The sequence below is a fragment of the uncultured Aquimonas sp. genome (assembly GCF_937888285.1).
In the GTDB taxonomy this organism is placed as follows: Bacteria; Pseudomonadota; Gammaproteobacteria; order Xanthomonadales; family Xanthomonadaceae; genus Aquimonas.
Genome location: NZ_CALART010000067.1, coordinates 1 through 56424, shown reverse-complemented (window position 1 = coordinate 56424; position 56424 = coordinate 1). Strand labels below are relative to the sequence as shown.

49 protein-coding genes, 1 tRNA gene and 1 pseudogene (1 of these 51 only partly in view) are annotated in these 56424 nt (G+C 68.9%); 20 read left to right on the top strand and 31 right to left on the bottom strand.

The features are described 5' to 3' along the window. From Q0654_RS13670 to Q0654_RS13655, 4 genes are all read left to right on the top strand, one after another. A protein-coding gene (locus tag Q0654_RS13670) for a sodium-dependent bicarbonate transport family permease (RefSeq protein WP_298854707.1) crosses the window boundary here: on the top strand, positions 1-286 show its end. 656 nt of this gene lie to the left of the window's left edge; the window shows 286 of its 942 coding nt (coding positions 657-942); its start codon lies beyond the left edge, outside the window; it ends in the stop codon at positions 284-286. Then, the gene (locus tag Q0654_RS13665; protein WP_298854705.1) at positions 283-591 is read left to right on the top strand and encodes a hypothetical protein; all 309 of its coding nucleotides are present in this window, start codon (positions 283-285) and stop codon (positions 589-591) included. The genes Q0654_RS13670 and Q0654_RS13665 overlap by 4 nt, the downstream gene beginning before the upstream one ends. A 203-nt stretch (positions 592-794) precedes the next feature. Next, positions 795-1424, top strand: coding sequence for a c-type cytochrome domain-containing protein (locus tag Q0654_RS13660; protein ID WP_298854703.1), 630 nt, complete (start codon positions 795-797; stop codon positions 1422-1424). An 88-nt stretch (positions 1425-1512) separates the two neighbouring features. Further along, on the top strand, positions 1513-2037 hold the full coding sequence (locus Q0654_RS13655; protein WP_298854701.1) for a hypothetical protein: 525 nt from the start codon (positions 1513-1515) through the stop codon (positions 2035-2037). Positions 2038-2117: 80 nt separating this feature from the next. Here the strand turns inward: Q0654_RS13655 and Q0654_RS13650 are convergent, their stop codons facing one another. The 12 genes from Q0654_RS13650 to Q0654_RS13595 form a co-directional block, all read right to left on the bottom strand. After that, positions 2118-3791 (bottom strand): DUF1501 domain-containing protein, encoded by a 1674-nt coding sequence (locus Q0654_RS13650; protein ID WP_298854699.1) that lies wholly within the window; start codon positions 3789-3791, stop codon positions 2118-2120. A gap of 11 nt (positions 3792-3802) precedes the next feature. After that, positions 3803-6106 carry a DUF1800 family protein gene (locus Q0654_RS13645; RefSeq protein WP_298854697.1) on the bottom strand — a complete coding sequence of 768 codons (2304 nt, stop codon included), beginning with the start codon at positions 6104-6106 and terminating at the stop codon, positions 3803-3805. A 203-nt stretch (positions 6107-6309) separates the two neighbouring features. Further along, positions 6310-7644, bottom strand: coding sequence for a tryptophan--tRNA ligase (locus Q0654_RS13640; protein ID WP_298854695.1), 1335 nt, complete (start codon positions 7642-7644; stop codon positions 6310-6312). 31 nt (positions 7645-7675) lie between these two features. Then, positions 7676-7816: an entericidin A/B family lipoprotein gene (locus Q0654_RS13635; RefSeq protein WP_298854693.1), complete on the bottom strand. Its 141-nt coding sequence runs from the start codon at positions 7814-7816 to the stop codon at positions 7676-7678. Positions 7817-7929: 113 nt separating this feature from the next. Then, positions 7930-8880 carry an arginase gene (gene rocF, locus Q0654_RS13630; RefSeq protein WP_298854691.1) on the bottom strand — a complete coding sequence of 317 codons (951 nt, stop codon included), beginning with the start codon at positions 8878-8880 and terminating at the stop codon, positions 7930-7932. Continuing rightward, positions 8877-9251 (bottom strand): Hpt domain-containing protein, encoded by a 375-nt coding sequence (locus tag Q0654_RS13625; protein WP_298854689.1) that lies wholly within the window; start codon positions 9249-9251, stop codon positions 8877-8879. Before Q0654_RS13625 ends, rocF begins: the two co-directional genes overlap by 4 nt. Before the next feature lie 50 nt (positions 9252-9301). After that, positions 9302-9377: transfer RNA gene (locus tag Q0654_RS13620), tRNA-Thr, on the bottom strand. A gap of 236 nt (positions 9378-9613) precedes the next feature. Then, the gene (locus tag Q0654_RS13615; RefSeq protein ID WP_298854687.1) at positions 9614-10273 is read right to left on the bottom strand and encodes an SPOR domain-containing protein; all 660 of its coding nucleotides are present in this window, start codon (positions 10271-10273) and stop codon (positions 9614-9616) included. Between the two features lie 78 nt (positions 10274-10351). Further along, a complete protein-coding gene (locus Q0654_RS13610; RefSeq protein ID WP_298854685.1) occupies positions 10352-11161 on the bottom strand; it encodes a type III pantothenate kinase in 810 nt (269 codons plus the stop codon). Further along, on the bottom strand, positions 11158-11880 hold the full coding sequence (locus Q0654_RS13605) for a biotin--[acetyl-CoA-carboxylase] ligase (RefSeq protein ID WP_298854683.1): 723 nt from the start codon (positions 11878-11880) through the stop codon (positions 11158-11160). Before Q0654_RS13605 ends, Q0654_RS13610 begins: the two co-directional genes overlap by 4 nt. A gap of 74 nt (positions 11881-11954) precedes the next feature. Beyond that, positions 11955-12584: a glycerol-3-phosphate 1-O-acyltransferase PlsY gene (gene plsY, locus Q0654_RS13600; protein ID WP_298854681.1), complete on the bottom strand. Its 630-nt coding sequence runs from the start codon at positions 12582-12584 to the stop codon at positions 11955-11957. Positions 12585-12664: 80 nt separating this feature from the next. Continuing rightward, positions 12665-14515, bottom strand: a complete 1851-nt coding sequence (locus Q0654_RS13595; protein WP_298854679.1) for a DegV family protein — start codon at positions 14513-14515, stop codon at positions 12665-12667. A 230-nt stretch (positions 14516-14745) separates the two neighbouring features. Here Q0654_RS13595 and Q0654_RS13590 point away from each other — a divergent pair, with 230 nt between their 5' ends. Then, entirely contained in the window at positions 14746-15081 is a 336-nt protein-coding gene (locus Q0654_RS13590) for a hypothetical protein (RefSeq protein ID WP_298854677.1), read from the top strand. A gap of 50 nt (positions 15082-15131) precedes the next feature. Then, positions 15132-15905, top strand: coding sequence for a M90 family metallopeptidase (locus Q0654_RS13585; RefSeq protein ID WP_298854675.1), 774 nt, complete (start codon positions 15132-15134; stop codon positions 15903-15905). On the opposite strand, the gene Q0654_RS13580 is transcribed toward Q0654_RS13585, so the two are convergent. The 6 genes from Q0654_RS13580 to Q0654_RS13555 form a co-directional block, all read right to left on the bottom strand. After that, entirely contained in the window at positions 15906-17297 is a 1392-nt protein-coding gene (locus Q0654_RS13580; RefSeq protein ID WP_298854673.1) for an ATP-binding protein, read from the bottom strand. 82 nt (positions 17298-17379) lie between these two features. Next, positions 17380-18060: a response regulator transcription factor gene (locus tag Q0654_RS13575; protein ID WP_298854671.1), complete on the bottom strand. Its 681-nt coding sequence runs from the start codon at positions 18058-18060 to the stop codon at positions 17380-17382. A gap of 90 nt (positions 18061-18150) precedes the next feature. Beyond that, the gene (locus tag Q0654_RS13570) at positions 18151-18462 is read right to left on the bottom strand and encodes a hypothetical protein (RefSeq protein ID WP_298854669.1); all 312 of its coding nucleotides are present in this window, start codon (positions 18460-18462) and stop codon (positions 18151-18153) included. Between the two features lie 108 nt (positions 18463-18570). Beyond that, on the bottom strand, positions 18571-19473 hold the full coding sequence (locus Q0654_RS13565) for an arginine deiminase-related protein (RefSeq protein WP_298854668.1): 903 nt from the start codon (positions 19471-19473) through the stop codon (positions 18571-18573). Next, positions 19470-20423 (bottom strand): tRNA dihydrouridine(20/20a) synthase DusA, encoded by a 954-nt coding sequence (dusA, locus tag Q0654_RS13560; RefSeq protein ID WP_298854758.1) that lies wholly within the window; start codon positions 20421-20423, stop codon positions 19470-19472. The genes Q0654_RS13565 and dusA overlap by 4 nt, the downstream gene beginning before the upstream one ends. Before the next feature lie 115 nt (positions 20424-20538). After that, positions 20539-22296, bottom strand: coding sequence for a VWA domain-containing protein (locus Q0654_RS13555; protein WP_298854666.1), 1758 nt, complete (start codon positions 22294-22296; stop codon positions 20539-20541). A 165-nt stretch (positions 22297-22461) separates the two neighbouring features. Between Q0654_RS13555 and Q0654_RS13550 the strand changes: the two genes are divergently transcribed. The 5 genes from Q0654_RS13550 to Q0654_RS13530 all read left to right on the top strand — a co-directional run bounded on the left by Q0654_RS13550 (position 22462) and on the right by Q0654_RS13530 (position 27202). Continuing rightward, on the top strand, positions 22462-23403 hold the full coding sequence (locus Q0654_RS13550) for a hypothetical protein (RefSeq protein WP_298854664.1): 942 nt from the start codon (positions 22462-22464) through the stop codon (positions 23401-23403). A gap of 233 nt (positions 23404-23636) precedes the next feature. Beyond that, entirely contained in the window at positions 23637-24389 is a 753-nt protein-coding gene (locus Q0654_RS13545) for a class I SAM-dependent methyltransferase (protein WP_298854662.1), read from the top strand. A 263-nt stretch (positions 24390-24652) separates the two neighbouring features. Next, the gene (locus Q0654_RS13540) at positions 24653-25516 is read left to right on the top strand and encodes a UDP-2,3-diacylglucosamine diphosphatase (protein WP_298854660.1); all 864 of its coding nucleotides are present in this window, start codon (positions 24653-24655) and stop codon (positions 25514-25516) included. Positions 25517-25634: 118 nt separating this feature from the next. Continuing rightward, entirely contained in the window at positions 25635-26564 is a 930-nt protein-coding gene (gene grxD, locus Q0654_RS13535) for a Grx4 family monothiol glutaredoxin (RefSeq protein ID WP_298854658.1), read from the top strand. Between the two features lie 287 nt (positions 26565-26851). Continuing rightward, positions 26852-27202 carry a hypothetical protein gene (locus Q0654_RS13530; protein ID WP_298854656.1) on the top strand — a complete coding sequence of 117 codons (351 nt, stop codon included), beginning with the start codon at positions 26852-26854 and terminating at the stop codon, positions 27200-27202. Positions 27203-27270: 68 nt separating this feature from the next. Here the strand turns inward: Q0654_RS13530 and Q0654_RS13525 are convergent, their stop codons facing one another. Then, positions 27271-28044 carry an AMP nucleosidase gene (locus Q0654_RS13525; protein ID WP_298854654.1) on the bottom strand — a complete coding sequence of 258 codons (774 nt, stop codon included), beginning with the start codon at positions 28042-28044 and terminating at the stop codon, positions 27271-27273. Between the two features lie 203 nt (positions 28045-28247). Between Q0654_RS13525 and Q0654_RS13520 the strand changes: the two genes are divergently transcribed. Beyond that, positions 28248-28802 carry an ECF-type sigma factor gene (locus Q0654_RS13520; protein WP_298854652.1) on the top strand — a complete coding sequence of 185 codons (555 nt, stop codon included), beginning with the start codon at positions 28248-28250 and terminating at the stop codon, positions 28800-28802. A gap of 15 nt (positions 28803-28817) precedes the next feature. Further along, a complete protein-coding gene (locus tag Q0654_RS13515) occupies positions 28818-31355 on the top strand; it encodes a serine/threonine-protein kinase (protein ID WP_298854650.1) in 2538 nt (845 codons plus the stop codon). Between the two features lie 133 nt (positions 31356-31488). On the opposite strand, the gene Q0654_RS13510 is transcribed toward Q0654_RS13515, so the two are convergent. Further along, positions 31489-31965, bottom strand: coding sequence for a hypothetical protein (locus Q0654_RS13510; protein WP_298854648.1), 477 nt, complete (start codon positions 31963-31965; stop codon positions 31489-31491). Between the two features lie 314 nt (positions 31966-32279). Further along, the gene (gene queF, locus Q0654_RS13505; RefSeq protein WP_298854646.1) at positions 32280-33134 is read right to left on the bottom strand and encodes an NADPH-dependent 7-cyano-7-deazaguanine reductase QueF; all 855 of its coding nucleotides are present in this window, start codon (positions 33132-33134) and stop codon (positions 32280-32282) included. A gap of 168 nt (positions 33135-33302) precedes the next feature. Here queF and Q0654_RS13500 point away from each other — a divergent pair, with 168 nt between their 5' ends. The 3 genes from Q0654_RS13500 to Q0654_RS13490 all read left to right on the top strand — a co-directional run bounded on the left by Q0654_RS13500 (position 33303) and on the right by Q0654_RS13490 (position 38419). After that, entirely contained in the window at positions 33303-36611 is a 3309-nt protein-coding gene (locus tag Q0654_RS13500; protein WP_298854644.1) for an amidohydrolase family protein, read from the top strand. A 160-nt stretch (positions 36612-36771) separates the two neighbouring features. Further along, positions 36772-37305 (top strand): hemerythrin domain-containing protein, encoded by a 534-nt coding sequence (locus tag Q0654_RS13495; protein WP_298854642.1) that lies wholly within the window; start codon positions 36772-36774, stop codon positions 37303-37305. Positions 37306-37582: 277 nt separating this feature from the next. Continuing rightward, a complete protein-coding gene (locus Q0654_RS13490) occupies positions 37583-38419 on the top strand; it encodes a DUF3050 domain-containing protein (protein ID WP_298854640.1) in 837 nt (278 codons plus the stop codon). A gap of 55 nt (positions 38420-38474) precedes the next feature. Here Q0654_RS13490 and Q0654_RS13485 read toward each other — a convergent pair whose 3' ends face one another. From Q0654_RS13485 to Q0654_RS13460, 6 genes are all read right to left on the bottom strand, one after another. Next, positions 38475-39185, bottom strand: coding sequence for an acyl-homoserine-lactone synthase (locus Q0654_RS13485; RefSeq protein ID WP_298854638.1), 711 nt, complete (start codon positions 39183-39185; stop codon positions 38475-38477). Positions 39186-39472: 287 nt separating this feature from the next. Continuing rightward, positions 39473-40210, bottom strand: coding sequence for a LuxR family transcriptional regulator (locus Q0654_RS13480; protein ID WP_298854636.1), 738 nt, complete (start codon positions 40208-40210; stop codon positions 39473-39475). Between the two features lie 227 nt (positions 40211-40437). Continuing rightward, positions 40438-40803, bottom strand: coding sequence for a DUF6164 family protein (locus Q0654_RS13475; protein WP_298854634.1), 366 nt, complete (start codon positions 40801-40803; stop codon positions 40438-40440). 155 nt (positions 40804-40958) lie between these two features. Then, complete coding sequence (locus tag Q0654_RS13470) at positions 40959-42059, bottom strand: prephenate dehydrogenase (protein WP_298854632.1); 1101 nt, start codon at positions 42057-42059, stop codon at positions 40959-40961. A gap of 22 nt (positions 42060-42081) precedes the next feature. Continuing rightward, positions 42082-42873 (bottom strand): sulfurtransferase, encoded by a 792-nt coding sequence (locus Q0654_RS13465; protein WP_298854630.1) that lies wholly within the window; start codon positions 42871-42873, stop codon positions 42082-42084. Between the two features lie 8 nt (positions 42874-42881). Further along, on the bottom strand, positions 42882-44063 hold the full coding sequence (locus Q0654_RS13460) for a phosphoglycerate kinase (protein ID WP_298854628.1): 1182 nt from the start codon (positions 44061-44063) through the stop codon (positions 42882-42884). Between the two features lie 404 nt (positions 44064-44467). Between Q0654_RS13460 and Q0654_RS13455 the strand changes: the two are divergent. After that, a pseudogene (locus Q0654_RS13455) lies at positions 44468-45382 on the top strand (methyl-accepting chemotaxis protein); the annotation flags it as partial. Between the two features lie 958 nt (positions 45383-46340). On the opposite strand, the gene Q0654_RS13450 reads toward Q0654_RS13455, so the two are convergent. From Q0654_RS13450 to Q0654_RS13435, 4 genes are all read right to left on the bottom strand, one after another. Further along, the gene (locus Q0654_RS13450) at positions 46341-48569 is read right to left on the bottom strand and encodes a PAS domain S-box protein (protein WP_298854626.1); all 2229 of its coding nucleotides are present in this window, start codon (positions 48567-48569) and stop codon (positions 46341-46343) included. Positions 48570-49292: 723 nt separating this feature from the next. After that, entirely contained in the window at positions 49293-50198 is a 906-nt protein-coding gene (locus tag Q0654_RS13445; RefSeq protein WP_298854624.1) for a DUF2785 domain-containing protein, read from the bottom strand. Beyond that, positions 50195-51319 carry a GGDEF domain-containing protein gene (locus Q0654_RS13440; protein ID WP_298854622.1) on the bottom strand — a complete coding sequence of 375 codons (1125 nt, stop codon included), beginning with the start codon at positions 51317-51319 and terminating at the stop codon, positions 50195-50197. The genes Q0654_RS13445 and Q0654_RS13440 overlap by 4 nt, the downstream gene beginning before the upstream one ends. 15 nt (positions 51320-51334) lie before the next feature. Next, on the bottom strand, positions 51335-52216 hold the full coding sequence (locus Q0654_RS13435; protein ID WP_298854620.1) for a neutral zinc metallopeptidase: 882 nt from the start codon (positions 52214-52216) through the stop codon (positions 51335-51337). A gap of 309 nt (positions 52217-52525) precedes the next feature. Between Q0654_RS13435 and Q0654_RS13430 the strand changes: the two genes are divergently transcribed. The 3 genes from Q0654_RS13430 (at position 52526) to Q0654_RS13420 (ending at position 56231) form a co-directional block, all read left to right on the top strand. Beyond that, the gene (locus Q0654_RS13430) at positions 52526-54418 is read left to right on the top strand and encodes a DEAD/DEAH box helicase (RefSeq protein WP_298854618.1); all 1893 of its coding nucleotides are present in this window, start codon (positions 52526-52528) and stop codon (positions 54416-54418) included. A 254-nt stretch (positions 54419-54672) separates the two neighbouring features. Continuing rightward, entirely contained in the window at positions 54673-55671 is a 999-nt protein-coding gene (locus Q0654_RS13425; protein ID WP_298854756.1) for a LacI family DNA-binding transcriptional regulator, read from the top strand. Positions 55672-55685: 14 nt separating this feature from the next. Then, complete coding sequence (locus Q0654_RS13420; protein ID WP_298854617.1) at positions 55686-56231, top strand: GNAT family N-acetyltransferase; 546 nt, start codon at positions 55686-55688, stop codon at positions 56229-56231. Positions 56232-56424: the final 193 nt, after the last annotated feature.

Below are 56424 nucleotides of genomic sequence, written 5' to 3'. Positions count from 1 at the left end.
GCGCCTGCTGCTGATCGGGCTCGGCTTTCCGCCCCTGCTGGCTCTGCTGGGTGCCATGACTGGCCAGGCGCTGGGGCTTTCGATCGGCGGTATCGCAGTGTTCGCGACCCTGGCTGCCAGCGCGAGCTACATCGCCGCACCCACGGCAATGCGAATGGCCGTGCCCGAAGCCAACGCCGCGCTCTCGATCACCGCCTCGCTGGGGATCAGCTTCCCGTTCAACGTGATCGTGGGAATTCCCCTGTACCTGAAGCTGGCGCAATGGCTCGGAGGCCCGCCGACATGACCCTGCCCAAACACCCGCGCCGGCTGCTGGTGATCATTGCCGAAGCCGCCCTCGAGAAGTCCCTGGCGCGCGATGTGCGCCGCCTGGGTGCACAGGGCTATACCGTCTACGACGTCCGCGGCGCCGGCCACAGCGGCATCCGCGAGGGCAGCTGGGAAGCCGATCGCAGCATCGAAATGAAGGTCATCTGCGAAGCCGAGGTCGCGGACCGCATCGCCGCCCACGTGCTGGCCGAGTACGGCGCGAATTTCGGGCTGACCCTGTTCCTGACCGACGTGGAAGTGCTGAGGCCGGGCAAGTTCTGAGCTCGCCAAGCTTCGGATTGCAAAAGCGAGTACTGGAACGCCATCCCATCCAAGGCCCACTGTCGGACCACGGCGCCGATGCGACCGAACTCCTCACCCGCCCCGGGGCGATCGCGCTACCGCTGCCGGACACCGCAGCGCATCACAGAATCCCGAATCTCGCGCAGGCAGCATGCACGGACCGCGTTACACTCCGTAACACCATGCGCCTCTTCTCCTCCCTCATCGCCACCACTGCCCTTCTGTTGCCGTTGGCCGCGGCACAGGGGTGGCCCGCCTCCGATGTCGGGGCCTCTGCCAGCGGGCACGTCGGACCGGTCTCCCGCAACTGCGAGGATCTCTCGGACGAGCCGATCACCTACGGCATGCAGTACGACCTGCCCGGCACCGGGCTACCCGATGCGCCAATCGACATCCATGACGTCTGGCTGGCCGGCGGCTGCGTGGGTTGCCACAACCAGACCGCAATGGGCGAATTGCGCCTTGACGATCCCCAGTTCGCCGGCTACCAGCTGGTCTCCGCGGTGAGCTTCCGCAACCCGGAGCTGCTGCGGGTCGATCCGGGAAAGCCGGAGAACAGCCTGCTGTATGCCCAGCTCAACTGCACGCCACCGGACACCTACCCGCTGATGCCGCCACCGGACGATGGCGTGGTGACGCGCGTGCCGCGCCGACTGCGAGCCTTGGTCTACGACTGGATCCAGCAGGGCGCACGCGGTTTCGACGTCGACGGTAATCCCTACAGCCTCACCGTCTTCCGGGACTCCATGGAATCGACGCGGGGCCAGTTCAACCTGGCGCGTCCCGGCGCGCCCAGCCCAAGCTACCCCTGAGCGGTTTGCGTATTTCCCGCCAGCCCTCTTCGAACCCAGCCCCCCTCGACCCCCAGCCCCGTCGGGGCGCGCCATTCCGGAGCTCTACATGCAGATCCCACGCCTCGTTCTGCTGTCCCTGTGTCTGGTCGGCACCCAGGTGCAAGCCTGGCCCAGCGCGCCCGCTGGCGACTCTCTGCAGACGCTGGGCAACTGTGATCCGCTCAGCGCCGAGCAGCATCCGATCCGCTACGACGTGAGCTTCGAGGGCGATATCCGCCCCTTCCTCGTCAAGAACCAGTGCACCACCTGCCACGGCAGCCAGGCTGGCCTGAGCCTGAGCACGGCCAGCGCCCGACTCAACCTGATCGGCGCAGACGAGCGCGGAACCCCATCGACGGGCAACGCAGCGATCCTGCGCGTCCGTCCGTTCGAACCGCAGGCGAGCGCGCTCTTCCTCAAGCTGAACTGCGATCTCCCGCCCTTTGGTGGCCGCATGCCGCCCGGGGGCGGCGCCAGCGCCGAATTCCAGGCGCTGGTGCACGACTGGATCGCCAGCGGCGCGCTGATGCCCGACGCGTTCGGCGGCGAGCGCCTCTTTATCGGCCGCTTCGAGGACATCGTGCGCCCCTGAGCGCGCAAACCCTCCCGTCCTGAACGCAAACGGCGCCGGGTTGCCCCGGCGCCGTTTTCATTCGCCCCGACCGGACGGGTTCAGACCGCGAGGAAAGGCAGGGTCTGGGTGTTGTAGGCCATGACGGCGGCATTGGGATGCGCGCCGTTGGTGAAACTGCCGAGATTCGGGAACAGCAGCGGCAGGTCCGCAGAGCTAACGCCCATCCAGCGCGCCAGCGTGGCCGACATCTGGTCGACTGCCGTGGTCGGCAGGAACTCGCCGCGGTTGAAGCACTCGCCCAGCAGGTCCGGCGCTCCGGTGTAGCTGCGGTTCAACAGCTGCAGCGGATAGCGCCCGTAGATCTGGTTGCCGATCAAGGGGCCACCCTGCGAAGAAGGCGCCGCCATCACCATCTGCACTGCGCCCCAGGCATGGTCGGTACCGTTGCCGTTCGAGTTGATGGTGCGCGAGAACTCGCTCATGGTGAAGGTGACGACCTCGTTCTTCACCCCGCTGTAGCCCGACACATTGTTCAGGGCCTCCAGGGCCAGGTTGAATTGCAGCATGGCCTGGGCGACCTGCTGTAGCAGACCCTGATGGCCGTTCCATACGCCGTTGTTGGGCCGCGCGTTCGGAATCTGCCCGCCGTGGGTGTCATAGCCGCCGGTGCTGACGTAGAACACCTGCCGGTTGGCAGCAATCGCGCCGCCCGACAGACGACTGACTGCGATCATTCGCGCCACCTGACGCAGCTGCTGCCCGAGACCGGTGTTCGGAATCGCTGCGACCGCGGTGTTGAATGCCGCATAGGGGCTGCTGGCGCCCCCCGTCGACAGCCCGGTGATCGCCTGGTTGACGGTCGTGGCCAGGCTCAGCGAACGGTTGAGCACGTCCTTGTAGGCGCCAGTGAAGGCCTGCGGATAGGTTTCGTTGAGCAGCCCCTGCAGCACCTCGCGACGCTTGTCGCCGGCATTGGTGGCGCCCGAATAGTTGTTCAAGGTCACCGAAGGCGAGGTTGCACTGGTCGACATGCGGTAGGGGAACAGATTCTGCCCGCTGGGGTACTCGCCGACGAGGAAGCGGGTCTGTCCCGAGATGGAAATGCAGGGCGCAAGGCCATTGGCGGGCGGCGTGTTCAGCAGCTGCCCCGCCATGCGGCCGCCCCAGCCGCTGGGATTGCTGGCGTTGTTGCCGCCGCCGATCATCCACAGGCTGGTCTGGTCATTGTGCGAGTACAGCTGCGGCGGGCGCCGGAAACTGTTGAAGCCCTGGCGCCGCAGTGGCTCCACGAGCGGGCCGACATTCGCGATGAAGGTCAGCTTCCCCTGGTTGAACAGGGTCTGCAGCTCGGGCACCGCGGGGTTCAGGCCGTATTGGTTGCCCAGGATGCCCAGCGCCGGCGGCAGGAAGGTATTGCCCGGATCGGTCCCCCCCGGCCGGGTGATGCCAAGCCGGTCGGCGGTGCCCTGGAACAGGCCACCGCGCGAGGTGGCATACCAGCCGTAAGGTGTGGGACTGAACCCGCTGAGAGGGGTTCGCCCGCTGACCGGGATGTTCGTGGTGTTGTCGCCGGGAATCAGCAGGTTCCAGGAGTCATTGCCGCCGGACAGGTAGATGCAGACCAGGGCCTTGTAGCCCGAAGGCGCGCCCTGGGCCAGCGCGGTGCCCATCATGGACAGCTGCGGCACGAAGGTGGAGGCCGCGCCGGAGGCGGCCATGCAGGCGGCGCCCTTGAGGAAATCGCGGCGCTTGTCGAAATGGATGCGGGACATGGCGTGGCTCCTCAACGCTGGGTGCTGTATTCGGGCGAGATCGCGATCAGGTGCATCAGCAGCAGCGCCTTGCGGCGCTGGCGCTGCACACGGTCGCCGCCCGTGGTTCCGTTGGTGCCACCGTTCAGGGTCTGGTTGAGCCCGCCGGTGCAGCGCAGCGCGTTCATCAGCAGGCCCTTCATGCCGGTGCCTGTGTTGGGGCACACCACGTTGGGGGGCACCGCACCGCTCATGGTGCCGCCCATCATCCGCGTGTTGAGGAACTCGATCAGGGCGAGGTCCTCTGCCACCGTCGGATCGGCCTGGGTGGAGTTGACTGCCACCCGCGACGGGATCAGATCGATCTGGGCGATGGGGAAGTAGGCGCGATCGCGCGGCGGATTGTTGTTGGCATCCGGCGGCGCCGGGCTGGTCGGACCGCCGGTCAGGGCGCCCGACTGACAGGTCGAGTTGGTACCGCCATAGCCCGCGCAGATCCGGCTGTAGAGGTCATTGGCCGCGGCCACCGCCGTCACCTCGTGGATGATCTGCAGTTCGGGCGAGAACAGGCCCAGGTCGCTGACCTGCCCTGGCTGGCGATAGTCGGGCTCGAAGAAATTGAACACCGAGGGCGCACCGTAGGGGCGCATCTGGTATTCGTTCTGCGGATTGGTCGGTCCCCAACGGCGCAGGCTGGGCTGGCCGGCCAGCGGATTGCCGGCACCCCCCTGCGGATTGGCATTCGGGATGGTCGCGGTGTCGCCCGAAACCGCGCCGAAGTGGCGCCAGATCGCGACCAGCTTCAGCATCGGCTCGCGGACCTTGCCGAAGTCCTGCGCCTGCTGCGGATCGCTGGCCGGACGACGCGCCTCGGTGTCGAGGAAGATTGCGCGCACCACCGCCTTCATGTCGCCTCGGACACCGGCTCCATTGTTGATGAAGGCCGCCGCCACGCGACTGACATAGCCAGGGGTCGGGTTCGAGGTCACCAGGCGCTGGATCAGCTGGCGAGCCACCATCACCGGCGTGTTCGGGTGGTTGAACAGCAGGTCGAGCGCCGCATTGATGCCGCCCTCGCAGTAGTCGACGCACGCCTGCTGCTGGGCAGCCGTTAGGTTGTTACCGGTGGCGTGGCAGTTCAGGGGCGAACCGTCAAAGAAACTCGGCGGAATCGTCAGAGTGGCGTCGCCGCCGGTCGCCGTGCCCAGCGTCAGGACCTTGTCCGGCGTCGGCGTTCCGGGCGGCAGGCCGAAGCTGCCGCTGTCGGTTTCAAGGACGCCGCCCGAGGTATCGCGGCCGTTGTCGTTGTAGCGCGGGTAGCACACCATCGGCTTGTACCAGTCCGGATGCACCAGGCCACGGTTCAGCGGGTCGCGCGGCGGGCTGGCGCCGAACAGACCGCCAGCGTTGGTGAAACGGCAGCCAATGCCGCTACAGGCCGTGTTGTTGGCGCCACAATTGCGACTCATGACGACGCCGCCGACGCTCACATCGCCCTGCGTGCACTGGTGCGCGAGGCCGGTGAACACGCGCGCGAGCTCGCTGATGTCGGTCTCGGTGTAGGTCGAGCGCAGGGTGCCGGGGTTCTGCGCGTCCGGGTAGGTGGTGTAGAAATCCTCGCCGCGCACGACAAGTCCGATCGAGAACAGCTGCATCACTTCGCGCGCGTAGTTCTCGTCGGGCTGCACGCCGTTGTTGCCGGCGCAGAAGTTGCTGCCCGCCGGGCAGCCATTGGCACCGGGGCGGTTCAGCTCGAACTTGCGATTGCGCAGGGTCGTCAGGTAGCGACCCATCATCGGGCTGTAGCTGACCTCCTGCAGGAGCTGGCGGTAGTTGCCGAGCGCGTTGCGGACGAGGATGTCGTTCCACTCCGCCATCTGGATCGGCTCGTTGATCAGGAAGTCATCGCGATCCGAAGCGACCACGATCTGCGACAGGGCCCAGGCCATGCGCTGGCGCACCTGGTCGGGCGCGGTGACCGCGACATTGAACCAGCGATGCACGCGCACGTCCTGGTTGACCGAGCTGCCGCTGGGCAGCGAGGCGGCGTAGGCCTCCATCCACGGCCGCGACAGCGTGGTGGTCGCCAGCGCCAGCTGGGCGTTCAGCCAGGTGCTGACGCCCTGGTTGCGCACCGCGCCGATATCGGCGGCGGTGGCGCCGAACGTCGCCTGGTTCAGGAAACGCGCGGCCTCGCCATCGTTGGCGGGGATGTTGAACGGCACTTCGAACGAGTCGGCAAAGACCGGCGTGTCGGCGCGGACGCTCGCAGGAAGGGCGAAAAACGCCAGCGAGGCCAGGCTCAGGACGAGGCTGGTGAGGCGAGTGGATGACATGAGAGTTCCCCCGGATGGGACAGGCGCTGTGACTCTTGTTCACTCTACCCGGGGAAAACAATTGAAAACGCGCCTTGCGCCGCAGGGCCGATAAACGGTAGCAAACCGCTTGTGACACACCACGTCACAAAGCTGCCAATCCGCGGCAACACCTTCGACCCTGGTGGAACCCGCCCGCATGGCGGGCCGGCGGACAGACGCACTCAGCCCGCGCTGGCGCGCGCCTTGCGCTCCGCTTCAGCGGCCTGCAGCTGGCCGAATGCGACTGCAATCCTCTCCCGCTCGGCCTCACTGACCCGTCCAGCCAGGGCCTCGACGAGCTCGGACCCGGAGCACTGGCGCAGGCGCAGCAGGGCCTGCCCGGCCTCTTTCGGTGAAGGGTAACCCTCACTTTGCAGCAGCAGCTGGCCCTCGGCCGAAAGCAGCTTGAAGTAGAACTGGCCATCGGCCTCGCGGTACTGCTTCACCTGGGGCAGCGCCTCGCGTTCGACTTTCACGCCGGCGGCCCGGGTCGCGACATCCGCGAACCGGCGCAGGCCAACCGCCTCGCGCAGCTCCGCCAGCAGCGGCGCAGCAATGGCGCGGGCACGGGCGGCGCCCGCCTGCAGGATGTCCTCCAGCCGCTGCGGGTCGGCCATGTAGGCCTGGTAGCGCTCGCGCATGGGCGCCACGTCGTGCTCGATGCGCGCGACCAGACGCTGCTTGGCCTCGCCCCAGCCCAGGCCGGCACGCAGGTCCGCACGGTAGGCCGCAGCCTCGTCGGCACGGGCGAAGGCATCAAAGATGAGGGCCAGGGCGTTGCACTCGGGGTCCTTGGGCTCGCCGGGCAGGCGCGAATCGGTGACCACGCGGGCCACGGCCTCCTTCAGCGCCCTGGCGCCGCCCTCGAACAGCGGGATGGTGTTGTCGTAGCTCTTCGACATCTTGCGGCCGTCGAGCCCGGGCAGGGTCGCCACCGACTCCTCGATCACCGCCTCCGGCAGGGTGAAGAAGCTGCGTCCCTGGCCGAACAGGTGGTTGAAGCGGGCGCCGATGTCGCGGGCCATCTCGATGTGCTGCACCTGGTCGCGACCCACCGGCACCTTGTGCGCGTTGAACATCAGGATGTCCGCCGCCATCAGCACCGGGTAGCTGTACAGTCCCATGGTGACGCCGGCATCGGCATCCTCGCCGGCCGCCTCGTTGGCGTCGGTCGCGGCCTTGTAGGCATGCGCACGGTTCATCATCCCCTTGCCGGTGACGCAGGTCAGCAGCCAGGTCAGCTCGGGAATCTCGGGGATGTCCGACTGCCGGTAGAAGTGCACGCGCTCCGGGTCCAGCCCAGCCGCCAGCCAGGTCGCGGCGATCTGCATGCGCGAGCTCTGGATGCGCGCCGGCTCGTCGCACTTGATCAGGGCGTGGTAGTCAGCCAGGAAGAAAAAGGCATCGACGTTGGGATCGGCGCTGGCGGCGATCGCCGGGCGGATCGCGCCGACGTAGTTGCCGAGGTGCGGAGTGCCGGTGGTGGTGATTCCGGTGAGGACGCGGGTGCGGGACATGGAGCCTCGTGGGTGTGGGGCCAGGGCGCGCTCAGCGGCGCGCCGCCTCTTCGATCTTCTCGCCGGCGCGTTTGATGTCCTTGCCGGCGCCCTGGATGGTGTTGCAGCCGGCCAGCACGAACAGGCCGAGCGCGAGCGCCGCGAGGCGCCAGGCAGTCTTGGAAGTGCGCATGGGATCTCCGGTGACGATCAAGGCCGCAGGGCGGCGGGGAGCGCAGCCTAGCAGCGCCATCGCCCGCTCGTCAGCGCGGCGGCTTGCGACAATTCAGCGCCGTCAATCCTGCGTCAACGCGCCTCGCGCTGCGGATCGCGCATCAATGTCGACTTGCCGAACAGGCTCTCGACCAGGTCCACCGCCAGCCGCGCCGTGCGGTTGCGCTCGTCAAAGGCCGGGTTCAGCTCGACGATGTCCAGCGAGGCCATGCGGCCGGTGTCGGCGATCATCTCCATCACCAGCTGCGCCTCGCGGTAGTTCGGCCCGCCTTCGACGGTGGTACCGACGCCGGGCGCGATGCCGGGATCCAGGAAGTCGACGTCGAAGCTGACGTGCAGGTGGGTGTCGGCATCGACCCCTTCCAGCGCCTCCTCCATCGCCCGCTTCATGCCGACCTCGTCGATGTAGCGCATATCGTAGATGTCGAGGCCGGCCTCATGCACGAGACGACGCTCGCCCTCGTCCACCGAGCGGATGCCGATCTGCTTGACCTGGTCTGCGGTGATCGCCGGGATGCTGCCGCCGAGATGGGTCAGCGCCCGCGGCCCCATGCCGCACAGGCAGGCCACCGGCATGCCGTGCACATTGCCGCTGGGCGTGAGCTCGGAGGTGTTGAAGTCCGCGTGCGCATCCAGCCACAGGATGCGCAGCTTCTTGCCTTGGGCGCGAACATGCTTGGCCACGGCGGTGATCGAACCCACCGCGAGGCAGTGGTCGCCACCCAGCATGATCGGCATGCGCCCGGCCTTGAGCTCGGCCGCGACGGCATGCATCACCGCCGTGTTCCATTCGACCACCTGCTCCAGATGGCGATAGCCCTCGTGCGGCGGCTGCCAGGGGTTGAAGGGGCCGCGCAGGTTGCCGCGGTCGTGCACTTCGAGGCCGCGCGCGACAAGCGCCTCGCCCAGTCCGGCCACGCGCAGGGCTTCAGGCCCCATCGAGGCGCCGCGGTGGCCGGCGCCGACATCGGTGGGGACGCCGATCAGGCTGACGGGTGGAAATCGGTTCAGCGAGATACTCATTCCTGCTCCTCCGCGGCACGGGTGGCGGCGGCGATCGCCTTGTCCATCAGCACCAGCAGTTCAAGGGTCGGCGTCAGCAGCTCGGCGCACAGGGCCTGTGCCGGACGGCGCGCATCGGGCGGCGACTTCAGCCAGGCGATCCACTGCCGCTCAAGCGCCCGCGCCTGGTCGCTGACCTCGGGAAAGCCATAGGCGCCGGCGGAGCCGGCCATCTTGTGCAGCATGCCGCGCAGTTCGGTGACATCGGCCTCGGCGGCCTCGTTGTTGGGAGCCTCACGGATCGAGGCCATGTAGCGGCGCAGCTTCTGCCGCTTGTCCTTCAGGGCAAGTCGATACAGGGCCAGCAGGGAATCGAAGCCGTCGATGCTCACGCGTTGGGTCCCGGGCGAGTTCGCAGGGGCGCAGCGTGGCGCTGCGAAGGTGGTGCCGACAGTCCGAATCGAACGGACGACCTACCGCTTACAAGGCGGTTGCTCTACCTGCTGAGCTATGCCGGCACAGGAAGGCGGATTGTAGCGTCTCGGGACCGGGATTCGGCGGCGGACACCGTCGATCGACGCGCCTTTGGCGTCCAGACCTCACCGGACCCGATGTCCGAATGCTGCGCGGCTCCGTCTGCCCGTGCCGGATCCGCGGGAGGCTTCGCCAGGCATGCCTGCGCCAAGCACCACCGTCCCTTCCCTCACGCTGATGCCAGCGGTGGCCGCAGCAGGCGGATGGTTCTCACAGGCTCTCAGCCCTCGCAGCCAATCCGACTGCCGTCGACCCCCGCATAGCCGCCCACCTGGGCGCGCCAGTCGAAACGCGGATCGGCCGCGATGTCGATCCAGTACTGGGGAATTTCCTCCGTCCGCTCGCCCAGTTCGGCGCCAAAGCCCATGGCGCGCACGTCGGCCTGCCGCTGGCGGGCATTGGCCAGTTCGCGGAACAGCCCCAGCGAGATGGTGTTCTGGCGATCGCCGGCAGTGACCACGTAATAGTCGCGCAGACCGCGCGCGGCGAGCTCGCGGGCGGTCGCCAGCGCGGCATCGCGGCTGGCCTGCGCCGGCATGTAGACCCAGTAGCCGCGGCGCGCAAGCGCCCGCGTCTCGCGGAACTGGATCCGCTGCACGACGGGCGTCAGCACGCCCACGGCGCGGCGCAGGTCAGCCTGGGTCAGGAAGGGCCCGATGCGCTGGCAGACGGCATCCGCGCTGGGCGCGATCGGCTGCGGGGCCTCCGCCAGTTCGCCGACGGCGGCGCGCGCCTCGACCTCGCTGAGCAGCTCAAGCCCGGCGACGGCGGGCTCGGTCGGCGCATGCCGACGCGGCTCGTGGGCCGGGCGCAGCGCCCACCAGACGCCGACGCCGACGTTCATCACCAGCAGCAGCAGGACCAGTACGCGGGGCAACATTGCGGTGGGCGTTCGGGCGAAGGGCGGAGCGGGCGCGCAGGATAGCAGGCAGAGACCGCCGCCTCGGCGGCGGCGCCCTCAGTCGTCGAGCGTGGCCTGCAGCAGTCCCTTCAGCACCAGCTGCGGCTCGACGCGCGCCGGCAGATCCAACAGCGGCAGCAGCGCTTCGGCGTCGCCGCCGGAGAGCACCACGGCAGGCGCGCAGCCGAGCTCACGCTGCAGGCGCCGCGCAGAGCGCTCGACCAGGCCGGCTGCGGCCTGCCAGGGCGCCATGCCGACCGCGGGAGCGGTATCGCGCGCCCAGAACTCATCCGGATCGGGGCAGCGCGAACCTTGGACAAGATGCGGCGCACGCGCCAGCAGGCCCGTCTGCATCTCGGCCATGCCCGCCAGGATCAGCCCGCCGAGGTGGCGGCAGTCGGCATCGACCGCATCGAGCGTCAGCGCGGTGCCGGCGCTGACCACCAAGAGGGGCGGCGCGAGCTCGGCCAAGGCACCACGCAGGCCCAGCCAACGATCGACGCCCAGGTGATCCGGCTGCGGATAGGCGCAGATCAGGCGGCGACCGTCGTGCAGGACGGCGCTTGCTGCGGAGGTGGCGCGCTGCAGCCCGGGGCGACGGCTGCGTACGCTGTCCTCGACGCAGCGGCGCACCGCCTCGACGGTCGCTTCGGCAGCCACTGCGACCCAGTGCATGCTGTCCACCTCGGGCAACTCGCGAAGCGCGCGCGCGAGTGCAGGCAGGAAGTCAGGGCCGGCGTGGACCAGCGCCTGCGATTCGCCGAGCCGCCAAGGGGACAGGCCGAAGGCCGAATCCGCCGGGGTCGGGCTAGCCAGCGCCCATTTGAGGCGGGTATTGCCGAGGTCAAGCAGCAGGCGCGGCCTCATGCGGGCCTCAGGCTGGCTTCACCGCTGCGCCAGACGCGCTCCCCGGCGGCATGCCGCACGCGCAGGCCACCGTCCGCCGCCAGCCCGAGTGCAATACCGTCCCAACTGGCATCCCCCGCGTGCATCCGCACCGCCCTGCCCTGCAGCAGATCCAGACGCTGCCAGGCAGGACGCAGCGTGTCGAAACCCTTGCGCTGCAGCTGCCACAGCCGCGCCCGCAGCGCCAGGACGACGCGGGCGACGAGTTCGACGCGATCCGGCTCTGCGCCCAGCGCAGCGAGGTCGATCCAGTCCTGGCCAGCATCGAAGTCCGCGGGCAGCGCGAGGTTCAGACCCAATCCGACCACCAGGAAGGGCGCGGCCGCGGGCCCGCCGAACTCCACCAGCAGGCCACCCAGCTTGCGATCCCGCGCCCACAGATCGTTCGGCCACTTCAGGCCGAGCTCTGCCACCCCCAGGGACTGCAGCGCTTCCGCCACCGCCAGCCCGGCCACCAGACTGGCGCCCTCGGCCGCGGCCGGGCCGCCCGGCCAAGTCAGGGCGAAGGACAGACAGAGGCTGCCGCCCGGCTGCGACTGCCAGCGGCGACCGAGGCGGCCGCGGCCGCCACTCTGGCTTTCGGCCACCAGCACCTCGCACTCCACGGGCGGCAACCCGGCCGCTAGCAGGTCGGTGTTGGTGGAGACGGTCGCATCCACCCAGCGCAGGCGCGGAGGCATCCCATCAAGCGCGTGCAGGCGAGCACGCGCGGCCTCCTGCAGCCGGGCCGCGCCCGTGTCGGACGTCCGGGACATCAACCCTGACCGCCTCGCCGCCGCAGCAGGCGAACCCGCTCGAAGCGGTGTTCGCTACCGTTCCACAGTCGCATCACATTGCTGCGATGGGTGAACAGGATGAAGCCCGCCGCGGCCAGCGCGAACACCAGCTGCGCAGGCGCAAGCCAGATCGCCAGCGGCACCAGAACGGCCGCTGCCAGGATCGTCGACAGCCCGACGTAGCCGGTCAGCACGAGGCAGCAGAGCCAGACCAGGAATACTGGCCCGATGCTGAGCGGCCAGGTCACGCACAGCCCGCCGACCAGGGTGCCCGCGCCCTTGCCGCCGCGGAAGCCGAAGTACAGCGGCCAGGTGTGGCCGACGGCGGCGAGCAGGGTGCAGGCGGCCGCGAGGTCGAGGCGCGTGAGGCCGAATCCCTCCGTCCAAAGCTGCAGGCCGAGCCAGGCCGCCAGCGCCCCCTTGCCGATGTCGATCAGCACGACCGCCAGAGCGAAGCGCCAGCCGCGCGTGCGGAAGGCGTTCGTGCCCCCGGCATTGCCGCTGCCGCTGGCGCGGATATCGACCCCAAGGAAGCGGCCCAGCACGAGGCTGCCGGACACCGAGCCGAGCAGATAGGCGAGGACGAGGGCAAGCAGGATGTGGGTCATGGCCCTAGTGTGGCAGCGCCCGGCCAGCGCACGAAAGCTGCGCAACGCGACAGGGGATCAGCTGGCGAACGCCGTGGCGTTCAATCGTGTGCGGCGTCTTGCGAGGCGCGCGGCCCCAGATCGAGCAGGCCGACCACCAGCGCGCCGGTGCCGGCATGCGCGCCGACTGCGGGCCCGACCTCGACCACGCCGAGACTGTCGGCCTGCAGCGCCTCGCGCAGCCGGAGCTCCAGCGCCGCGGCATCGGCGGCGCAATCGACATGGCCGACCAGCAGCCGCCAGCGGCGCGCCGGATCCAGGCGCTTCAGCAGATGGCGGGCAAAGCGCTCGGGGGCTGCGCGTGGACCGCCCGCCAGCGCGCCGGCAACAGCCAGACGACCGTTCGGCTTGGCGCGGGCGATCGGGGTCAAGCCGAGCGCTGCCACCAGGCGGCCAGCCCAGGCGGGAATGCGCCCGCCGCGCACCGCGAAGCTGACATCTCGGGTCACGGCCCAGGTCTGCACCCGCGGACGCAGGGCCTCGACCTCGGCCACGACGTCCGCCGCCGAGGCGCCGCGCGAGGCCGCCTCGGCGGCGGCAATCGCCAGCAGGGCCTGGCCGCAGCTCGCATGGCCCGAATCGACCACGCGGATCCGCTCGGGAGCGACCCTTGAGGCTGCCGACTCGCCGGCTTGAAGGGTGCCCGACAGCGCGCGGGAAATTCCCACGTAGACCAGCTCACGGTGGTGCGAAAGCCGCGTTTCGAACTGGCGACGGAAATCCCCGGGAGGTGGTTGCGAGGTCTTCGGCAGCACGGCGCTGCTGTGCAGGCGGCGATGGAACTCGGCCGCGCTCATCGACACCTTGTCGAGGAACTCCTCGCTGCCGAACGACACCCGCACCGGCACGGCCGACAGGCCGAGCTGCAGGGCCAGATCCGCGGGGTAGTCGGCGCCGGAATCGGTGACCACGGCGACGGGCTGGTCAAGGCTGGCTTCGCGCTGCTGGGCCAGCATGTCCTCGGCCTTGTGCGCCGAGACCCGACCAAAGCGACCCGCCAGCTCGAACAGCTGGGCCGGGGCCGCCACGTGGGCGTGGATGCGAACCCGCTGGCTGCTGCCGGCGATCACCACGGAATCGGCGCCGAACGCAGCCAGGCTGGCACGCAGCGCGTCGGCATCCAGACCCACGCCGCTAAGCAAGCACTCGGTGCACCAGCGGTGCGCGGGATCGACCTCGGCGTGCAGGTCGGCACCGACGAAGGGAATGTCCTCCAGATGCTCGACACGCGATGCGACCCGCAGGCGCCCGCTGCGCAGGTAGTCGGCAATCCCTTCCAGCAGATCGACGAACCCCTGCGCGCCGGCGTCCACGACCCCGGCCTGGCGCAGCACCGCCAGCTGGCGCGGCGTATCGGCCAGGGCCGCGCGGGCAGCCGCGAGCGCAGCCTCAAAGCCCTCGCGAGCGTCGCGCGCGCCCTCGCGGCTGGCTTTGCGCAGGCCGTCGGCGAAGGCGCGGATCACGCTCAGGATGGTGCCCTCGCGCGGTTCGGACAGCGCCTTGCGTGCGGCGTCCGCACCGGCAGACGCCGCCTCGGCCAGTTCCGCAGGCTGCAGCACTTCGGCGTCCGCGACGCGCTCCGACACCCCGGACAGGAACTGCGCAAGGATGGCACCGGAGTTGCCGCGCGCACCGTCGACCGCGTCGTCGGCGACCGAGCGCAGCAGGCGCCCGAGCGACGGGGTGCGGCGGCTCAGGCTGCCGCAGAGCACGCTGTTGAGAGTGAAAGCCAGATTGCTGCCGGTATCGCCGTCCGGCACCGGGAACACATTGATGCGATCCAGCAGCTCGCGGCGCTCGATGACGCGCCGCATGCCGGCGATCAGGGCGCGACGCATCTGCGCCGCGGTGACGGGCGCCTGCAGGGCGCGGGGACTGAGTACGGCAACCATGCGGCGGAGAATGCCAGAGCCTCCGAGGCGGTCACGCTGCGTTGCGACAGACAGACAGCCCCCGGACACCGGTTGACATTTCCTCACTTTCTCTGGACGCGCTCGCGCTACACTCCGGGGCTGATACGTCCGTGCTTCGCTGCCAGCGCCATGGGTTCCGACAGCCGGAACACCCCAGCCTGCATCCCTGACGGAAGCCGCCTCGGCAGCACCTGCCCCAAGGAATGGTCATGTCCCAGATCCGCACGATCCTGAGCGTCGCTTTGTTGTGGCTGCTGGCTTGCTCCTCCGCCGCGGCAGTCGAGGTACTGCCGATGGACAGCGTCGAGTCTGCCTGCGAGAACACCCGTGCGGAGGCAACGGCGGACGAAGCGAGCGCAGGGGCGCGCGTCGAACCTGTCGAAGTGATTGTCGAAGCGGCCGAAGCCCCGGCAGGGCTGCAGTCCGTTGGCGGCGCGGCCCCCGTGCAGCGTGCCAACGGTGTCGGCGGCGGTGACAGCTCGACGCCGCCGGTCGCCAAGCCCAGCTCGCGCTGGAATGCCTTTCTCCCCGGCATGGTGCGCTGAGTCCAGCGCGGGCAGCGCCCGGCGGATCAAGCTCACGACGCTCGCGCCCCATGCTGAGTCGCTGGTGGCGCAGGCGCCGCATCGAACCCCTTGAAGAACGCAGCTGGCGGCAGGCGCGCCTGCGAAGCCCGGCCCTTGCCGCGCTCGTGCCCGAGGCCGCACAGCGGCTGCGCGCCCTGGCCGGTCGATTCCTGGAACGCAAGACGATCACGCCCGTGCAGGGGCTCGCCCTGAGTGAGGGCGATCGTGCCCTGATCGCCTGCCTGTGCTGCCTGCCCGTGCTGAACCTTGGCGGCCACTGGCTGGGAGGCTGGCGTGAGGTGGTGGTCTACCCTGGGGCTTTCCGCGTGCGCCGCAGCGAGCTGGACGAACCCACCGGCGTGCTGCACGAATGGGAAGAGGACCTCGCCGGCGAAGCCTGGAGCGAGGGCCCGCTGATCCTGTCCTGGGAGGATCTGCTGCTCGACCAGCAGGACCCGCACGAAGGCTGCAATGTCGTCGCCCACGAGATCGCCCACAAGCTCGATCTGCGCGATGGCGTTCTGGATGGCACCCCGCCGCTGCCGGCCGCACGTCACCGGGCCTGGGCGAGGGATTTCCAAAGCGCCTTCGACGCGCTGTGCGCGGATGTGGAGGCGGATCGCGAGACCGTGATCGATCCCTACGCGGCGACCGCTCCGGAGGAGTTCTTCGCGGTCGTCAGCGAGTACCACTTCGCCTCGCCGGGTCTGCTGGTCGACGCGATGCCGGTGATCGCCGCGCATCTCCGCGAGTTCTACGGCCCCTCGCCATTCGAGCAGGGCGCGGCTGACGCGTCGAGCTGATCAGCCCGCCGGCGAGAACCGCAGCACGAAGCGCGCGCCCCCCAACTCCTCGGAGCGCTCGACCGACAGCTCGCCGCGATAGGCGCGGACGATGTCTTGCACGATCGACAGCCCGATGCCGTGCCCCTGCACGCGCTCGTCGCCGCGCACGCCGCGCTGCAGCAGGTGCTCGACCTTTTCGGGCGGGATACCGGGGCCATCGTCCTCGACCGAGATCAGCAGGCCCGCGCGCCGCTGTGGCGCAACCGTCAAGGTCTGCGTGCTCAGCAGCACCCGGTGGTTGGCCCATTTGAAGGCGTTCTCCAGCAGGTTTCCGAGCAGCTCCAGCAGATCGCCGAGCTCGCCGTAGAAGCGCGCGGTCGGATCCAGATCGAACTCGCAGAGGACGTTCTTGCGGGCGTAGACCTTCTCCAGGCTCTGCACCAGCGATTCGACGTGCGGATCAATGGCGATCGGCGCGGCGAAGACCTGGTGCCCCGTGGTCGCAGCGCGCGCGAGCTGATAGGCGACGATGCCGTCCATCCGCGCCACCTGCGAGCGCACGTCCTCGCGCAGGCCGTCGATGTCGTCGGCGCTGCCGTCCTCGATCCGCGTTCGCAGGACGGCGAGCGGCGTCTTCAGGCTGTGGGCGAGATCGCCGAGCGTATTGCGGTAGCGCATCAGGTGCTCGCGCTCGCTGTCGATCAGCTCGTTGATGTTGTTGGTGAGCAAGGCCAGCTCGCGCGGATAGCCGCCGCGCAGGCGCTCGCGCTTGCCGCGCTCGACCTCGGCGAGTTCTACGACCACCGCACGCAGCGGCTGCAGACTCCAGCGCGAGATCAGGATCTGTACCGCCAGCAGCAGGGCGGCCGCAGCACCGAGGTAGGCCCACAGCGTGCGGCGGAACACTGCCACCTGTGCATCCACGGCCTCGGCCGTCTCGACGATGACGATGGAGAAATCCACGTCTTCGTCCGCTTCGCTGGTCCAGGCCACGCCCAGACCCAGTCGGTACACCGGCCCCTCGTCGCTGTCGATGGGCCCCTCGAAGCGCACCTCGCCCATCGCGAGATCCATCTCTGAAGGCACCTTTCGCGAGATCGCCGAAGGCGACTCCCAGGTGAAGCTGTCGGAGCGCACGGCCGCATACAGGCCCGAGCCACCGGTGAGAAAGCGCGGTTCCGGAGGCACCTCGGGGATGATCAGCTCGCCGCCGCGGGCAAGGTCCGCGCCAGCCAGGTAGGCATGTGCATAGGTCTGCAGGCGCTCGCGCAGGTTCGAGACTGCGGCCTCCGAGAAGGCGCGGTCCAGGGCGAACCCGGTAAGGCTCAGGAAGGCCACGAGGCCAAGTGCGGCGGCCAGCAGCTGGCGCCCCTGCAGGGACAGCACCCCACGCCCCGCGGGGGGATCCACAGCGGCGCTCACCGCCGACCCTGCGCAAACGCGAAACCCGGCGCAGTGCGCCGGGCTTGGCGGAGTGAACCCGACATCGCGACTATTCGTCGCGCGGAATCGCGAAGCGATAGCCGCGTCCGCGCACGGTCTCGATGGGCTTCAGCTCGCCGTCCGGGTCGAGTTTCTTGCGCAGTCGACCGATGAAGACCTCCAGTACATTGGAGTCGCGGTCAAAATCCTGCTGGTAGATGTGCTCGGTGAGGTCGGCCTTGGACACCAGCTCGCCTGCATGCAGCATCAGGTACTCGAGGACCTTGTACTCGTAGCTGGTGAGCTCGACGCCCTGGCCATTCACGCTGACGGTCTGCGCGGCGAGATCGAGTTTGACCGGGCCGCAATCGAGCGAGGGCTTGCTCCAGCCGGCGGCCCGTCGCAGCAGCGCGTTCAGGCGCGCCAGCAGCTCTTCGACGTGGAAGGGCTTGACCAGGTAGTCGTCTGCGCCCGACTTCAGGCCTTCGACCTTGTCCTGCCAGCTGGATCGCGCGGTGAGGATCAGGATCGGGAACTTCTTGCCCTCCGAGCGCAGGGCGCGGACCAGGTCCATGCCGGACATCTTGGGCAGGCCGAGATCGATGACCGCAACATCGAAAGGCACTTCGCGGCCGAGGTAGAGCCCCTCCTCGCCGTCCTGGGCGAGGTCAACGGCGTAGCCCTCGCGCTTCAGGCGGGCACCGAGGGTTTCACGCAGCGGCGCTTCGTCTTCAACCAGCAGGATGCGCATCGGATCGACTCCTCATGCAGGGATCAGGTATGGCCAAGGTCTGGGCCGGCGGCGCCCGGCCGGGGATTGTCCACGTGTCGACAATCGTACTCACTCGTCGCGGTAGCCACCCGGCGGCTCCGAGCGGCTGCCGCGCCGGCGATCATCGCGGTAGCTGTCCTGCATCACGCGGACACGCCCCTCGGGGGTCAGCACCTTCATGCGATAGGTGTCCTGCCCACCGCGCCGAACCGGCTCGACGCGCAGCACACGTCCACCGGTCTCTCGCTCGACGCGACGCACGGAATCACGCAGCTCGGAGGGCGGCGGTTCCGGCGCGCGGTCTGCCGTATCCGACGCCAGTGCTTTCGGCACCGGCAGCAGCAGGCAGATCAGCAGCGTGGGCAGACGGGGGAATGACATGGGAGCGCGATCTTAGACCACTGCGACGGCGGGCGGGGAAGTGGCTGGCAGTCTCGCCAGCAGGGGGTGAATCCGTACTGAAGTCGGCCAAGCATCCAGGGCTTGCATTCAGAAGATTTCCGCCACGCAGCAGCGCAGGCTGCCGCCGGCCTTCTCGATCTCGTCCAGTTCGACGCTTCGCAATGCGAAGCCGGCGCGCTCCAGCTGCAGGCGCTGGTCCGGCCGCAGGCTGCAGGCGGCGCGCGCGCTCATCCACACCGAGTCGCTGGCGAGACTGATGCAGTTGGCCGCGAAGGCATTCTTCTGCGCGGGTTCGAGCCACAGCACATGCGGCGCATACACCGCCGCGATGGCTTCCGCAGCGGAGGGATCCGCGAAGCCGTCCGCACAGATCACCACCATGCGCCCAGCCAGCACCGACAGCACGACATTGGTGTGGTACTCGCCTGCGGCCAGATCCGCGCACAGCAGCGCGCGCAGCCCGAATGCTTGGACCATCGACTGCGCAGCCGCGGGCGTGCAGCGCTCGCCCAGGCCGGCGTAGCCGATACCGCGGGCGCGGTCGATCACCAGCGAGCCGGTCAGCTCGCCGACCTCGCCATCGCGCAGGTCAAGCTCGGCATAGCCCAGCAACCCGGTGAAGAAGGCACGGATGTCCGGCCGCTCGGCCTCGCGCTGGCGCACCGGGTGGCGCATGCGGCCCAGGATCAGGCGGCCCGGCGCGGTGGCGAACACATTGTTTGGAAACATGCCGTCCGGCGCCTCCGGATCACCGGCGAAGCTGAGCACCGGCAGCTCGCTTGCGAGCGCCCGCTGCAGGGCCTGGTGCTGGGCGCGCGCACGGTCGGTGCGGAAGACCTGCTTGAGGTCCATGTAGGCGTTGTCGCTGGCCGACTGCGCCGCCAGTTCGGCGCCCGCCGGAGACACCAGAAAGGCCGCCCGCGCGCAGGGCGGGCGATCCGCGGCAAGCGCGCGCGCGGCCATGGCGTCGAAACCCTCGGAGACGCTCATGCCGCGCGCACCTGCTGCCGCTCGACCGCCGCGAGCGCGCGCTCGATCAGCTCCCAGCCGGCCTCGGGGCGATGCGCCTCGGTGCTCAGGATCTGGCGGAACTGGCGGCCGCCAGGCTGGCCCGCGAACAGGCCGAGGATGTGGCGGCTGAAGTGCTTGAGCATCACGCCGCGCGCCCGAAGCTCGCGCACGTGCGGCTGCAGCGAACGCAGCAGTTCCTCGCGCGTCTGCAGCGGCGCCTCGTGCGCGAACAGTGCCCGATCGAGGCGATGCAGCAGGTAGGGGTCGTGATAGGCGGCGCGACCGATCATCACGCCATCGACGTGGGCGAGCTGCTCCTGCACCGCGACCTCGCTGGCGATGCCGCCATTGATCGCAACCTGCAGTTCCGGCCGCTCGCGCTTGAGCCGATGCACCAGCGGGTAGTTCAGCGGCGGAACCTCGCGGTTCTGCTTCGGCGACAGGCCCTGCAGCCAGGCCTTGCGGGCATGCACGATGAAACTGCGGCAGCCGGCGGCGGCCAGCGTTTCGACGAAGCCGAACAGGCTGTCGGCCTCGTCCTGGTCGTCGACGCCGATGCGGCACTTGATCGTCACCGGCACCGCCACCGCGGCCCGCATGGCGGCGAAGCAGTCGGCCACACGCTGCGGCTCCAGCATCAGACAGGCGCCGAAACGGCCGGCCTGCACGCGGTCCGAGGGGCAGCCGACATTCAGGTTGATCTCGTCATAGCCCCAGTCGGCACCGATGCGCGCGGCCTGCGCCAGCAGTTCCGGCTCACTGCCGCCCAGCTGCAGCGCCAGCGGGTGCTCGACCGCATCGAATCCCAGCAGGCGCTCGCGATCGCCGTGGATGACCGCCTGCGCGTGCACCATCTCGGTGTACAGGCGCGCATGCGGCGCCAGCGCGCGGTGGAACACGCGGCAGTGGCGGTCGGTCCAGTCCATCATCGGGGCGACGGACAGGCGGAAGCTGGCGGCGAAGTCGGCGGGCACGCGGGCAGCGCTCAGGCGAACGGCCGCATAGGGTAGCGCGCGGAGACTGAAGGCCGGCAGGCGCCGCGCCCTACTCCACCCGCAGCGGTCGTTCCACCAGGCCAGTGTCGGACTCGCCGTTCCAGTAGCGCAGGCGGTAGTTCCCGGGCTGCTCCGGCGCCACCAGACTGACCTCGTTGCTGGCGAAGCCGCGGTCCTGATTCAGACGCTGGCGACGCACAACGGTGTCGCCACCGGCTTCGAGGATCTGCACGTCGTCACGCACCGCCCCCGGCCCCTGCCAGCGCAGGGTGAAGCGCTGTCCGGCCGGCACGCTGGCCGGGGCGTCCAGACTCACCGGAATGGCTCGCACGGTGAATACGCGCTCGACCAGCACGCGATCGTCGGTGCCGCTGAAGTAGCGCAGGCTGTAGCTGCCGGGCGTGATCGGGGCGGTGATGCTGACCTCCCGGCGATCAAAGCCGCGGTCCTGGTTGAGACGCTGGCGGCGGATCACCCGGGCGTCGCCGGCGGCGATGATCTGCAGGTCGTCGCGCACGGCACCCGGCCCCTGCCAGCGAACGGTGAAGGGCCGCCCCATGTCGACTTCATCGGGCGCCTCCAGACTGACCTCGGCCGCCACCACCGCGATCGCACGCTCGGCCAGCACCTCGCCGTTCTCGCCGTTGAAGTAGCGCAGCAGATAGGCACCGGGCTCGGTCGGTGCCTGCAGGCTGGCCTCGCGGCGCTCGAAGCCGCGGTCCTGGTTCAGGCGCTGGCGGCGGATGACCTCGCCGCCGGCAGCCGCACCAGCAGCCACCAGCTGCACGTCGTCACGCACGGCGCCCGGCCCCTGCCAGCGGACCACAAAGGTCGCGCCGATCGACACCTGCGCGGGTGCGTCCAGGCTGACCTCGGCGGCGACCAGTTCGATCGGCTGCCGCGCCAGCACGCGCTGCAGCTCACCGTGCCAGTAGCGCAGTTCGTAGTGGCCGGGCTCGGCCGCCATCACCAGCCGCGCACTGCGCCCATCGAAGCCGCGGTCCTGATTGAGGCGCTGGCTGCGCAGCACGCGACCGGTGCCCTCGGCGGCGCGCGGATCGAACAGCTGGAGGTCATCACGTGCATCGCCCGGCCCCTGCCAGCCGACCTCGATCGTGCTGGCGATGGCCACCTGCGCGGGCGCCTGCAGCGAGGCTTCCGGAATCGGCATGGGCGGTGGCAGCGGGGCTTCCACCATCGCCTGCTGCAGGGCTGCCTGCAGCGCGGCCACGTCATTGGCCTGCAGGTAGCGGCCGCCCGTGCGCTCGGCGAGGCAGGCCACCTGGCGACCTTCCTGCTCACTGAGGCCGAAACCGACCACATGCGCGGTGAAGTCGACGCCGCTGGCCGCCAGTTCCTCGCCCAAGGCGCAGGGGTCGGCATCGCAGGTCTCTACGCCATCGGTAATCAGCACCACGCGCGCCGCACGCTCCGTGTGACGAAGCGCCACCGCCGCACGGCGCACCGATTCGGTCAGCGGGGTCATGCCCTGGAACTTCATGTCCCTCACGGCGGCGTTGATGGCGTCGGTGCTGCCAGCGGAGGGCGGAACCACCAGCTCGATATCGCCACAGTCGCCGCGGCGCCGGTGGCCGTAGGCCATGAGGCCGATCTCGGTCGTGGCCGGCAGCGCGGCCAGCGCGTCGGCAAGCGTCTCGCGGGCGATCTCGAGCTTGGCCCTGCCCTCGATCTGGCCCCACATCGAGCCCGAGGCATCGAGCACCACCAGGGTGGCTTCATTGGCGCTGGCGGCAGAAGCCAGGCTGATCAGCAGGCCGGCGAGGCTACGGGCGGTCGTGCGATGCATCGGATACCTCTGTGCTTGGCAGGGTGAGCGGCTGGGAGCCACGACTGTCGGCTACGTAGGAAGGCGACTGCGTAGGACATCAGGATGAGTTCTCAATCCCTTCGATCGAGAGGAACTGCAGTCGTCGAAGGGGGTGCAAACGGCCCGCCGCTATACTCCGCGCCCATGCCGGCCTCCGCTCCGACCCTGCTGCTGCTCAGCCTTGAGGCCGTGATCATCGCGGTCACCGAGGAGACGCCGCGCGTGCTGACCGTGCGCGAGGCGGGCGGCGAGGAGGCCCTGCCCTCAGGCCCGCTGGACGTGGCCAGGCACCTGACCATCGAGCGCGGCCTGCGCGACTGGGTCGAGCAGCAGACCGGCTTCCCTCTGGGCTATGTCGAGCAGCTCTACACCTACGGCGACCGCGAGCGTGACCCGCGCGAACGCGAGCTCGGCGCGCGCGTGGTGTCGACCGCGTATCTGGCGCTCGTGCGCGAGCAGCCGCTGCCGCGCGAGCTCACTGCTCAATGGTCCAACTGGTATGCCTACCTCCCTTGGGAAGACTGGCGCGGCGGCCGCCCCGCGCTGATCGACCGCGACCTGAAGCCGCATCTCTACGCCTGGGCCGGCCGCGAGAAACGCAGGCGCGAACGCGCTGACCTGGTGTTCGGCTTCGATGACGCGCCCTGGGACCCGGAGCGCACGCTGGAACGCTACGAGCTGCTGTGGGAGGCCGGCGCCGTCGGCGAGGCCCTGCGCGACCGCGGCGAAGGCGAACCCGCGCCCGGCTCGGGTCGCGTGATGGCGGCCGACCATCGGCGAATTCTCGCCACCGCGCTGGGCCGCCTGCGCGGCAAGCTGAAGTACCGCCCCGTCGTGTTCGAGCTGCTGCCGCCGGAGTTCACCCTGGGCCAGCTGCAGCGTGTGGTCGAGGCACTGGCCGGCGCGCGCGTGCACAAGCAGAACTTTCGCCGGCTGATTGAAGCGGCCGGCCTGGTCGAGGGCACGGGTCGGCTTGACCATGGCACCGGCGGACGCCCCGCCGAGCTGTTCCGCTTCCGCCACGAGGTGTTCCGCGAGCGTCCGGCGCCAGGGGTGTATTTCCCCGGGGCGTGGTGGGGGCGGTAGGACGGGTCCTGGCCCGCGAACCGGCGCTTCGCTGCGGCAAACGCGCGCGTTGGAGCGACCTCGGCACCCGCCCCGATACCGAGGCGAGTATCGAGCTTATGGTGGGCCAGGGCCCATCCTATGACAAAGCGGCGAGCGTCGGCCCCGTGGAGGGCCAGGGCTCAACCGATGCGCTGCTCTCGCTCGCGGCTGCAGTCCACTAAACTACGTGCCCTTTCGCGGATGTCCCGTCCATGTCCGAACTCGAATCGCGCGCGCTGGCCAAGACCTGGTTCTATCCCTTCAAGCTGCCTTCGGGGGCGATGACGCCGACCTATGACGGCGGCGTGCTGGACGCGATCCACCACACCCGCTCGCAGATGCTGGACGCGCTGATCGCGCAGGAGTTTGCCGGCGACCGCTCGCAGCTGACGTCGGTGGACCTGGCCTGCCACCAGGGCTGGTTCTCGGTGCAGCTGGCGCAGGCCGGATTCGGCAAGGTGCTGAGCGTGGATGCCCGCGACGAGCACGTCGCCGATTCACGCCTGATCCGCGATGCGCTGGGCCTGCCGCAGATCAACGTGGTCCAGAGCGACGTGCATGCGCTCGACACGACGGCCCTCGGCGTGCACGACCTGGTGCTCTGCTTCGGCCTGATCTACCACTTGGAGAACCCCGTGGGCGCGCTGCGCGTGGCGCGCGCGCTGACGAAGAAGGTCTGCGTCATCGAGACCCAGGTCGTGCCCGGCCTGACCGGCTGGGTCGACTACGGCAGCTACCGCTTCGTGCGGCCGCTGAAGGGCAGCTTCGGCATCATCGACGAGACCGAAGAGACCCACGGCCCCGAGGCCAGCACGACCGGCATCTGTCTGGTACCCAGCACCGAAGCCCTGGTGTGGATCCTGCAGCGGATCGGCTTCTCGCGCGTCGAAGTGCTGCCGGTGCCCGCCGACGGCTACGAGCAGCTGGTGCATCGCAAGCGGGTGATGGTTGCGGCGTGGGTTTGAAGGGCCGGGAATCGGGAATCGGGAATCGGGAATCGTTAATTCTGGAGTGGCGCCAGCTCCCCTCTGGCGCCCCCACACAACAAAGACGCACAGGGCTATCGAGCGACCCAGCGGGCCGGAGCCTCGCGGCACATGCTTCGAACGATTCCCGATTCCCCAATCCCGATTCCCGGCTCTCAAGCAACCCCAGCGTCACACCCCCGCAACGCTACTGACCCGATCGCCCGCGCAGACTGGCGCAACGCCGCCGCACGGGCTCGCGCATGTCGACGCTTCGCTTCCGCAGCATCTTCGTTTCCGATGTGCACTTGGGAACACCGGATTGTCAGGCTGCGTATCTGCTGGATTTCCTGCGCAGCGTGCGCTGCGAGACGCTCTACCTCGTCGGCGACATCGTCGACCTGGAGGCGCTGGTGCAGCGCCTGTACTGGCCGCCCAGCCACAGCGCGATCCTGGTCGAGCTTGTCGAGATCGCGCGCCGCGGCACCCGGGTCGTCTACCTGCCGGGTAACCACGATGCGCCGCTGCGCGCCCTGTGCGGGCAGCGCATCGGCGGCATCGAGGTCGAGTGGAACGCGATCCACGTCGCCGCCGACGGCCGACGCTACCGGGTCGCGCACGGCGACGAGTTCGATCCCGAGCACATCGGACGCAGCTGGCTGACCCGGGTCGGCGACTCCGCGCACCGCCTGATGCTGTGGGCCAACCGCAACTTCAATCGCCTGCGCCGGCAGCTGCGTCTCGCCTATCTGCCGCTGTCGATCATCACCAAGTCGCGGATCGCCCAGGCCCTGCTCTACATCCGCCAGTACGAGGCGCGGGTGGCGGCGGCGGCGCGCGAGCACGGCGTCGACGGACACATCTGCGGCCACATCCACTTTGGCGGCGTGCGCGAGATTGATGGCGTGGTCTACCTCAACGACGGCGACTGGGTCGAGCACTGCACGGCGCTGACCGAGGACGAGGAAGGGCGGATGGAGCTGCTGCATTGGAGCGAGCACCGCAGCCGCATCGGTCGGGTCGACGCGTCCTCAGTGCTGGCGTCGCCGGCTGCCGGCCTCGCCTTCGCCTCGCTGTCGAGCGAGGCCTCGGACGTGGTCCTGCGTGCGCTGAAGCAGGCCGCCTGAGGCCGCCGCGCGGGCTTGATCCGGATCAGCCGGAAAGGAAATCCCACGGCGCCTGCAGGCCGTGCTCATCCGGGAGCGGCTAAACTGCGCGGTCTGTCGCCCCTCCAGGACCACCGCCATGTCGCTCGATCCCGCCCTGCGCACCCGCATCGAAAGCCTGCTGTCCGAGCACCGCGTGGTGCTGTTCATGAAGGGCAATGCCCAGGCGCCGCGCTGCGGCTTTTCGGCCAAGGCGGTAGGCGCCCTGCAGGGTGTCATCGAGACCTTCCACACCGTCGACGTGCTCGAAGACGGGGAGATCCGCGAAGGCATCAAGATCTTCGGCAGCTGGCCGACGATCCCGCAGCTCTATGTCGACGGCGAGCTGGTCGGCGGCAGCGACATCATCGAGGGCATGCTGAATTCCGGCGAGCTGCACGGTCTGTTCGGCGTGGCCCCGCCCGACCGCACGCCGCCGGCCATCACGATCACGCCCAAGGCCGCTGAGGCGATCCGCTCGGCCATGGCCGACAGCGGCGCCGGGCTTGAGCTGCACATGGCCATCGATCCGCGCTTCAACGCGCAGTTCCAGCTGAAGCCTGCCGCCGGCGGCGAGATCGTGTCGGAGTCCGAAGGCATCCGCGTGCACTTCGACCTGGCCTCCGCACAGCGCGCCAAGGGCCTGGAGATCGACTGGGTCGAGGATGTGCGCGGTGCCGGCCTCGCCATCCGCAACCCGAACGCACCTGCGCCGGTGCAGCCGCTGAGCGTGCAGGAACTGGCCGCACGCGTGGCGGCCGGCGACATCATGGTGATCGACGTGCGACCGGCCGCCGATCGCGAGTTCGCCCGGTTCCCGCACCCGCACAAGGTGCTGGACGAAAGCACCGTGGCCGAGCTTGAAGCCCTGCCCAAGGACACCGAGCTGGCCTTCCTCTGCCACCACGGCGTGTCCAGCGCACGCGCGGCCGAGCACTTCCGCGGCCAAGGCTTCCGCAAGCTGTTCAATGTCGAAGGCGGCATCGAGGCCTGGTCGCAGCAGATCGACCCGAGCGTGCCGCGCTACTGAGTGCACGGGGGCACGTGTCCGTGCCCGGCGTTTCTCCGGACCGCCCTGGCCGACGTCGCCCGCGCGAGGTCGCCGGCGCTCTCGGCCACCGCGTTCACTGCGGCAGACGGGCCGCGCTGGGCGGGCCGAGCTGCCGGCAGGCGCGCATCGCGAATGCAGGGCATTGGCTTCACGCTTGAAAATCTGTGTGTCCGCTCACAGAATCCAGAGCCATCAAGGGGACAGCACGCTACTGTGTGCCGGCCCCCGACCGCTTTAGAGCAGTCAACCCAGCCCCCGGATTGCCCATGCGCCCACTGCTGTTCGTTGCACCCACCCTCGCCCTTCTGCTGGCCGGCTGCGGGGCCAGCCGCGAAAATCTCAGCCTCGACGCCTGCTCCAGCTCGGCGCGCGAAGCCACCGATCGCAGTCGAACCTATAGCGACACGCAGAAGGGCAGCTTCAAGATCGACACGGCGGCCAGCCGCGAGTCGTTGAAGTCGCTGGAAGACGGCGTGTTCGAACTCCGCCTGGTCGCCAGCATCGACAGCGAACAGGGCACCCCGACCCGTCAGGATTTCCTGTGCCGCACGCGCTTCTCGGAAGGCCAGGAGCAGCCCGACGTCATCGCCTTCAGTTTCCTGCTCGAAGGCCAGTGAACCGCGGGCTCGCCTGATGCACAAAGGCCGCCCGAGGGCGGCCTTTTCGCTCTGTGTCCGGCCCTGCCTCAGTCGAAGCGCAGGTGTTTGACAGACTTGCCGTGGCGGCGCACCAGCATCAGCGCTTCGATGCCGATCTGGATGTGGCGCTCGACGAAGTTGGCGCTGACCACCTTGTCCGAGGCCTCGGTCTTCACGCCTTCCGGGATCATCGGCTGGTCCGACACCAGCAGCAGCGCGCCCGAAGGAATCGAGTTGGCGAAGCCAGCCGCGAACACCGTGGCGGTCTCCATGTCGATGGCCATGCAGCGCAGCTTGCGCAGGTAGGCCTTGAACTCGTCGTCGTGCTCCCAGACGCGCCGGTTGGTGGTGTAGACCGTGCCGGTCCAGTAGTCGTGCTCGAGGTCGCGGATCATGGTCGACACCGCACGCTGCAGGGCGAAGGCCGGCAGCGCCGGCACCTCGGGCGGCAGGTAGTCGTTGGACGTACCCTCACCGCGGATCGCTGCGATCGGCAGCACCAGATCTCCGAGCTGGTTCTTCTTCTTGAGGCCGCCGCACTTGCCGAGGAACAGCACGGCCTTCGGCGAGTACGCGGACAGCAGGTCCATCACCGTCGCCGCATTGGCGCTGCCCATGCCGAAATTGATCATGGTGATGCCGTCGTGCGTGGCGCTGGGCATGGGCCGGTCGCGGCCGACGATCTCGGCGCCAGTGAGCCTGGCGAAGACATCCAGATAGCCGCCGAAGTTGGTCAGCAGCACGTGCTGGCCGAAGTCTTCCAGCGCCACGCCGGTGTAGCGCGGCAGCCAGTTGGAAACGATTTCGTTCTTGTTCTTCATTGGAGGGTTCCGGGTGCTGCGGGTTCCGGCGACGCCACGCCGGCAACAGACTGCTCGATGCGATCGCGTTGGCAAGTCTACGCGAGGCTTCGCGCGCGCCGCGCATCAGCCGCCGGCTTGGAGCCCCGCTGCGCCGGCAGTAGAGTGGCGCGCCGCCCATGGCGACGTCGATTGCCCATTCCATTCTGCGAGCACTGCCGGGCATGCATGAGATCACCCAGCTACTGAGACGATGGAGCGCAGGCGAGCCCGATGCGCGCGAGGCTCTGATGGGGGCGCTGTATCCGGTTCTGAAGGATATGGCGCGGCGTCAGCTCCACCGCGGCGGCAATGCGCTCACGCTGCAGCCGACCGACCTCCTGCACTCCGCCTACGAGCGCCTGCAGATCGATGCTGGCACGCAATGGCAGGACCGCTCGCAGTTCATGGCGATCGCCAGCGTGCTGATCCGCAACACCCTGATCGACCATCTGCGCGGACGCTCCAGCCAGAAGCGCGGCGGCGATGTCGCGCGCAGCCCGATCGAACTCGGCGAGGTCGAACCTCAGGACCCTGCCCAAGGACCCGAGTCGGCAGCCGCGCTCGACGCCGCGCTCAGCCGGCTGGCAGCGATCGATCCGGCCTGTGCCCAGGTCGTCGTACTGAAGGTGTTCGCGGGCTACCAGGGCGAGGAAATCGCCGAGGCGCTGGGCGTCTCCACCGCCACCGTCGGCCGCCACTGGCGCTTTTCGCGCGCGTGGCTGGCCGATCACCTCTGAGTTCGGTGCGCCCCCATGCGCGTCGACACCGCAGCGGACCGGCGCCTGTACGCGCTGTTCAACGAGGCACTGGATCTTGACCCGCAGGTGCGATCGCAGTGGCTGGCGGCGCGCGCGCAGGACGCACCTGAACTGATTGGTCGCCTGAGGCGGATGCTCGAGGCCGATGCGCAGGGCGAAGACCAGGACGACTTCACCGCAGACCTGCATGCCGCCATTGCCGGCGCAGCCCGGGTCGCGGCCGGCGAGGAGCTGCCCGCGCGCATCGGTGGCTACCGCGTTGAGGCCAAGCTCGGTGAAGGCGGCATGGGCGTGGTCTACCTCGCCCGCCGCGAGGGCCCGGTCGATGCGCCGCCGGTAGCGCTCAAGCTGGTGTCGGAACGTCTGCACTCCCCGGCGGCGCGGTCACGCTTCCTCGACGAGCAGCGCAGCCTGGCGCGCCTCGACCATCCCGCGATCTGCCGCTTCATCGATGCCGACACCCTGCCGGACGGTCGGCCGATGGTGGTGATGGAGGCGGTGCGAGGATGCCGCATCGACGTCTGGGTCGCGAGACAGCGGCCATCGATCGAGGCCCTGCTGCAGCGCGTCCTGCAGCTGCTCGGTGCGGTCGGACACGCCCACGAGCGGCTGATCGTGCATCGCGATATCAAGTGCTCCAACGTGCTGGTCACTGACGCCGGCCAGGTGAAGCTGCTGGACTTCGGCATCGCCAAGCGGATGGACGCGATCGGCGGCGTACAGGCCACCGTCACGGCGGAGCGCTTCCTCACGCCCGGCATTACCGCGCCCGAGTACTGGAGCCATGGCGAGGTGACCGTTGCCACTGACGTGTATGCGCTGGGGGCCCTGCTCTACCGACTGCTCAGCGGCCGTGATCCGCTGGCGTTCGACGGTTTGAAGCCGACCGAGATCGAGCGCCAGCTGCTGTTCGTGGAGCCGCCACCACTGTCGACCGTCGCCGTCGCGGCGTATCGACCAGGGATCAGTCGCGATCTGGAGGCCGTCGTCCAAAAGTGCCTGCGCAAGTCGCCGGTAGAGCGCTACGGCAGCGCGGATGCACTGGCCGCCGACCTGCGTCGCTTGCTCGATGGCTACCCGGTACTGGCGCGCCCTTCCGGTCGCGTTTACCGTGCCCGCCTGTTCGCACGCCGCCACCGTGCTGCACTCGCGGCGGCGGCGCTGGCGGTGGCAATGCTTTCGGGGTGGGCGCTCTCGCTCCGCGCCAGCCTGATCGAGGCGGAGCGCCAGCGCGCCGCGGCGCTGGCCGAGCGCAATCGGGCCAGCCTGGTGTCGGGCCTGCTGCAGGAATCGATCCTGCAGGCCGATCCGGCGCGCCGCTCCATGGAGTTCGTGGGCGCGCGCGAAATCATGGCGGCCGCCGCCCAGCGCATCGATGTGCTGGAACACAGCGAGCCAGACACCTTCGCCGAGCTCGCGTTCCTGATCGGGCGGATCGAACTGGAGTACCTGCGCAACGACGAAGCCCTGGCGCTGGCTCAGCGAGGACTGCAGGCCCTCGAAGCGGCGCCGGCCACGGAACTTCGCAACGAGCTGCGCCTGCTGGCAGCCACAGCCGCCGCCCGCGACAACCAGCTCGACCAGGCGGAGGCCCTGCTCGCCGCTTACCGCGAGGAAGGAGGCGCGCGCAATGCCGGCTACCGGCTTGCGGAGGGCCGGCTGCTGACCGGCCGCGGGCGCCCAACGGACGCCTTGGCCACGGTTGAGACCGGGCTGGATGCGCTGGCCCAGCGCGGTCCCGAGGACTCGCTCGCTACCGAGCTGCGTCGTCTGCGCGCGAACGCGCTGCTGCGCGCGGGACGCAGCGAGGATGCACTGCAGGCCATGGACGCACTGCTGGAATGGCAGCGCGGCGCCCTGCCCGACTCACACGCGTGGGTGCTGGAAACCCGCATGGAGCGCCTGCCTCTGCTGGCCAGTGAGGCCACCCGGAAGGCGCTGATCGAAGAGCGCGATCGCCTGCTGTCGGGCATGTCCGAACTCTACGGCGACGACAGCCTGCAGGTCGCCATGGTCCACGTCCGATCGGGCCAAGCCTTGGGGGCGCTGGACGACCACGCCGGCAATGCGCAGGCCCTGGCCGAGGCCTCGCGCCTGCTGCTGGCCCTGCGGGGGGCGGAGGATTCGCTGTATCTGCGGCTGCAGGTCAACCTGGGCAATGCCCTGGTCCGCACGGGCCGCCCCGAGTCCATCCTCGAGGCCCAGCAGGTTCTGCGGCGCGCGGAGCGGACAGCGACCGCGCGCTCCGATGGCCGATCGGCCCTCGCCGTCCATTTGCGCACCATGCTGGCGCGGGCACTGGTCGTGGGCGACCGCGTCGAGGATGCCGTCGCCGTGATCGACGGCGAGCAGGAGGCCAGTCGCGAGGCCAGCATCGCCAGCGAGTACAACCGCCGCGAACGCGCAGCCCTGCTGCGCCTGCTGCTGGGCGAGCCAGCACTGGCTTGCCAATTCGAGCCTTCGGCGATGACGCCCCGCTGCGCCAGTCTGCGCCGGCGGCTGGACGCGCTCGAGGCGAGCCTGGGCAGCTGATTGATCGCAGCGGGTGGGCGGCGGCCGCGCGTGCGCGGTGAGCGCAGTGCAGCGAGAACCGTCGCGGACCAGTCGCACCAGCGACCTGCGCGATCGGGAGAGTGGCTGACGCGCAGTCAGCGCACCGGGCCAGCTACTGGATCCAGCCGCTGTCGGTGCAGGCCAGCGGGATCGAAGCGTAGGTGTAGGTGCCAGAGGGCGCGGACACGGTGATCTGGACGACACCACTCGATCCCACGCCGGGGCACCTGAAGGCGTAGTAGGGCGAAGACGTGGTCCCGCTGACGCTTGGCTGCACGCTGCCCTGGGTCACGAAGTGGTAGACCAGAGCACTGCCCTGCGGCCAGACCTCGCAGTCCATGCCGCGCGGAAGGGAGGGAAAGCAGACCAGTTCGGGGGCATCCGGCGGCATCCAGTCAGGTCGGCAGGTGCCGGCCTTGCCGTTCGTCTCGTCGGAGCAGAGATCGGACTTGGCGACGTGATGGTAGGTCGACACCGGACAGGTCTTGAGCTCGATCTGGCAGTCGCCGTTCTCGACGGCCCGCGATGTCGACAGCCCGAGGCCAGCGCCGGCCATCAATGCAAACAGCAAAGGAATCAGCTTCCGCATCGTCGTGTCTCCCTGAGCCCCGCACTGAACCACAGCGGCGGCGCCTGCGTCGATCTGTGGCGCACTGCTCCATCAGCGTGTTGAGAAACTCCCTTCCGGGGAGTTTTTCAAGTCGGCGGTCCGGCGCAGGTCCCTACCGCCTCACGACGAATCAATCGCTTACGCCCTTGCGTCGTCGTCCCGGCCATGCCTGGCAGAGCTAGCAGCCTGATCTTTCAACAGCCTGCTCTGTCATTCGCAAAGCGCTGCTCGTTTCGTTCAAGCGCGCCCGCTCCTCGCGGGTGCCCGGCCGGATCCCGGACTGCAGCCACTGCCTACTGCCGCGCCCCCCGCACATTCCCCGGCTCGCCCGTCTGGGTGCTCCGCCAGGGGTTGATGTCGAGCCCGCCGCGGCGCGTGTAGCGGGCCTGCACCGTCAGATGCTCCGGCGCACAGCGGCGCATCAGGTCGACGAAGATGCGCTCGACGCACTGCTCGTGGAAGTCGTCGTGACGGCGGAAGGAGACGAGGTAGCGCAGCAGGCCCTCGCGGTCGATGCGCGGGCCGCGGTAGCGGATCTGCACGCTGGCCCAGTCGGGTTGGCCGGTGACCGGGCAGTTGGATTTCAGCAGACGCGAGACCAGCAGCTCCTCGACCACCTCGTTGCCCGCGCTCAGAAATCCGGGCCGCGGCGGTCCGTAGCAGTCGATGTCGGCATCGAGTTCCAGATCATCAATACAGAAACCCGGCGGCTCGGTCATGGGCTCGGCCGCGGCCTCCTCCAGCGACTTCAAGCGCACCGACACGGCCGCACCCGCGGCCTGTGACAGGTCGGCTGCGATGCGCTCGCGCAGGGCCTCGCGGCTGTGGATGCGCTCCTGGTTGAAGCCGTTCAAGTACAGCTTGAAGCTCTTGGATTCGATGATGCAGGGCGAGTCCGCCGGCACCCGGATTTCGGCGATCGCGACGTTGGGCTTGCCGCGCGGATCCAGCCAGGACAGCTCCCAGGCGTTCCAGATGTCGACGCCCGCGAACGGCAGCGGTGCTTCAATGCCGAGCTCGCTGCGCTTGGCGGCGCGCGCAATCGGGAACAGACGCGAGGCGTCGTAGTGGTCGGCGTAGTCGACCGTCTTGCCCAGGGTCGAAGCCTGGGCAGCGCTGTGGAAGTTGCCAGGGCTGTGCGTAGTCATGGCGCGGATTCTACCGGCCGCCTTCCGCGGCGACTTCCGGCCCATGCCCGAACGCAGCGTGAAGCGCACCCTTCACGCACGTTCGATCGCCTCCGCGTGTCCGAGCGCGCGCTGCCGCCGCGGCACGGCCGCAGCGCTCCCGCACCCGAAGCAGCAAAGGATGACCCGATGCGCAGCCTGACCCTGATCGGCAGCCTGGCCCTGAGCCTGGCCGCCGCCTCCGCAAGCCCCAGCCTGTACGCCAAAGCCAAGCCGGATGAGTCCAAGTGGGACATCAGCCAGCTGCGCGGGCCGACCAAGGAGATTCGCTTCACCACCGAGGAAGGCACCTGGATGAGCGTGGACGTCAGCCCCGACGGCCGCCAGCTGGTGTTCGATCTGCTCGGCGATCTCTACCTGCTGCCGATCGAGGGCGGCGAGGCCAAGCGTCTGACTTCGGGCCCGGCGTTTGACGTGCAGCCGCGCTTCTCGCCGGACGGCCGCGAGCTGAGCTTCACCTCGGACCGCGGCGGCGGCAACAACATCTGGCGCATGCCGGTGGCCGGCGGTGAGCCCACCCAGGTCACCAAGGAAGACTTTCGTCTGACCAACAACGCGGTGTGGACGCCGGACGGCGACTACCTGATCGCGCGCAAGCACTTCACCGGCCAGCGCTCGCTGGGCGCGGGCGAGCTGTGGATGTGGCACAAAACCGGCGGCAGCGGCCTGCAGCTGACCAAGCAGAAGAACGACCAGCAGGACCAGGGTGAGCCGGCAATCAGCCCCGACGGCCGCTACGTGTACTTCAGCGAGGACGTCACCCAGGGGCCGTTCTTCCAGTACAACAAGAACCCGCACGCCGGTATCTATGCGATCCGTCGCCTGGATCGCGAGACCGGCGAGATCCGCGACCTCATTCGCGGCCCCGGCGGCGCGGTGCGGCCGGAGCCCGCACCGGATGGCCGCGGCATCGCCTACGTCAAGCGCATCCGCGACAAGACCGTGCTGCACGTGTTCGACTCGCTGAGCGGCGAGGAGCGCCCGCTGTGGGACGGCCTGTCGCGCGACCAGCAGGAAGCCTGGTCGATCTTCGGCCCCTACCCCGGCTTCGACTGGACGCCGGACGGCAGTGCGATCGTGATCTGGGCCCAGGGCGGGCTGTGGAAGGTCAGCGCCGCCGACGGTTCGGCCGAGCGCATTCCCTTCCGCGCCGAGGTGCGGCAGACCGTGATCGAGGCGCTTGACCCGCAGATCACCCTGCCCGAAGGCCGCTTCGCGCCGGACATGATCCGCGACGTGGCGACCCGCCCGGACCGCGGCGAGATGGTCTTCCACGCGGTCGGCAAGCTCTACCGCAAGGCGCTGCCGAACGGCGCGCCGCAGCGTCTCGGCCGCGAGGATGCGATCTACGAGTACGAGCCGAGCTACAGCGCCGACGGCCGTCAGCTGCTCTACACCACCTGGACCGACGCCAACCTCGGCGAGCTGCTGGTACTGGATCTCGAGAGCGGCGAGCGCCGCAGCCTGACGATGCGCCCGGGCTTCTACTACCACCCGCGCTTCTCGCCGGATGCCAGCAAGGTCGTCTATGCGCGCAGCGCAGGCTCGGGCCTGACCGGCAGCCTGTGGGCGCAGGAGCGCGGCATCTTCTGGGTGCCGGCGGCAGGCGGCGAGCCGGTGCGCGTCGCGCGCGAGGGCTACAACCCGCAGTTCTCGGCCGACGGCAGCCGCATCTACTACATGACCGGCGGCGGCATCTCGAAGAAGCTGATGTCGGTGGGCTTGAACGGCGAAGAGCCGCGCGAGGTGTTCAACCTCAAGTACGTCAACGAAATCGCGCTCTCGCCGGATGGCCGCTTCGTCGCGTTTACCGAACTGTTCAACGCCTACGTGGCGCCGATGCCGCAGACCGGCGGCAGCATCGAACTCAGCAAGGACACCAAGGCGATCCCGGTGGCCAAGGTCAGCCAGGACGTCGGCAGCTATTTCCACTGGTCCGGCAGCGGCAGCGACCAGGCCCTGCACTGGATGGTCGGCAAGCGCTACTTCACCCGCGAGCTGAAGGATGCCTTCGCCTTCCTGCCCGGCGCACCCAAGGAACTGCCCAAGCCCGAGGACGCGCGCGGCATCGAAGTCGGCCTGGAGCTGCCGGTCTACGCGCCCGAGCAGGTCATCGCGTTCACCGGCGCGCGCATCATCACCATGCGCGATGCGGAGAACACCGAGGAAGTGATCGAAGACGGCACGCTGGTGGTGCGCGGTGACGAGATTCTGGCCGTCGGCCCCAGCGCCCGCGTGCAGGTGCCGGCCGGCGCCAACGTGATCGATGCGAAGGGCAAGACGATCCTGCCGGGCATCGTCGACGCGCATGCCCACGCCGCGCATTTCGGCCAGGGTGTGGTGCCGCAGCAGAACTGGGCCTACTACGCCAACCTCGCTTTCGGCGTCACGGCCCTGCACGATCCGTCCGCCACCACCGAGTTCGTGTTCAGCCAGAAGGAGCTGGTGCAGGCCGGCGAGATGGTCGGCCCGCGCGTGTTCTCGACCGGCACGATCCTCTACGGCGCCGACGGCGACTTCAAGGCGGTGGTCAACAGCCTCGATGACGCCCGCTCGCACCTGCGCCGCATGCAGGCGCGCGGGGCCTTCAGCGTGAAGAGCTACAACCAGCCACGCCGCGACCAGCGCCAGCAGGTCAACCAGGCGGCGCGCGAGCTCGGCATGCGCGTGGTCGAGGAAGGCGGCTCCACCTTCTTCCACAACCTGACCATGATTCTCGACGGCGCCAGCACGGTGGAGCACAACCTGCCGGTGGCCCCGCTGTACCGCGACGTCGTGCAGCTGTGGGCCGGCACCCGGGTGCGCAACACGCCGACCCTGATCGTCAGCTATGGCGGCCTGTCCGGCGAGTACTGGTGGTATGCGCGCGACAACGTCTGGGAAGAGCCGCGGCTCAACCGCTACTTCCCGCGGGAGACGCTGGACGCGCGCGCGATCCGCCGCGAGACCGCGCCCGACTGGGACTACTACCACATCGAAGTGGCCAAGGCCCTGAAGCAGCTGCGCGACGCCGGCGTGCGCATCCAGACCAGCAGCCACGGCCAGCTGCAGGGGCTCGCCAACCACTGGGAGATCTGGATGCTGACCCAGGGCGGCTTCAGCAACTTCGAGGCCCTGCGTGCGGCGACGATCGATGGCGCCGAGTCGATCGGCATGGGCCGCTACTTCGGCTCGCTGGAGGCCGGCAAGAAGGCGGACCTGGTGGTGCTGAACTCGAACCCGCTGGAGGACATCCGCCGCAGTGCCGACACCGCGATGGTGATGGTCGGCGGTCGGCTGTTCGATCTCGGCGCCGACATGGCCGAAGTCGGCGGCCTCGGCGCCCCTGCGCCCGAGTTCTACTGGCAGCGCCACCGCGAAGGTCGCAACTTCGGCCTGGAATACGGCCCGACCATGCCCTGCCATTGCCCGAAATCCGGAGTGCCGCACGCGCACTGAGGCCGATGTTGTTCGCCCGCCCGATGCGCCGGTGGCGTATCGGGCGGGCGAAAACGTGAAGCCCACCAACCTGCAAGATCTGGCAGGTACGCAAGCCCGCAGCACAGGACTACTGTTCTTTCCCGTATCCGTTGTCCGGAATCCCAGGGGGAAGACCGCCATGTTCGACTTCGTCAAGCGCTGGATGGGCCAGGACACGGCGACCGCAGCGCCGCCCGCCGGCAGCGGCCGTAACGCACCCGCAGCACCCGCCGGCGCGATCGGCCGGGCGCCCAGCTATGACTCGCGTCTGATCGAATCGCTGAAGCACGACCACCACAGCTTGGTCGAGCTGTTCCAGCAGATCGGCCAGACCGCGGAACGCGGCCGCTTCCACGAGCTGCCGGCCCTGCTGGTGGCGTTCAAGACCGGGCTTGAGAGCCACGTCATCGCCGAGAACGTGCGCTTCTACAACTACGTCGAGAACTCGCTGGCCGGCGACGAGGAGAACCTGCTGCTGATCCGCAGCTTCCGCCGCGAGATGAACGCCATCGCGCGCGGCGTGGTGGACTTCGTCAAGAAGTATCAGCGCGCTGCCTTCAACGAAGCCACCCGCGATGCCTTCCTGCGTGACTACGCCGTGGTCGGTGGCCTGCTGACCCAGCGCATCCAGCGCGAGGAAGCCAACCTGTATCCGCTCTACCAGCCGGCCTGATCTGCCACCTCCGCTTCGCGGCTGTGGTGCTGTGCTGTGCATGCCGCGGGAGGCGCTCGCTGCCCGCCTGAGCTCGCCTGCGTGGCCCCGGGTCTCCGGAGACCCGCTGCGAACACGCGCAAGCAGATCGCTCCCGCCAGTTATCGATTGTTCCAGCGCGCGCCACAGGGGCACGGGCGATGCCCGTGGTGGTGCCGCGCCCGTCACGCCAAAGGTTTCCAGAATCCTCCGCGCCGCGGAGGCTCACCACTGCCGTGCACCGTGAAAGGAGTCCCCGATGAGCGCCGCCCACTGCCACGCCACGCCTGATCCGGTCCTGACCCCCGAGATTCGCCAGCTGCGCGCCGGGCTCGAATCCCACCCGGTGTTTTCCGCGTTGAAGGGCCCGGAACAGCTGCGCGCCTTCATGCAGATCCACGTATTCGCCGTCTGGGACTTCATGTCCCTGGTGAAGCGCCTGCAGAACGAACTGACCTGCACGCGCATCCCCTGGATGCCGCCCGCCAACCCGGAAGCCGCGCGTCTGATCAACGACATCGTGCTCGGCGAAGAGAGCGACATCGGCGCGGACGGACGTCCGGCCAGCCATCTCGACCTCTACCTCGGCGCGATGCGCGAAGTCGGCGCCGACACCCGCGTCTTCGACCGCTTTCTCGACGCCCTCCGCGAAGGCGAGATGCTCAGCGTGGCGCTGGCCGACGAGGAGATCCCCTGGTTCGTCCGCGAGTTCGTCGGGCGCACCCTCGACACCGCACTGAACGGCAATCGCCTGCAGGTGATGGCGAGCTTCCTGTACGGGCGCGAGAACGTCATCCCCAGCATGTTCCAGGGCCTGCTCGACAGCTGGTCGATCCCGCCCGCCGAGGCGCCGCAGTTCGTCTACTACCTGGAACGCCACATCGAGCTGGACGCCGACAGCCACGGCCCCGCCGCGGCGCGCCTGATCGGCGCGGAGCTTGAGCGCAATCCGTTCGGTCTGGAGGCCGCGCGGATGGCGGCGAGCGAAGCCCTGCACGCGCGCCATCAGCTCTGGGACGGCACCTGGGAGGTCCTGCGTGCGCAGGGCGCAGCGACCGGCGAGACAGCAATGGCGCGCGTCGTCGCTGCGGTCTGAGGTCGTCCGCATCGGGCCTCGGGAATCCCCGGGGCCCGATGTCGAGCGACCGGGTTCAGGCGGCCCGGGCCGGCTCGAACGGCAAACCCGCATCCGCAACCGCGCGCAGGTTGGCGGCATGCAGGGGCAGTTCGAAGGCAAGGCTCATCACCCGCCCGATCCTCCTGGCGCGGCCAAGCCGATGCACTTCGAGGCCGAGACCCAGCAGCAGGCGCTCGAAGGCCGCACTGGTCACGCCGACTACGGCGCGTGCGCCCCGCGAGGCGGAATCCTGCAGCACCGCCGAAACCATCCGTGCCGGCAGCTCACTGAAGCCCACCCCGCCCCGGGTACACAGATCCGACACCGCAAAACGACTGACTTCAACAAGATCCGCTGCTGCGGGAGCCGGTGCGCCATCAAGCAGTTCGGGAAAGATGTCGCGCAGCATGTTGGGCCCCAGGGTGGGAAGCAGGCGACAGCAGCCAACCGCATGCGGCCCCGCGCCACCGCCATGCGCGACCAGGTAGCGCGGCCCGATCAGATCGAACCAGTCGTGTTCCCGCCCCTGCTCCACCCGCACGTCCCACCCCAGCCGCTCACGGAATACCTCGGCCCGCAAGCGGAACATGCTGTCCATCAAGCCGGCCGACAGCGCGCCTTCCCCAGCGCGGGCGATACTGATTTCGATCATTGACGTTCTCCTCCGCGACAGTGCGGAGGACCAGCAGAACGTCACCCTGTTGCATCCGACAGCTGTAAGCCCTGACAGGATGATGAAGCTCACAGAGACCGCGTGGAACGTGGCGCGTCAAGGCTCGGCGCGCCACCCTGCCTCCACGGGGACGCCGACTCTCGGAGCCCTGCGGGCGCCTTGGAATGGATGATTCGCCACCTTCCGCCCGATGCGAGCGGCATGGCCATCTACCGCAACGAGCGCATGAGGCATTGCGACGGGAGGGCAGAAAAAAGCCCCCGGTCGCCGTGCACAGCGACCGGGGGCCCCTCCGGACAACCCTCCCCCGGCGTCCGGAGCCGTGACTGTGGAGCGCCCGCCGCGCTCCGCTGCGGGCGTCAGGCCGGGCTGATCAAACCCAACGAGATCGCCCTCGCCACCGCGGCCTGCCGGCCACTCACCTCCAGTTTCTTGGCCGCGTTCTGCAGGTGGTAGATCGCGGTGCGCTCGCTGACGCCAAGCAGACGTCCCACTTCCCAGCTGGTCTTGCCTTCGGCGGCCCAGTGCAGGCACTCGCGTTCACGGCGAGTGAGCTCGGGCGTGGTGATGCAGGCGCGGCTGCGCGCAAACGGCCGGGCGGCCTCATGCGCGTAGTGGGCGATGGTCAGCAGCTCGGGCAGGCGGCGCTCGATCTCGGCGGCGCGACTGCGCGGGCCGGCAAACGACATCAGGCCCCAGCAGGCACCGGGACCGTGCAGCGGCACGCTGACCCCGGCGCCCAACCCGAACTCGTGGGCCTCCTCGAACATGCGGTTCACCAGCTGGTGGTGCGGATCGACAGCGCAGCGGGCCCTGAGCTGGGCTTCGCTCCAGAGGAAGGGCGTGCTGTTGTCGTGGCAGTGGGCGACGACCGGGTCGATCTTCAGGTAATCGCACTCCAGGTAGCGCTCGACCCAGGGCAAGGGATAGTCGCCGAGGGTGTACTGGTTCTGCCGCTCATTCACGAGGGGCAGGTTGATCGCGTAGACCCAATGTTCAACGCCCAGCTTGTCGAGGACGCGGCACAGCTCATGACTGAGCTGCTCGGGCGTGACGACATTTGTGATCGTGCGGAGGGAGCGAAGCGAGATGGCCATGACCCGTTACTCGAAGAATCGGGAGCGACTCGATCACTGCGAGGCAGCTCACGAATCGGGGCCGACCATAGCAAAGGCCAAGGAAGCTACGGTGTCTTTTGGCCCCACCGAGGCGCCAGCGGGCAAAACTCGCTTTTTTATACAAATCAATGTTTTAGGCAACGGCGCTGCGAACAGATTTGTTCAACAACAGGCGAAAGCTTCCCACTTCATCCCGGTCGGATGCCCTATCGCCCCAAGCCGAGCCAGGGCAGGCTGAGCGCGAACAGCACTCCGAGCACGAGGACCAGCAGTCCCAGGGCGTGCCAGGGTCGCTGCCGCAGTGCCTGCCAGAACCCCGGCACCTCGCCGGCCGCCTGCGCCCGCTCCCACGTCTCCCGCGCCACGCGGGCACGTTCCGTCTGGAAGGCCGCAACCAGCGCGCGCGCGCGGTCGAGGTCGACCTCGTGCTTCAGCCACAGGGACGCAGGTGACAGCCCGAACAGCCCGGGCGGGCTCTGGTAGTGCTCGATGCCGGCCTCGGCAAGCACCGACTCGATGCCTTCGAGCTCGTCGTCCGGAACGTCCCGCAGGCCCATTAGACGCGTCGCCATGGCTCAGTCTCCACGCTCAGGGATGCTGCTGGCCGGCCACAGGAGTCGCGCGAGTGACCACCGCCGGTCCCCTGTCGATCTATGCATGACACCTCCAGTATTCGTGAAGCAGGGCAAGTGCCCCGGCCGCGCACACGCCCCCGGGTCAGCGCCCCTCATGCCAGCACCCGGCCGATTCCGTCGGCTTCGATCGCTGCGATCAGGGCCAGACGCTGATCACCCTCAGGTGCTGAGGTGAAGGAAAAGCGGAAGTGCACCGCGCCCGAAGGCGTGCGCGAAGAGTGGATGGAGGCGAGATTCACGTCGGCGCGCTCGAACACTTCAAGCAGGGCGCGCAGCGAGCCGGGGCGATCCTCGGGCAGATGCACGCTGAGCGCTCCGGCATGCGCGAGGTCCGCCAGCAGGTAGCCAACTTGCTCGAAGCCGTGGTTGCCGCGAGCGATCTCGTCGGCGCCGAAGGCTGCGCGCGGCGCCGCAATGAACTCGCGCTCGAAGGCCTCGCGATCGCCGGCACGCACCAGCTCGCGCAGGCGAGTGACGCGCGCGGCCAGACTGTCGAGCACAGGCAGCACCGCCGGGTTGTCGAACTGGATGCCGGCGTAGATCGCCGGGTTGCCGGCCAGGATGCGGTCGGCCATGGCGAGATCCAGCTCGAACGAGACCGAGCGGAAAGGAATCAGCGCGGCCGGTCCGCCCGGTTCTGCCGCCAGCTTCGCCAGCACGCCGGCCTGGGCCAGATGACCGGCGTGCACCAGCGCCTGCACCAGGGCCATCACTCGATCATGCTGCTGCGGATCGCATTCGACCCGCTCGGCCTGGAGCGCCGCATACAGGGCATCGACGAAGCCGCGCCACCGGCCGATACGCGCCTCGCAGCTGATCAGCACGCGGCCGCGCAGGCTGGGCGCCTTCGGCGGCGCGGTCATCGGGTGCAGGCCCAGCACTTCCGCGCTGGAAGCCAGCATGGCCGCCACCGGCGCGGCCTTGATCGAGGTGACGTCGATCCACAGCTGCACCGCCGCGCGCTCACCGGCCAGCATCACCGCTTCGCCAATGAGGCGAGGGGTTTCGGAGATCGGCGCGGAGAACACGATCACTTCGCTGTGCGCCAACAGTTCGCCCAGCGAGCAGGCGGCCGGATCCGCGGGGTCGCAGCCCAGCACGCGGCAGCCCATGCGTTCGACGAAGAACTGGGCCAGCCAGCGGCCATAGGCGCCGGCGCTGCCGACGATGCCGACCGTCGCGGTCGACCTCATGCGCCGGTGTCCGCGGCGAGGCTCACGCCGCGCGCTTCCGTGCGGCCAGCGGGTCGACCGGCTCGGGCACCGGTGCATCGACGCGTGGCGAGAGGTCGGGCTTCAGGGCCACACGTGCATCGAAGACGAAGCACTCGCCCTGCCAGCCTTCGCCGCCGACCTGCTCGAAGTAGTCGAGGATGCCGCCGTCGAGCTGGAACACGTTCGCGAAGCCGGCGTCCTGCATCCACAGCGCGGCCTTCTCGCAGCGGATGCCGCCGGTGCAGTAGCTGACCACGGTGGCCCCGGCCATCTCGGGCCTCAAAGGCGCCAGCGCGGCGGTGAGCTCGGTGAAGTTGTCGATCGGCAGCTGCACCGCATTCTCGAAATGGCCGTAGGCCAGCTCCTCACGGTTGCGGGTATCGACCAGCACCAGCGGACGTCCCGAATCATCGCTGCCGCGCGCGATCCACGCGCGCAGCTGCGCCGGCGACACGACCGGCGCGCGCCGCGAGCGCGGCACGCATGCGTCGTGACCGAAGGCGATGATTTCCTTCTTCAGCTTCACCTTGAGTCGCGCGAAGGGCACGTGCGCGCTCCAGCTGCGCTTGACCCGCAGGCCCTCGAAACCCGGCTGGGCGCGCACGAAATCGAGCACACGCTCCACGGCGCTCTCGGCCCCGGCCAGGAACAGGTTCAGCCCTTCCGGCGCCACCAGCACGCTGCCCTTCAGCCCCGCCGCCTCGCAGCGCGCGCGCAGCAGTTCTCGCAGCGCGGCCGGCTCCGCGATGTCCGCGAAGTGGTAGGCGGCGATGTTGAGCACCTCGCGGGTCATCGCTTGACTCAGGCCGAAGCGCGGGCACGGAGCGCGGCCACGGCCGGCAGCTCCTTGCCCTCGCAGAACTCCAGGAAGGCGCCGCCGCCGGTCGAAATGTAGCTGATGCCGGACTCGACACCGTACTTGTCCACCGCCGCCAGGGTGTCGCCGCCGCCGGCAATTGAGAAGGCCTGCGAATCGCGGATGGCCTCGGCCACCGCCCGCGTGCCCTCGCCGAAGGCGTCGAACTCGAACACCCCGACCGGGCCGTTCCAGATCACGCTGCCGGCCTTGGCGATGATGTCGGCGTACTGCTTCGCGGTGGCCGGGCCGATGTCGAGGATCATGTCCTCCGGGCCCACGCGATCCACGTCCTTGATGCTGGCCGGCGCGTCGGCAGCGAAGGTCGGCGCCACCACCACGTCCACCGGCAGCGGGATCTGCGCGCCGCGGGCCTTGGCATCGGCCATGATCTGCCGCGCGGTGTCCAGCAGCTCGGTCTCGCACAGGCTCTTGCCCACCGGCAGGCCCTGCGCGGCCAGGAAGGTGTTGGCGATGCCGCCGCCGACGATCAGCTGGTCGACCTTGCCGACCAGGCTGCCGAGCAGCTCAAGCTTGGTACTGACCTTGGAGCCGGCGACGATGGCCAGCAGGGGCCGCGCCGGATGCTCCAGCGCCTTGGCCAGCGCATCCAGCTCGGCCATCAGCAGCGGGCCGCCGCAGGCGACCTTGGCGAAGCGGATCGCGCCGTGGGTCGAGGCCTGGGCACGGTGCGCGGTGCCGAAGGCGTCCATGCAGTAGATGTCGCAGAGCGCCGCGTACTTCTTCGAGAGAGCCTCGTCGTCCTTGCCCTCGCCGCGGTTCATGCGGCAATTCTCCAGCAGCACGATCTCGCCCGGCGCCACGCTGAAACCGCCGTCGACCCAGTCGCGGATCAGCGGCACCGGCCGGCCGAGGTGCTCTGCCAGACGCGCGGCCACCGGCGCGAGCGAATCCGCCTCGCTCCACTCGCCTTCGACCGGACGCCCCAGGTGTGAGGTGACCATCACCGCGGCGCCCTTCTCCAGGGCCAGCCGGAGCGTCGGCAGCGCGGCCAGGATGCGCTGCTCGGCGGTGATCCGGCCGTCCTTGATCGGCACGTTCAGGTCTTCGCGGATCAGCACGCGCTTGCCGGTGAGGTCGATGTCAGCGAGTCGGAGGATGGACATGGCGGCTCCCGGGCCTGCGAGGGGTCAGCCCCGCATTATGCCGAAGGTGCTGATCCGACTCGTTGGCGGGGGCCTCGACGCGCTCTGCGCGCGCCCGCACCGAGCCTGCCAAATCGATGGCGCGAGGGCCTGGGTTCCCCCGCGACTCGCCGGGTAAGGCTGCAGAAACCGCGTGCGCTGAATCACATTCCACACAGAAATCGCCCCAGGCGCATCGCCGCACAGCACTTGCCTAGGCAGGCGGGTCGGATGATCGCAAAAGCATCTTGGATAGGTATAACCAATGGCGCGAATCCGCAAGCGCTATGGGCACAGCCCCCGCACCTACTTCCGCCCCCCCTCCCGGAGAGCCCCCGTCATGCCCAAAACCACCCTCCGCATCTGGCAGCGCCTCGCGCTCGGCTTCGGCCTCGCATCTGCTCGAAGCGCTCGCCGCCGGCGACCTGACCGCCTCGATGCAGGGCGAGTACGCCGGCGTGTTCGCGCGCATCCGCGATGACGCCAACCGCAGCGTCAGACAGATCCGCGGCATCGTCGAAGGCATCGCCGTACGCGCCGATTCGATCCGCGTCGCCACCGGCGAGATCACCGCTGGCGTCGACGATCTCTCCTCGCGCACCGAGGCCCAGGCCGGCAATCTCGAAGTCACGACCCATGCCCTGACCGACCTGACCCAGACCGTGCGCCGCAACGCCGCCCGCGCCCGCGAAGCCAACCAGCTCGCCCACGGCGCCGGCAATGTCGCCCGCTCCGGCGGTCAGGTGGTCGGCGAAGTGGTCGCCACCATGGACTCGATCAGCGAATCCTCGCGTCGGATCGCCGACATCATCAGCGTGATCGATGGCATCGCCTTCCAGACCAATATCCTCGCGCTGAACGCCGCGGTTGAAGCCGCGCGTGCCGGCGAACAGGGCCGCGGCTTCGCGGTGGTGGCCTCGGAAGTCCGCTCGCTGGCCCAGCGCTCGGCGGAGGCCGCCAAGCAGATCAAGGGCCTGATCGACGATTCCAGCCAACGCGTCGGCCTCGGCGCCCAACTGGTGGCGCGCGCCGGCAGCACCATGCAGGACATCATGGGCGCCGTGCAGCGGGTCACCGACATCATGGGCGAGATCAGCGCCGCCTCGGCCGAACAGACCAGCGGCATCGAGGGCATGGGTGAAACCATGCAGGCGCTGGATCAGACCACCCAGCAGAACGCCGCCCTGGTCGAGGAAGCCAGCGCCGCCGCCAACAGCCTGCAGGACCACGCTCGCGCGCTGCAGGATGCGGTGGGCAGCTTCCGGCTGAAGGCTGGACCCGAGCTGCGCCGGGTCGCTTGAAGAGCGCTAGGAGCCTGTCGGACGTTGGATGGCCGGGCTGCAGATCCGTCTGCGCGGTCCACTACCCGCCGATTCTTGACCCATAGCGCTGCTACGGGCCTGCAAATCGCCGAAAGCCTGTCCTCACGCAGCCGAACTTTCGCCTCGACCACCAAAGCCCGACAGGCTCCGAGAGCAAAGAGGGCGCGGGCAGTCACCTGCCGGCGCCCTCTTCATTTCCGGCTCATCGCGGATTCTTGTGGGTGATTCCTGCGCACTCGCGTGGACCAGCCGCCGTCGTCGCCTGTCTTGGTGCGCCACAGGCGCACCCTACTCAGCCGATCAATTCGGCTCAATCTGGGGCAGGGCCTCACGCGCCTTCATAGGGTGCGCGTGTCGCGCACCGGCGACCGCGAGAGTCGCCTTGGAAGGCCCAAAGCCCCTGCGAACGGCGCGGATTTCTCGGGCGACGGGTGAGCGCGCGTGTTCGCTCGCCGCAGGTACCCCAAGCTACGTGGCTCGGCGCGGAGTGTGGTGGTCAGCGAGCTAGAGCGGCGTCGGTCGATCTGGACCGGAAGTCGCTGTCGCGTCAAGGCCGATACCAAAAGCACGATCCGTGCGTTTCAACGCAGCGCCTGCGGCAACCGCAACCGGGCCTGCCGCGAGCTCCTTCGCCAGCCCACTGCCCGCACGGGCCGAGAGCGCAGGTTCGGCCCCACACGAAGCCGCGATGAGCCTCATTTCCGTTCACTGCGGGTTGCAGCCTTGCAGCCACTGCCCTGCCGGCCGCAGCACGCTGCAGTTCAGAGCGTGCGCAAGCGTCCAGACGCCGTAGCGAGAGCGTCTCTGTGCGTTGGTGGCAAAGCGCGGCGCCTGAATTGCATGAAGTCAGAAGAGACAGTGACCGCGGAACTCGCGCAGCCCGCTGCCGCCGCGGGCGCCCGGAGGCGACCGCAGCAGGCAGGGGCTCACATGCGCGTCAGTCCAGAAGCCCCGACATCACCGCGACCAGTCCGCGCGACTGGTCGTCGAGGCTGCGTGCATTGGCACTGAGTTCCTCCACCAGGGCCGCGTTCTGTTGGGTGCCCTGGTCGAGCTGGGTCAATACCGCAGCGGCCTGCTGGATCCCGGCAGACTGCTCGCGCGAGGCTGCGTTGATCTCAGAGATGAGCGCCGACACCCTCCTCACGGAATCAACGATGTCTCGCATGGTGCGCCCAGCGCCATCGACAAGCTGACTGCCGCGCCCGACCTCACCCACGGTCTCAGAGATGAGCAACTTGATCTCTTTGGCTGCCTGCGCCGAGCGTTGCGCGAGGGCGCGCACCTCCCCGGCCACCACCGCAAAGCCGCGCCCCTGCTCGCCGGCACGCGCCGCTTCAACCGCTGCATTCAGAGCCAGGATATTGGTCTGGAAGGCGATGCCATCGATCACCCCGATGATGTCTGCCACCTTCGTGGATTGCGCGCTGATGGACCCCATCGTCTCCACGACGCGGGTGACGGCGGCACCGCCTCCCTCCGCGATCTCGCTCGCCTGCGTCGCGAGTTCCGCGGCCTTCTGCGCGGTCTCGGAGTTCTGCTTGACTGTCGCAGTCAGCTCTTCCATCGAGGCAGCGGTTTCCTCTAGGGCAGCCGCCTGTTGCTCGGTGCGCGTTGCCAGATCCTCGTTACCGGCCGAGATCTCCTGCGAGGCCTGCGCGATCTCGGCGGCCAGCACCTGCAGGTCTTCCTGCGCTTTCACCGTGCGGGTGATGTCGGATGCGAACTTGACCACCTTGTAAGGCCGGCCGCTGGCGTCCAGGATCGGCGTGTAGCTGGCTTGGATCCACAGGGCGCTGCCGTCCTTGCGCACGCGGCGGAAGCGGCCGGTCTGCGCCTCTCCGCGCGCAAGGGCAGCCCAGAGCTCGCGATAGGAAGGCGCGGCGACATCCTCAGGCCGCAGGAACATGCGGTGATGGCGGCCGCGGATCTCATCGAGGCTGTAGCCGGTCGCCTTGCAGAAGTTGTCGTTGGCATCGCGGATGTGGCCATCCAGCTCGAACTCGATGGTCGCCTGCGCGCGACTGATGGCCTGTAGCTGGCAATCGATATCGGCATCTCGCTGACGCTGGGCGGTGATGTCGATGGCGTACTTGACCACCTTGCAGGGCTTGCCTGCAGCATCGAGGATCGGGTTGTAGCTGGCCTCGATCCAGATCTCGCGACCGCCCTTGCCCAGCCGCCGGTACTGGCCACGGTCGAATTCGCCGCGACGCAGCCGCGCCCAGAACTGCTGGTAGGCCTCGCTGCGCGCATAGTCGGGTTCGGCAAACATCGAATGATGCTTGCCGACGATCTCAGCCTCGCTGTAGCCCACGGTGCTGCAGAAGTTCGGATTGGCCCGCAGGATGCGGCCCTCGAGATCGAACTCGATGACGGCCATGACGCGATCCAGCGCACTGAGCTGCCCGGCGCTTTCGCGCTCGGCGACAATTTCTGCGGTGACATCGGAGGCGAACTTCATCACCCCGACGACCTTGCCGCCAGACCCCAGGATCGGGTTGTAGCTGGCCTGCAGCCAGACCTCGCGCCCGCCCTTGCCGATGCGCCGGAACCGCCCCGAGAGGAACTCTCCGCGGCCGAGTCGCGCCCAGAAGTCCGCGTACTCGGGCGCGGCGGCCTCACCCGGCGGCATGAAGATCCGGTGGTGCTGTCCGATGACCTCGCTGCGGTCGTATCCCATTGCCACGAGGAAGTTGTCGTTCGCATTCCTTGCGTGCCCCGTGGGATCGAACTCGATCATCGCCTGCGACTTTGAAAGCGCAGCCACGCGTGACTCGAGCGCGTCAGCACGCTCACGTACCCGAGCGACGCCACCACCGATGAAGCTCAGCAGACTCAAGTTCAACATGGGGATCTCCCAGCGCTCTGGCGCTTGCTCACACGTCAATGACCGGCGACACCGACCCGGCAGCAAGAGCCTTGATGCCCCCGGTGTCATCTCACTGCGAAACTGCAAGCCGTGTGCCAGAGCACCGCCGACGACGTACCCCCGGTGACTCCCCGGTGTGGGGGGGTGCGCGGGCCATGGCGGCCGCGACAGTGGCGATGGATGGAACCTGCCACTACGTCCTTCCACGGTCGCCCCGCCTCCGACGCACAGACGGCGCAGCGGTCTCTCGGGTGTGAGGACGCGACGCCAGAAAGTGGTACTCCGCCACCGCAAGTCCGCGGCAGGACTTGGCTAGCCGCAACAGTCTGTACACGCGTGCGCTGCGTGCGCTCCAGCGCTTCAGCGATGTGTCAAACCGGCTAGGAACGAACCAGCGCTCCGATACCACGAACGTCTTAAGGACTTCGCTGACAGCGAACATGACGCGGCGGACGCCACGCATCACTGGAGCCAGGCGACGGAGTCACTCCACGATGCCGTGGTGGACTTCGTCGCTTGCTGCCCAGGAGCGTCGGGCGCGAGTGCGTCCCGCCTGTCCCAGCCTGCCAGCGAAGGCGCCCTCCTCTAAAGAACCTGAAACGTACGTGATTGATTGTATTGGAGCGCCTTCGCGGCGGCGCGGCATGGAAACCGGTCGAAGCAGCGTCTAGGGGGCCCTGGTTCGTCGCCCCCGCGAAGGCGGGGGCCCAGACCCAACTTGCAGCGGCGGCAAGAACACAAGAGCACTGGATCCCCGCCTCCGCGGGGATGACGACCACATGTTTCTTCGAGAGCACCCGGCCCGCGACGCGGGGCTCAGACGCTCTCGAGAAACAGAACGCCCGGCGCATCAGCCAGTGCCATCGCCCCCCGATGGGCCTGCCCTTGCGAAGGCGGGGACGGGAGCCCGGTTGGGACCGCCGCGGTCGCAAGAACACTGGATCCCCGCATTCGCGGGAATGACGAATCAGGGATCCTTCAAAAGCGCCTGGCCCGCAGCACGGGGCCGAGACGCGCTCAGGGCATCGCCTGCAGGGCCTCGACCACGCCCGGCAGCAGGCTGCGGATACCCGCATCCTCGCTGCGGCTGGCCTCGAAGTGCAGGGTCAGCAGCAGGGCCTGCAGGTTGTGCCGCGCCGCCAGCGCGGCAGTGTCCGACCACAGCGCCCTGGGCTCGCCCAGGCGCGGTGGGAACTGCAGCAGCCAGCGCCGCCAGTCGGCTTCGTCGAACACGCCGCGCCTGGCGATGAACAGCAGCGGCGCGGCCAGCCGCGCCGGCTCGTTGAACACATAGGCATGACCATCCGCAGCGAGCACCTGGGCGCCGACCGCGTCGCGCAGCCGGGCCAGCTGCGCGGCATCGAGCGTGGGGTTCAGTGCCAGCTGCAGCACCCAGTCGGCGCCGTGCGCCACGCCGTGGCGCCAGCCGGTATCGACTTCAAAGCCGCGGTAGTCACTCACCGCGGCCAGATAGTCGGCCGCTGCGGAGACCAGCGCTTCGCGCTCGGAAGCCTCCATCCAGGGCGCGATGCGATCGGTGCGGCTCAACTCGGCCAGCACCAGCGCGGCGAAGGGCCGCGCCACGCCCTGCGGATCCTCGGCCTGCAGCTGCGCCAGCAGGCGCGGCTTCAAGGCGCGCAGGTTGGCGGCGTCGAGTTGGCCGGCGCGCATCCACGCGCTCAGGGCCTCGAAGGCGATGCCATCGCGCAGGGCGGGGCGCGGGTCGGCGAGGCAGTCGAGCAGGCCCAGCGCCAGCGCCGGGCGCAGCGATTCCTCCAGCGCAAAGCCCTCGCTCTTGAGAGTGAGCAGCGAGGCTTCGTCCCAGCCCGCAGGTGGGCAGGACGCACGCGAGTGTTCTGCGGCCACGCCAAGCGCGAGCGCACCGACGATTGCGGACAGCGGCGAAAGCCGGGATCTGCTCACTTGTCTTGCTCCTCGGTGTGGGATTGGCCTTGAACCGCGTCCTGTGCATCCGATTCGACCCGGTTGCGCCCGGCCGACTTGGCGCGATACAGCGCGGCGTCGGCGCGGGCCAGCAGCGACTCCTCGCAGTCGCCGGATCGGTACTCCGCCACGCCCGCGCTCAGCGTGACTCGCCCCGCCTCCGGCATCGGGCAGTCCTGGGTCGCGGCGCGCAGGCGCTCCGCCACCAGCAGCCCCCCGTCGATGCGGGTTTCGGGGCAGAGGATCAGGAACTCCTCACCGCCCCAGCGACCGACCATGTCGGTGGCTCGACGATCGCGCAGCAGCACATGCCCAAGGCACTGCAGCACGAGATCGCCGATCGCGTGCCCGTGGGTGTCATTGACGCGCTTGAAGTGGTCGATGTCGATCAGCACGACGCAGAAAGGCGAGCCATGCCTGCGCGCACGGGCCAGCTCCTCGGCCAGCCGATGTTCGAGCTTGAGCCGGTTGTAGAGGCCGGTCAGCCGATCGTGATTGGACAGTCGCTGCAGCTCGCGATTGCTGTGCACCAGGCCGCGCAGCACTTCCTGTCGCGCCATCTCGTTGTAGCGCGCCTGCAGGACCAGACAGACGAAGGTGCCCAGCAGATTGAAGGCCGCGACGGCATCGAAGCGCTGCGGCTGCCAGTGCATCCACGGGCCGGCAAGGGCAAGCAGGCTGGCCACGACCAGGGCCGACGTGGCCCACAGGCCGCGGCGCTCGCCGAGCAGGAACAGGGCCAGGCCGGGGAACACGCCCAGCCAGGCCAGGCTGTACAGACCTGCGCCCACCATCAGCACATAGGCGAGCAGGAACAGACCCACGATGACCAGGGTCGACCATGCCGCTGCATCGAGCTGTCTTGAGCGCCGGTACCAGGCCATCACACCCAGCGCCAGCCCGCCCGCCACGACATCCAGCACCGCGACCCGCGGCAGGCCCAGCACCAGCAGATTGAGCACGGCGAACACGCCGCACATCGCCACCAACACCAGCAGGCTCATGTTGAGCAGCAGCACGCGGCGAAAATCGGGATGCTGCGGCCCCACCCGTCCGCCGTGGGTCAGGTAGCTGCGCAGACGGCTGCGCCAGCGCGGCATGGGCCGGCCCTGCGCCTAAAGCCGGCTCGCCGCGAAGGTGTCGCAGGCGCCGACGCTGCCGCGCTCGAAGCCGAGCCGGAACCAGCGCATGCGCTGCTCCGAGGTGCCGTGGCTGAAGGAGTCCGGCACCACCCTGCCCTGCGCCTGCTTCTGCAGGCGGTCATCGCCGATCGCGCTGGCCGCGTTCAGGGCTTCCTCGAGATCGCCGGGTTCAAGAATGTCGAAGCGACGCTGCGCCGAGTGCGCCCAGACACCGGCGTAGCAATCGGCCTGCAGTTCCTGGCGCACCAGCAATCCGCCGTCACCTTTGACCTCTTCGCCGCGCTGGCGCGCCGCATTCACCCGTGCAGACACGCCGGTCAGGGTCTGGATGTGGTGACCGACTTCGTGCGCGATCACGTAGGCCTGGGCGAAATCGCCGGCGGCGCGGAAACGGGTCTCCAGCTCGCGGAAGAACTGCAGGTCGATGTAGACCTTGCGATCGCCCGGGCAGTAGAACGGGCCGACCGCTGACGAGGCGAAGCCGCAGGCGGTGGTGACGCCGCCCTCGAAGACTTCAAGGCCTGCCGGCTCGTAGCGCGAGCCGGAGGCGGCGAAGATCTCGCCCCACGCATCCTCGGTATCGCCCAGTACAGCGCGCACGAACTCCACGGCTGGATCCTGCGGATCCGGCAGCGGGGTCCGACTGGAGGCGGAAGGCGCCGTCTGCTGCTGGCCCGCATCGAGCAGTGACAGCAGCTCCAGCGGGTTCTTCCCCATCACCATCGCGATCACCACCACGATCAGGATGCCGGTCAGGCCCAGGCCCTTGCCGCCACCCGGAAGGCGACCTCCGCCACCGCCGCGGCCGCGACTGTCGGTGACGTTGCTGCTGCGTCGCAGGCGTTCCCAGCGCATGGCGCTCTCCGGCTCGGTGAGGGGCGAGCGCAAGCCTAGCAGCTGAACGGGGGACCAGCAGATTCCCGACTCCCGAAGGCACCGCACCCACCCGTGCTGCTAGACTGCGCGCCGCTGCACCCCGTGTGCGCCTTTCGGCCCCGTCGTTTCCGCTCTCGCCCCGTCCCCTTCCTGCCGCGCGCAGGCCTGATCGCATGATGCGACAGGCGGACGGGAGCTGCCCCGCACTGACCTGCGCGGCTCGTCCCGAGCGCTGTTCTCCGGCCTGCAAGGTGCGTGATTCCAAGCCCCTTGTGGAGCAAAGAAAACATGTCCTCTGAAAACACTGCCGCCCCTGCGGCGGCCTCCGTGCGTTTTGCCGATCTTGGCCTGTCGCCCGCCCTGCTCGAAGCCATCACCTCGGTGGGCTACGAGACGCCGTCGCCGATCCAGGCGGCGACCATTCCCACCCTGCTGTCCGGCCAGGACGTGCTGGGCCAGGCCCAGACCGGCACCGGCAAGACCGCCGCGTTCGCATTGCCGATCCTGTCGCGCCTCGACATGACGCAGAAGGCGCCGCAGGCCATCGTGCTGGCGCCGACCCGCGAGCTGGCCATCCAGGTGGCCGAAGCCTTCCAGCGCTACGCCTCGCATATGCCCGGCTTCCATGTGCTGCCGATCTACGGCGGCCAGGGCTATGCCCCGCAGCTCACCGGACTGAAGCGCGGCGCCCACGTCGTGGTCGGCACGCCCGGCCGCATCATCGACCACCTCGAACGCGGCTCGCTGGATCTGTCCAAGCTGCGCTTCGTGGTGCTGGACGAGGCCGACGAGATGCTGCGCATGGGCTTCATCGACGACGTTGAATCCATCCTGCAGAAGACCCCGGCCAGCCGCCAGGTCGCGCTGTTCTCGGCGACCATGCCGCCGCGCATCCGCGCCATCGCCCAGACCCATCTGCGCAATCCGCGCGAAGTCACCATCGCGGCCAAGACCACCACCGCGAAGAACATCCGCCAGCGGTTCTGGTTGGTCTCGGGCATGCACAAGCTGGATGCGCTGACCCGCATCCTCGAAGCCGAGACCTTCGAGGCGATGATCGTGTTCGCCCGCACCAAGCAGGCCACCGAAGAGCTGGCCGAGAAGCTGGCCGCGCGCGGCTTCTCCGCCGCCGCGCTGAACGGTGACGTACCGCAGGCGGTACGCGAGCGCACCGTACAGAAGCTCAAGGACGGCGAGCTCGACATCATCGTCGCCACCGACGTCGCCGCCCGCGGCCTGGACGTCGAACGCATCAGCCACGTGCTGAACTACGACATCCCCTACGACACCGAAAGCTACGTCCACCGCATCGGCCGCACCGGCCGCGCCGGCCGCAGCGGCGAGGCGATCCTGTTCGTCGCCCCGCGCGAACGCCACCTGCTGCGCACCATCGAGAAGGCCACGCGCCAGCCGATCGAAGCGATGAACCTGCCCTCCGTCGACACCGTCAACGAGCAGCGCCTCAACCGCTTCCGCCAGCAGATCCAGGAAGCCCTGGCCGACCCGCAGCTGGACCAGTACCGCAGCGTAATCGAGCGCATCGAGAGCGAGCAGAACATCCCGGCCATCGAGATCGCCGCCGCGCTGGCCCGCCTGCATCGCGGCGACACCCCGCTGCTGCTGCCGCCGGACAAGGTGATTCCGGCCGCACGCGAGTTCCGCGAGCGCAGCGACCGGCCCGAACGCGCGCCGCGCGAGCAGTTCGATCGCGAAGCCCGGCCGCCGCGCGAGCGCGTCGAGCGCGAGGCCCGGCCGCAGCGCGAGATGGCCAGCGATTACGCCTTTGAGACCTTCCGCGTCGAGGTCGGCTTCGTCCACGGCGTCAAGCCGGGCAACCTGGTCGGCGCGATCGCCAACGAGGCCGGCATCGACGCCAAGCACATCGGCCGCATCGACATCCGCGGCGACCACGCCCTGATCGACCTGCCCGAGGGCATGCCCGAGGATCTGATGCAGCACCTGCAGCAGGTCTGGGTCTCCGGCCAGCGCCTGCGCATCCGCCCCGCGTCGGAGCAGGACAAGGCCTTCGTCAAGCCCAAGTTCGAGCGCGGCGCCCCGCGCGAACGCGGCAGCTTCGACGGCCCGCGCAAACCGCGCCCGGCCGGCGCCGGCTTCGAGCGCAAGCCCGGCGGCCCGCGCGGCGAGGGTGGCTTCAAGAAGGGCTTCAAGCCGAGGGGCTGAGAGGCAGGGAATCGGGAATCGGGAATCGGGACAAGCTTGCGCTGTGAGCGATCACCCTCAAGCTGCCAGCCTGAAGCAGTCCGCTCTCAACGATTCCCGATTCTCCATTCCCGATTCCCGCATCGCCGGCAGAAGCCGGCGATGCTGCAGAGCACAATGCCATCCCAGGCCCACGCCGCCACACTCAGCAACCCCGCGCTGCAGCAGTTCCGGTTGACGTGAAAGGCAAGGTCACCTCGTTCGACATCGCCCACATGGCGGGCGTCAGCCAGCCCACGGTGTCGCGCGCGCTGCGCGACAGCCCGCTGGTCAATGCCGAGACGCGCAAGCGCATCAAGGCGATCGCGCAGCAGCTGAACTACCAGGTCGACAAGAACGCCTCCAACCTGCGCACCCAGCACGCCGGCACCCTGGCCCTGCTGCTGTTCGAGGATGCCGACTGCGACGAGTCGCAGATCAACCCCTTCTTCCACGCCATGCTGGCCTCGATCACCCGCGCCTGCGGTGCGCGCGGTTTCGACCTGCTGGTCAGCTTCCAGCAGATGACGCGCGACTGGCACGCCGACTACGAAGACGCCAAGAAAGCCGACGGGCTGATCCTGCTCGGCTACGGCGACTACGAGGCCTATCGGCAGAAGCTCGACCAGCTGGTCGCCCAGGGCACGCATTTCGTGCGCTGGGGCGCCGTGCAGGCCGACCAGCCCGGCGTGTCGATCGGCAGCGACAACGCCAGCGGCGGCGAGCAGGCGACCCGCCATCTGATCGCCCAGGGCCGGCAGCGGATCGCTTTCCTCGGTGACGCTTCGCCCCATTACCCCGAGTTCGAGGCCCGTCATCGCGGCTATCAGCGCGCACTCAAGGCAGCCAAGCTGGCCTGCTCCAAGCGCCTGCGCGTGGATGCGCTGTCCAGCGAGGCCGACGGCATCGCGGCCGCCCAGGAGCTGCTGCGCCGCGGCGAGCCCTTCGACGCGATCTTCGCGGCCTCCGACCTGATCGCGCTGGGCGCCATGCAGGCCCTGGCCGAACGCGGCCTGCGCGTACCCGAGGACGTCGCGGTCGCCGGCTTCGACGACATTCCGATGGCGCGTTTGGCGCAGCCGGCACTGACCACGGTGCAGCAGGACACCCGCGGCGCCGGCGCGGTGCTGGTGTCGACCCTGATCGACCTGATCGAGCGCCGCCCCGCGCAGAGCCGCGAGCTCGACACCCGCCTGGTGGTGCGACGCAGCTGCGGTGGTGCCGGCGCGAGCTGAGACGGAGCTCGCGCATGGCGACCCTGCCCACGCTCGACAGCGAGCGCATCGTGCTTCGCCACCCTCGCGGTGCCGATCTCGACGATCTCTACGCGCTGTTCGCCAGCGCCGACGTCACCCGCTACTGGAGCCACGGCCCCTGGCAGGCCCTGCATCAGGCCGAGACCTATCTGCGCGACATCCACGCGGGGGCTGCCAGCGGCCAACTGCTGCAGTGGGCCATCACCTTGCGCGGCGACCACCGCCTGATCGGCACGGTCACCCTCTACGCCTTCGCCCGCGAACACGCCCGCTGCGAGATCGGCTTCGCCCTGCATCCTGCGCATTGGGGCCAAGGGCTCGCTCGCGAAGCGGTGGCCACTGCGCTGACTCATGCGATCCGAGGGCTGGGAATGCAGCGCATCGAAGCCGATGCAGACCCCGACAACGCCGCCAGCCTGCGCCTGCTGGAATCCCTCGGCTTCAAACGCGAAGGCCACGCGCGCGAGCGCTATCGGCTGGGAGGAAGCACCCAGGACAGCGTGCTGCTGGGGCTGCTGGCGAGGGAGTTTCGCCCCTGATCGGCCGCATCCGGAGCGGCCCGCAGCGCGGATAGCACCCATCCGCACGCGCATACGAACGCAAATGCGACTTGCTCGCAATTGCATCTCGTGCTGAAATCCGGCGCCTTCGTTACCGATGTCGCCGATAAGCCCATGCCTCAGAGGGTGTCTACATAATTGGCTACACTTGCGGCACCGTCCGTGAAGTGGC

Excerpts from the sequence above, each read along its gene's own strand:
- Q0654_RS13480 (WP_298854636.1), bottom strand. The coding sequence starts at position 40,210 with ATGGCCATCTCGCTTCGCTCCCTCCGCACGATCACAAATGTCGTCACG.
- Q0654_RS13435 (WP_298854620.1), bottom strand. The coding sequence starts at position 52,216 with ATGCGCTGGGAACGCCTGCGACGCAGCAGCAACGTCACCGACAGTCGC.
- Q0654_RS13595 (WP_298854679.1), bottom strand. The coding sequence starts at position 14,515 with ATGGTTGCCGTACTCAGTCCCCGCGCCCTGCAGGCGCCCGTCACCGCG.
- Q0654_RS13650 (WP_298854699.1), bottom strand. The coding sequence starts at position 3,791 with ATGTCCCGCATCCATTTCGACAAGCGCCGCGATTTCCTCAAGGGCGCC.
- Q0654_RS13665 (WP_298854705.1), top strand. The coding sequence starts at position 283 with ATGACCCTGCCCAAACACCCGCGCCGGCTGCTGGTGATCATTGCCGAA.
- Q0654_RS13465 (WP_298854630.1), bottom strand. The coding sequence starts at position 42,873 with ATGACCCGCGAGGTGCTCAACATCGCCGCCTACCACTTCGCGGACATC.
- Q0654_RS13510 (WP_298854648.1), bottom strand. The coding sequence starts at position 31,965 with ATGCGGAAGCTGATTCCTTTGCTGTTTGCATTGATGGCCGGCGCTGGC.
- Q0654_RS13635 (WP_298854693.1), bottom strand. The coding sequence starts at position 7,816 with ATGCGCACTTCCAAGACTGCCTGGCGCCTCGCGGCGCTCGCGCTCGGC.
- dusA (WP_298854758.1), bottom strand. The coding sequence starts at position 20,423 with ATGATGGACTGGACCGACCGCCACTGCCGCGTGTTCCACCGCGCGCTG.
- Q0654_RS13550 (WP_298854664.1), top strand. The coding sequence starts at position 22,462 with ATGCCGGCCTCCGCTCCGACCCTGCTGCTGCTCAGCCTTGAGGCCGTG.
- Q0654_RS13425 (WP_298854756.1), top strand. The coding sequence starts at position 54,673 with ATGGCGGGCGTCAGCCAGCCCACGGTGTCGCGCGCGCTGCGCGACAGC.
- Q0654_RS13590 (WP_298854677.1), top strand. The coding sequence starts at position 14,746 with ATGTCCCAGATCCGCACGATCCTGAGCGTCGCTTTGTTGTGGCTGCTG.
- Q0654_RS13530 (WP_298854656.1), top strand. The coding sequence starts at position 26,852 with ATGCGCCCACTGCTGTTCGTTGCACCCACCCTCGCCCTTCTGCTGGCC.
- Q0654_RS13440 (WP_298854622.1), bottom strand. The coding sequence starts at position 51,319 with ATGCCGCGCTGGCGCAGCCGTCTGCGCAGCTACCTGACCCACGGCGGA.
- Q0654_RS13575 (WP_298854671.1), bottom strand. The coding sequence starts at position 18,060 with ATGCGCATCCTGCTGGTTGAAGACGAAGCGCCGCTGCGTGAAACCCTC.
- Q0654_RS13610 (WP_298854685.1), bottom strand. The coding sequence starts at position 11,161 with ATGAGGCCGCGCCTGCTGCTTGACCTCGGCAATACCCGCCTCAAATGG.
- Q0654_RS13570 (WP_298854669.1), bottom strand. The coding sequence starts at position 18,462 with ATGTCATTCCCCCGTCTGCCCACGCTGCTGATCTGCCTGCTGCTGCCG.
- Q0654_RS13470 (WP_298854632.1), bottom strand. The coding sequence starts at position 42,059 with ATGAGGTCGACCGCGACGGTCGGCATCGTCGGCAGCGCCGGCGCCTAT.
- plsY (WP_298854681.1), bottom strand. The coding sequence starts at position 12,584 with ATGACCCACATCCTGCTTGCCCTCGTCCTCGCCTATCTGCTCGGCTCG.
- Q0654_RS13615 (WP_298854687.1), bottom strand. The coding sequence starts at position 10,273 with ATGTTGCCCCGCGTACTGGTCCTGCTGCTGCTGGTGATGAACGTCGGC.
- Q0654_RS13645 (WP_298854697.1), bottom strand. The coding sequence starts at position 6,106 with ATGTCATCCACTCGCCTCACCAGCCTCGTCCTGAGCCTGGCCTCGCTG.
- queF (WP_298854646.1), bottom strand. The coding sequence starts at position 33,134 with ATGACTACGCACAGCCCTGGCAACTTCCACAGCGCTGCCCAGGCTTCG.
- Q0654_RS13490 (WP_298854640.1), top strand. The coding sequence starts at position 37,583 with ATGAGCGCCGCCCACTGCCACGCCACGCCTGATCCGGTCCTGACCCCC.
- Q0654_RS13500 (WP_298854644.1), top strand. The coding sequence starts at position 33,303 with ATGCGCAGCCTGACCCTGATCGGCAGCCTGGCCCTGAGCCTGGCCGCC.
- Q0654_RS13540 (WP_298854660.1), top strand. The coding sequence starts at position 24,653 with ATGTCGACGCTTCGCTTCCGCAGCATCTTCGTTTCCGATGTGCACTTG.
- Q0654_RS13555 (WP_298854666.1), bottom strand. The coding sequence starts at position 22,296 with ATGCATCGCACGACCGCCCGTAGCCTCGCCGGCCTGCTGATCAGCCTG.
- Q0654_RS13420 (WP_298854617.1), top strand. The coding sequence starts at position 55,686 with ATGGCGACCCTGCCCACGCTCGACAGCGAGCGCATCGTGCTTCGCCAC.
- Q0654_RS13495 (WP_298854642.1), top strand. The coding sequence starts at position 36,772 with ATGTTCGACTTCGTCAAGCGCTGGATGGGCCAGGACACGGCGACCGCA.
- Q0654_RS13460 (WP_298854628.1), bottom strand. The coding sequence starts at position 44,063 with ATGTCCATCCTCCGACTCGCTGACATCGACCTCACCGGCAAGCGCGTG.
- Q0654_RS13430 (WP_298854618.1), top strand. The coding sequence starts at position 52,526 with ATGTCCTCTGAAAACACTGCCGCCCCTGCGGCGGCCTCCGTGCGTTTT.
- Q0654_RS13520 (WP_298854652.1), top strand. The coding sequence starts at position 28,248 with ATGCATGAGATCACCCAGCTACTGAGACGATGGAGCGCAGGCGAGCCC.
- Q0654_RS13515 (WP_298854650.1), top strand. The coding sequence starts at position 28,818 with ATGCGCGTCGACACCGCAGCGGACCGGCGCCTGTACGCGCTGTTCAAC.
- Q0654_RS13525 (WP_298854654.1), bottom strand. The coding sequence starts at position 28,044 with ATGAAGAACAAGAACGAAATCGTTTCCAACTGGCTGCCGCGCTACACC.
- Q0654_RS13640 (WP_298854695.1), bottom strand. The coding sequence starts at position 7,644 with ATGTCCCGCACCCGCGTCCTCACCGGAATCACCACCACCGGCACTCCG.
- Q0654_RS13605 (WP_298854683.1), bottom strand. The coding sequence starts at position 11,880 with ATGCCTCCGCGCCTGCGCTGGGTGGATGCGACCGTCTCCACCAACACC.
- Q0654_RS13585 (WP_298854675.1), top strand. The coding sequence starts at position 15,132 with ATGCTGAGTCGCTGGTGGCGCAGGCGCCGCATCGAACCCCTTGAAGAA.
- Q0654_RS13655 (WP_298854701.1), top strand. The coding sequence starts at position 1,513 with ATGCAGATCCCACGCCTCGTTCTGCTGTCCCTGTGTCTGGTCGGCACC.
- Q0654_RS13565 (WP_298854668.1), bottom strand. The coding sequence starts at position 19,473 with ATGAGCGTCTCCGAGGGTTTCGACGCCATGGCCGCGCGCGCGCTTGCC.
- Q0654_RS13660 (WP_298854703.1), top strand. The coding sequence starts at position 795 with ATGCGCCTCTTCTCCTCCCTCATCGCCACCACTGCCCTTCTGTTGCCG.
- grxD (WP_298854658.1), top strand. The coding sequence starts at position 25,635 with ATGTCGCTCGATCCCGCCCTGCGCACCCGCATCGAAAGCCTGCTGTCC.
- rocF (WP_298854691.1), bottom strand. The coding sequence starts at position 8,880 with ATGAGTATCTCGCTGAACCGATTTCCACCCGTCAGCCTGATCGGCGTC.
- Q0654_RS13475 (WP_298854634.1), bottom strand. The coding sequence starts at position 40,803 with ATGGCGACGCGTCTAATGGGCCTGCGGGACGTTCCGGACGACGAGCTC.
- Q0654_RS13545 (WP_298854662.1), top strand. The coding sequence starts at position 23,637 with ATGTCCGAACTCGAATCGCGCGCGCTGGCCAAGACCTGGTTCTATCCC.